Origin of the sequence: Inquilinus sp. CA228, assembly GCF_052078665.1 — a bacterium.
Taxonomy (GTDB): Bacteria; Pseudomonadota; Alphaproteobacteria; order DSM-16000; family Inquilinaceae; genus Inquilinus.
In genome coordinates, this window is the sequence record NZ_JBQJIK010000001.1 from 1 (window position 1) to 55,716 (window position 55,716).

Below are 55,716 nucleotides of genomic sequence, written 5' to 3' on the forward strand. Positions count from 1 at the left end.
CTTCAGGCCCTCGGCCTCGCCTCCGTCGCCGACCCGCTCACCGCTTAATCCCCCGAACCGCCGGATACGGACCCGTATGTCCGGTGGTGTGGGAGGGGGGAGCCGCGAGGCTTCCCCCTATCCCGATAGTCGAACACCAGCCGGTACTTGGCGAAGCCGTCGCCGGCGTCGCCCACCGGCTCGATGGTCAGGCCGGGCGGCACCGCCTGGGCGGCGGCCGGGGCGCCGGGGAAGGTGACGACCACGGATTTCGGCAGCGGTGCGAAGCTCCAATTGCCGTCGGCGGTGGGGTCGATCCGGCCCTGCTCGTGGATGAAGCGCACCAGCACGTCGCGGTTGGTGTCCGGCGCCTCGACCACGATGTTCTTGCCGTCGAGGCCGGGGAAGCTGCCGCCGCCCCCGGCACGGTAGTTGTTGGTGACGACGACGAACTCCTGCGTCTCGTCGATCGGCTTGCCCTGGAATTGCAGGTCGACGATGCGATGCGCGTCCGGCGCCGCCAGCTTGCCGTCGCCGTCATAGCGCGAGGGCTGGGTCAGGTCGATGCGGTAGGTGACGCCGTCGATCACGTCGAAATTATAGGAGGGGAAGCCCGGGTCGATCAGCGGCTGCTCCCCGGTCTTCGCCGGATCGATCCGGTTGAAGATGCCGGCCGACCGCTCCAGCCATTCGCGCACGATGGCGCCGGAGACACGCACGGCCCGCACCGTGTTCGGATACAGGTACAGATCGGCGACATTCTTGATCGCGATCGGCCCGGCCGGGACGCTGGTGTAATAGTCCGGCCCGCCGCGGCCGCCGGCCTTGAATGGCGCCGCGGCGGACAGCAGCGGCAGCCCCGCGGCCGGGGTGCCGGCCAGCAGCGGCGCGACGTACCAGAGCTGGGCCTGGCTGACGATCTGCACCGACGGGTCGTCCGCCACCAGGGCGAAGTAGCTGGTGATCGGGGCGGAGATCTCGCCCACCGGCTGGCGCACATAGGCCAGGGTGGCGTCATGCTCCGGCTGCGCCGCCGCGAGGATCTCCGGCTTCGACTCGACCAGCGGCACCACCTTGCGGTCCTTGCGCTCATAGATCGGCCGCGCCTCGGACTTGAAGGCCGCGACGGTCCAGGCGGTGCCGTCGCGCTCCAGCTCCAGGTCGATGATGCCGAGATGGCTGCCCCAGAACCCTGCCATCACCGCCGGGATGCCGTGCAGCGTGCCGCGCTCGGCGTCGACACCGTCGATGCCGGCGAAGTCCGGGCCGGGGAAGACCAGGTGCTGGTGGCCGGTCAGGATCACGTCGATGCCCGGCACCTCGGCCAGGAACAGGGCCGCATTCTCCTCGCCGCCCTCGCGCGGGCCGCCGGCGATGCCGGAATGGCACAGCGCCACCACCACCTCGGCGCCCGCCTGGCGCAGCTCCGGCACATAGCGCTTCGCGGCGTCGACGATGTCGGTGGTGGTGACATGGCCGTCGAGATGGCCCTGATCCCACTGCATGATCTGCGGCGGCACGAAGCCGATGACGCCGATCTTCACCGGCACCGCGGCGCCGGATTCGTCCTTCAGGCTGCGCTCCAGGATCTTGTAGGGGGGCAAATAGGGGCTGCCGTCGGTCTTCAGCAGGTTGGCGCAGACCAGCGGGAAGTTCGCCCCCTGCATCATCGCCTTGCCGAGATAGTCGAGCCCGTAGTTGAACTCGTGGTTGCCCATGGTGCCGCAGTCATAGGCCAAGAGGTTCATGGCCTTGACGATCGGGTGCACCGCGCCGCCGTCCAGGCCGCGCTGATAGGCGATGTAGTCGCCCATCGGGTTGCCCTGGATCACGTCGCCATTGTCGAACAGCAGGACGTTGCCGGCCTCGGCCCGGGCGGCGGCCAGCACCGCGGCGGTGCGGGCCAGGCCCATCGTGTCGTCGCCCTTGTCGCGGTAGTAGTCGTAGGGGAAGACGGCGACATGCAGGTCCGTCGTCTCCAGGATCCGCAGCTTCAGCGTCGGCGCCGCGGCCCGCAGCACGGCGGGGGCCAGGCCGATTGCGGCGGCGGCGACGCCCGCCTTCAGGGTGGTGCGGCGGGTGAGGTCGGGCATGCGGCGCTCCTGCGGCTGGGACGCGCCAGTCTAGAGCGAAGGAGGTTGCGGTTCCTAGAGGATGGCGAGCTGAACGCCACGGTGCGGCAGCCGGCGGGAACGCCCTGGGCCTGACCGGGCCGCGGACCGGGCGGGGCGTGGGCCGCCCTCGCCCGGCCGCCGTGGTCAGCTGGAGGCGGTGGTGTCGTCGGTCGGCGCTTCCGGGCCGTTCTTCTTGATCGACTCGATGGCGTTCTTGGCCGAGGCCTTGCTGGCGTAGCCCTCGGTCGAGAAGATCGTCTCGGAGTTGTACTTGAACCGCACCCGGAACTCGCCGGCCTTGTCCTTGTAGATCTCGAACTTGTGCGCCATGGGTCGTCCCCTCCGGGATTGAGACATTCGCCGGGCAGTTTGATCGCGATATCCCAATATTCGCAAGCGGCTTTGTTGAAGGATCGCAAGTTCTTACGCAGCCGGGGTGAACTGATAGGGGGTGGCGCCGCGCAAATTCTCGTCCACCGACAGCACGTGGTTCAGCGGCGGGAAGGCGCGCTGGTCGCAATCCGGCCGCTCGCACAGCCGGCAATGCAGCCCGATCGGCGCCGCCGCCTCGTCGGAAGCGAGGTCGATGCCGTCGGCATAGACCAGCTGCGCCGCATGGGCGATCTCGCAGCCCAGCGCCAAGGCGAAGCTCTGCCCCTGCGCGCGGAAACCGGCGCCGGGCTTGGACACGGTGCGGGCGATGGTGAACCAGCGGCTGCCGTCCGACAGCTCCGCCACCTGGGTCTGGACCCGGCCGGGCGAGCGGAAGGCGTCGGGCAGGATCCACAGCGGGCAGGCGCCGCCCATCCGGGCGAAGGCGGAGTTGGTGGCGCCCAGGCGCTTCGACACGTTGCCGGCCTTGTCGCTGCGGATCAGGAAGAAGGGGACGCCCTTGGCGCCCTGGCGCTGCAGCGTGGTCAGGCGGACCGAGACCTGCTCGAACGACGCCTCGAAGCGGCTCTGCAGCACCTCGATGTCGTAGCGCAGCGCCGTCGCCGCCCGCCAGAACCGGTCGTAGGGCATCATCACTGCCCCGGCCAGGTAGTTGGCCAGGACGATGCGGCCGAGCCGCGACGCCGCCGGGCCGGAGAAGGCGACCGGCGCCACCATCTCGTCCAAGAGGGCGCGGTACTTGATCAGCGCGATCTGCACCGCGAGGTGGAAGCTGCGGCTGGGCAAAGGCAGCATCTCGGACAGCAGGATGCGGCGGCCGTGCCGGTCGTAGCGGCGGCGCACCGGCCCCATCACCTCGACCGGCATCACCTTGACCCGCAGGGTCAGCTCCTCGTCAAGATAGCGGATCAGCCCCGGGAACAGGGCCCCGGGCTCGATCGCGCCGGCCTGCCAGATCTCCTCCGCCGCCGTCTCCAGCTCCGGGAAATGGTGGCCATGCGCCTGCACCCAGTCGCGCACCTCGTCCAGCGGCGAGGCGGATTCGGCGATGTCCGGCGCCGATTGCTTCTCGGCCAGCAGGCGCAGCGTCTCCCGCCCCTCGCGATAGGCCTGGTACAGGGCCAGCACCGCCTCGGCCGCGGCCGGCGCCTGGGCGGCCAGGTCCATGATGTCCTGCCGCTTCAGCCCGGCCGTGCCCGGCCGCGGCGTGGCGAACAGCGGGTCGCCGAACACCTCGGACAGGCCGCCGACCAGCCGCTCGCCCTCATCCTCGGCGAAGCTGGCGAGGTCGAGGTCGAAGATCTGGCCCAGCTTCAGCAGGATCTCGACCGTCACCGGCCGCTGGTTGCTCTCGATCAGGTTGAGATAGGAGGCGGAGATGGCCAGCCGCTCCGCCAACAGGGCCTGGGTGACCTCGCGGTCGCGCCGCAGCCGCCGGATCTTGTGCCCCAGCATCGGCTTGCGCGCGGCCATCGATCTTCTCCGATTTACAAAACTGACATCAATAAACTTTACAACATTTCCCTTTCACGCTCAACGCCGCGTTGACGCTGCCTGGAGCCGCACCCAACATCATTCCCATCACCGCAGCGCAGCATGGCGCGCTGTCCGGAACGGAATGAAAAGGATTTACAGGATGGCTCCCCTCGACTCTCCGACCCCGATCCGAACTCAGGCCGGTCGCTTCGACGGCATCGTCCGGGACTACGCCCCGGCCGACGTCGACCGGCTGCGCGGATCGGTCCGGATCGAGCACACGCTGGCCCGGCTCGGCGCCGAGCGGCTGTGGGAGCTGATGTACAAGCGCGACTTCGTCAATTCGCTCGGCGCCACCAACGGCACCCAGGCGATGCAGCAGGTCCGCGCCGGGCTGGAGGCGATCTACCTGTCCGGCTGGCAGGTGGCGGCCGACGCCAACACCGCCGGCCAGATGTACCCGGACCAGAGCCTGTACCCGGCGGATTCGGTGCCGGAGGCGGTGCGCCGGATCAATCGCACGCTGCAGCGCGCCGACCAGATCGAGCATGCCGAGGGCGGCGCCAAGCGCCACTGGTTCGCGCCGATCGTGGCCGATGCCGAGGCCGGCTTCGGCGGCCCGCTGAACGCCTTCGAGCTGATGAAGGCGATGATCGAGGCCGGCGCCGCGGGCGTGCATTTCGAGGACCAGCTGGCGTCGGAGAAGAAGTGCGGCCATCTCGGCGGCAAGGTGCTGGTGCCGATCCGCAGCTTCATCCGCACCCTCAACGCCGCCCGCCTCGCCGCCGACGTGATGGACGTGCCGACCGTGCTGCTGGCCCGCACCGATGCGGAGAGCGCCAAGCTGATCACCAGCGACATCGACGAGCGCGACCATCCCTTCATCGACCGGACCCAGCGCACCGAGGAGGGCTTCCATCCGATCAAGCCGGAGAACCGGATGGAGTACTGCATCGCCCGCGGCCTGGCCTTCGCGCCCTATGCCGACCTGCTGTGGATGGAGACCTCGAAGCCCGATCTCGGCCAGGCCAAGCGCTTCGCCGAGGGCATCCACCGGCAGTTCCCGGGCAAGCTGCTGTCCTACAACTGCTCGCCCAGCTTCAACTGGAAGGCCAATCTGGACGACGCCACCATCGCCAAGTTCCAGCGCGAGCTGGGAGCCATGGGCTACAAGTTCCAGTTCATCACCCTGGCCGGCTTCCACAGCCTGAACTTCGCCACCTTCGAGCTGGCGCGCGGCTACAAGGAGCGGCAGATGGCCGCCTATTCCGAGCTGCAGCAGGCGGAGTTCGCGGCCGAGGCCCAGGGCTACACCGCGACCAAGCACCAGCGCGAGGTCGGCACCGGCTATTTCGACGCCGTCAGCCTCGCCATCTCCGGCGGCAAGGCCTCGACCACCGCGCTCGGCGAATCGACCGAAGCCGCCCAGTTCCACTGATCATCTGCGCCCGAAGGAGGATACCCCCATGACGAACCGCTTCTGGATCATCGGCGGCGAATATGCCGACACCCGCTTCGACCGGCTGGTCGGCGGCACCGAAAGCCTGCAGGGCCCGTTCGAGAACTACGACGAGGCGCTGCACGCCTGGCGGCAGCTGGCCTCGGCCACCACCAGCAACGCGCATCAGCGCTACACCATCGCGCATGAGGGCGCCCGGTAGGGTTCTCTGATTCGCGACCGGGCCGGGCGGCGCGGGCGCACCGCCCGGCCCTTTCTCCACGAAGCCGACCCCTCAGAAGACCCCGCTCAGGCCCGGCCGATCCGTTCGGCCGGGCCACTTTTCCGTGCGGGCAGGGGCTATACGGCGCCTTCGACCACGCCGCGCGGCAGATAGTCCGACCGGATCCCGACCGGCAAGCCCTGGTCGTGGCGCATCGCCGCCCAGGCCAGCGGGCCGAGGGCGATGAAGCCGGCCGGGTCGCTGTCCTGCGATTCGCCGGGATTGGCCTGGATGTCGGCCCAGTAGCGGCGGTGCAGCACCAGGGCGTTGCGCAGCGCCTGGTCGAACTTGGCCGCTTCCGAGTCGCGGTGCAGCAGCGTCAGCTCGATCTCCGGCGAGACGATGAACTGGGCATAGTCGCGGGAAGCGGGCGCCAGCGCGGTGTCGTTGCAGCCCTGGATCGCCTGCAGCAGCAGCTGGTTGCCGGCGGCGTCGCCGCGCAGCAGGGCCTGCAGCCCCTGGGCATGGGCCAGGCCGTAGATCCGATCCTCCGCCGCTGGGGGCTGCCGTGCGACGCGGTCGACCGGCACCTGCGCGAACAGGTCCAGCGCGATCCGGTCGCGCGTGGCCAGGGCGGCGTGGCAGGCCTGGACCAGCCGGCGCGGGGTCAGCCCCACCGGCGGCTCCCGTCCGCGCGGCAGCTCGACCGGACCCCGGGGGTCCGGCGGGCCCGGCGGGCCGAGATCGACCCGCAGCGGCGGCCCCGCCGGCGTCACCATCACGCCGGCGGCCATGGCCGCCCGCGCGCTCAGCCGCAGCCGCGACGGCACCTCGTCCTCCGGCCCCAGCAGCTGGCGCAGCCCGGCCAGGGCCAGGGCTTCCTCGGTCAGCGGCACCAGGTTGCCGGGGCGCTCGGCCAGGCTGTCGCGCAGCCTCGGGATCTCCCGGGCCCGGCGCTCCGCCCGCGCCGCCAGCGCCTCACGGTCGCGGCCGGGCCGGTGCCGGGCCACGAAGCCGGCGCTGTCCCCGTCCATGGCCCTGCCGCCGGTCATCGCCCCGTCCCCAGATCGAATTGCTTCGCCGTCGCCACCGGCGCCGTGGCACCGCTGGAGCCATGGCTGATCGGTGTCCGAACGGTGAGATACACGACCTCTGCCGGCTTGCCCTCCGGGGTCTCGCCGTGGCGGTAGGCACTCAACAGATCATTGCCGGTGGTCGCCGCCTGGCCGGTCATGTTGTCATCCATGTTGCGGGCGATGGCCACGAAGTATTCGGGCGTGCCCTGCGTCTCAACCCGTCCGTTCACCAGCCGGGTGCCGAGCGGCGAGCCGCCGCCCTTGGCCTCGACCACGATGAAGCGGATCTTGCCGTCCGGAAGCGTCTGCCGATAGACCTGATCGAAGTCGCCGGGGCGCGAGCCGGATCCGGGCCCGCCATATTCCAGTGCGGCGCCGCGGTACTGCTGCGCCACATAGCCCATGGCGCCCAGCTCGCCGATCTCGGCGCTCTGGTTCACCACCTCCTGGCCCTTGGCGTTCTTGACCGACGTGTCGGTGGCGGCGTCACGCTCCAGGACCGCGGTGTCGCGGTCGGTGAGGGCGGAATTGAACTGCGTCTGCTGTTCCGGGGTCAGCCCCGCCGGCAGGCTGATCCTCGCCGAGGCGCCGCCGGCGATGGCCGGGGCATAGGTCGGCAGGTGCCCCTCCGTCACCTCCTGGATCCGGTAGACGCCGTCGTCGCTCTTCACCAGGCCCAGCCGCGGATGGCTGCTGTCATAGGGGTCCGTCCGCACGATCTCGGGCACGGTCTCCAGCCCGGTGGTCCGGAAGTAATAGCCCTGGCCGGCATAGGGGCTGTTGTCGATCGCGTCGCCCAGCCCCGGCTGGATCTCCTCGGCCCGCGCCTGGCCGGTGCTGGGCGCCTCGACATCCATCTGGCTGGGGTCGGTGATCGTCCGCCCCACCGCCTCGTTCTGCTGGTCGAGATAGGCCCGGGTGGTCTGGATGTCGCCGCGCAGCGCGTCCTTCTGCTGCGCCGTCAGATTGGGATCGTCCAGCCGGCGCTGCAGGTCGGCGATCCGGCGGTCGAGCTTGATGCCTTCGTATTTGATCGAATAGGCCAGGGTCCCGGGCTTGGGCTCGCCCGCCCAGCCTCGGACCAGGCCCTGCAGCCCGCGGTCCTGGGCCATCATCCGGGCGACGTCGCGGTGCAGGGCGATGTCGGCGTCGGTCGCCTGCTGCCCGGCCTTGATGGTGATCTCGCCGGTGTTCGGGTCCTGCACGATGCTGACCCGGTCGCCCTCGAGCTCGCTGGTCCGCACCACCGGCGGCTCATAGGCGGCGGTCAGCCGCCGGGTCAGCGCCGCCGGGTTGAACATCTCGCCCGGCGACCGGGCCTGGCGGGCGCCGACGCCGATGGTGGCGCCCCAGAAGCCCATGGTCAGCAGGCCCTGCGCCCGCTGCTCCGGCGTCATCGACCCCCAATTCGACGCCAGGTGGATGCCCATGTCGACGAAGGCGCCGGCATTGGCGGTGTTGGCCACCGCCTCGGTGGTGCCGATCACCCGGGCCGCCGCCGGGCTCAGCCGCGCCCCGGCGCCGGCCAGGCGGGTCAGCGCGCCGGCACTGGCGAAGGCGGCGATGCCGGTGCCGTTGGCGGCCAGGCCCAGCCACAGCATCCGGGCGTCGCCGTCGGTGAAGGGGTTGATCGACTGGCCATGCTGCGACCGGTCGATCAGCGCGCTGCCGGTCTGGTACACGCCCCAGCCGCCGGCGGCGACGCCGATGCCGACCAGGACCGGCGTCGCGGTGCCGCCGCTGCCGATGATCAGGGCGCCGCCGGCGATGATGCCGCCGACCAGGGCGGCGCCGTCGAAGACGCTCTTCACCTCCTCCCACGTCGTGTCGACCGTCTTCGGCGTGTTGCCGTGCGACAGGTTCACCGTGCCGTCCGCCTTCAGGGTCAGATGGCCGTCGGTCGGGTAGGTGACGTCGCCGGGTGGCAGCTCGTTGTGGGCCTTCCAGTCCTCGAAGTCCTGGTAGCTGCGCCCGGTGTTGTCGACGAACTTGTCGCCGGACGCGGTGTGCACCCGGAACAGCGTCAGCTGCACCGGGCCCGAGGCGTTGCTCGAATACTGGATCGGCAGCACCGTCACCTGGGCGTTCTCGCCGCCGACGGCGCGGATCTGAGCGACCACCTTGCCCACCGGGTCCTTGCCGGGCCCCTCGGCGTAGTAGGAGAGCTGGCCCTGGGCCACCTTGGACTGGGCTTCCTCCGGCGACATGCCCTTCGGCACTTCCGGCGGGAAGCCCATGGCGTAGCCGATGGTGTTGTCGAGATCGGTGCCCTGCAGGGTCTGCGGGTCGTCGCCGCGGCCGGTCAGGAACTGCTTCGCGTTGTCCTGCGCCTGCGGCCCGACGATCGCCGGGTTGGTCCAGGGATCGTCGGTCCGCTTCAGCGTGTCGGCGGTGATGCTGCGGTCGGCGCGGACCGTGGCCAGGGCGCCGACCCGGCCCTCCAGCCCGATCTTGCCGTCATTGCCGCCGCCGAACAGCAGCACCTGGCCCTGATGGGTGCCGAGGATGCCGTCCAGCCGCCGGCCCTCCGCATCCCGCTGCGTCGGGTCGTCCGGGAACCATTCGCGCGCCAGGGCCTGCGCCATCTCCTGTCGCAGGCCCTGGCGCTTGTCGATGTCGAACGGCGTGGTCTGGGCGAAGACGGTCTGCACCACGGCGCTGGCGGCCTGGCTCGGCGGGCCGTCATTCACGGCCGTCAGGATCCGCTGCCGGGCCATCGCCTCGATGCCGTCGGCGCCGCCGCGGGATGCCAGCGCCTGCATGAAGCGGGCGGCGTTCTCCGGCCCCAGGGAGATGATGGTCCGCCGCAGCGCCGCGGTGGTCGCGGGCGTCTCGTTCAGGTCGCCGGAGGTGGCCTGCACCGTCCCCAGCACCAGCGCCAGGGCCTTGCTGTGCGGATCGTCGGCGGAGCCGTTGCCGGCCGGCTGCTGCATCAAGGCGGCGGCGCGCAGGGCCAGGCGCTCGCCGACCACGTTGATCAGCTGCGGCGTGTCTCCCAGGGAATCGGCCAGGCTGGAAGCCTGGCCCAGCCCGCCGCCGCTGCCGTCGGACCAGCGGTCCAGCATGCGGTCCAGCAGGTAGCGCTGCTCGTCGGCGTTGAGGCCCCTGAGCTCGGTCGACTGCCCGTTCAGCGCGTTGCGGACATGCTCATGGGATTCGGTCTGGCCGAAGCCGAGGAAGCCGCCGCTGGCGTCGGAATGGTGCTCGACCCAGTCGTCGATCCGGCCCCGGCGGTCCCCGTCGACCACCGGCACGACCGGCGCGGTCGGGGGCGGGGCGGTCCCGGGTGACGCGGTCTCGGGCGCCGCGGGCTCGGCCGGCGGCGCTGCCCGGGCCCGCTGCACCGCGTCGGCGAAGTCCACCCGGTTCGGCACGGCTGTTGCGCCGTACCGGGATGGGGCAGTGCCGAGCGATTCGATACGGGGTGACATGGAACGATCCTGTCCGCGAACGGTGGCTGGACCCGGGCAGAGCCGCCGGCGGGGGCCGGCTCAGCCCTGCTTGACGCCCTCGTTGATGGTGTCGACGTCCTCCCGCGAGATCCCGAGCTTCTTTGCCACCGCCAGGACATCGGTATCGACGTCGACGTCGATGCTCTGGCCGTTGCCGTTCTTCTTCCGGTCGATCTCGGCCAGATCCTTCAGGGCCTCAATACGTCCGGACGTCCAGCGGCACGTCCTTATTGATGGGAAGCTGGTCACGCGGGATGCCGAGATCCTTTCCCACTGCCCAGATGTCGTAGTCGACTTGCAGGTCGATGTTCTGATTGTCTGCCATCCAGGTTTTCTCGGCCAGTGGCCTAAGGGCGTTCGTCTGCCGTTCCTTGGTGCCCCCTGTCCCTACGACCCTGTCGACATAGGCACGGATGATCTGCTGCCGATAGGGGCCGTTGTTCTCCTCGTCGAAGGTCTGCGGCAGAAGCCTCGTCACGGCATCGAGCGGATCGTCGGCGCTGTTGATGTAGTCGTTGATCCACTGGTTGCGCGTCTCAGGATTCGGCGCAGTCTTCAGACTGGCCGCGAATGTCTCGGGCGACGACGTGTCGGGCTGGGGCTGGGCCGGCGTATCCGAACCCGGCGGGGTCTCCGGCGGGACCGGGAGCATGACGAAATCCGGGGTCAGGTCCCCCTCATGGTAGGCGTGGATCAGATTCGGATTGCTGATCTGGTCGTTCAGCGCCACCACGCTGGCATTGATGTCCTGGGGTGCGATGCCGGCCTCGGTGGCCATGCGCCACTGCGAATCGCCGGCTTCGGGCACCGCCACGGTGCCCTGGCTGAGCAGATCCTGGGCATCCCTGAGGCCATGCTGCGTGGCCAGGCCGTTCAGCGTCTGCTGCCATTGCTGCTGCTGAGCCGCGGACACCTCATAGGTCCGCCCGTCCTTTCCCACCAGCGAGAACTTGTTGTCCCTAAAGGTGACCGTGAGCGACATCGACACCTCCACACACTGGCGCCAGACAGGCAGGCTCTGGCCTGTTCGGCGTCGGCCGACGAGGACCGCGCTGTTTCCCGGCCCCAAGCCAGGACTGAATTCCGGATTCTCCCCCAGAATGTCTACAGCAACCCCGTACGACGGGGAATGTTCCGCAACGTTTATGGCGATCTGATCGCAACCAGTCCGGACCCCTTTGCCCCATAATCGATGGACAGACCGGGCTGCCGATCCGCTTGATTTCCCTCCGAATAAATCGACCGGTCCTTCGGCCACGTCGCCGGAAGCTCCATGAGTTTCGGACAATGACTGCGCATCGACCAATTCCCAAAGGACTCTTGTCTCGGCGGCTCGGTCTCCATGTCTTGCCGGACAAATAGCGGGAATTCGGGCTGTGCCGCCGATCGGCGGTCCAACACTCGCCGACTGATATCCGCCGTCGTGCCACGCCTGAATCCGTCCCAGCGGCTATTGCAATCGATCTTGAGAGAAAAGCTCAACATCGCCTCAAAGTCATTTTATTGCGTGCCGTTACCTAGCGCTATATATTGGCACTTTGATTCTCCTCGCCACCAGCGGCGGTAGGAGATCAAATGGAGGGAACCTCTATGCTCAAGCGAGTCCTTGCCGAGGCGTTGGGGACGTTTTGGCTCGTCCTCGGCGGTTGCGGCACTGCGGTCCTGGCCGGATCGCATGTCGGATTTGGCGGTGTCGCCGCAGCCTTCGGCCTCACCGTATTGACCGGCGCCTATGCCCTCGGCCGGATTTCCGGCGGTCACTTCAATCCTGCGGTCACGGTGGGGCTGTGGGCCGCCGGCAAGACCAGCACGGCCGACCTCGTGCCCTATGTCGTGGCCCAGGTGATCGGCGCGATCATCGCGGGCGGGGTGATCTACGTCATCGCCTCCGGCGCTCCCGGCTTCGACATCACCAAGGGCTTCGCCCTGAACGGCTACGGCGCCGGATCGCCCGACGGCTACGGCCTGACGGCCGCCTTGGTCTCCGAGATCGTGCTGACGGCGGTCTTCCTGATCGTCATCGTCGGCGTCGTCAGCAGCCCGACCACCGCGCCCTTCGCGCCGATCGCGATCGGCCTGGCGCTGACGCTGATCCACCTGATCTCGATCCCGGTCACCAACACCTCGGTGAACCCGGCGCGCAGCACCGGCGTGGCGGTGATCGCCCAGGGCCTGGCGCTGCAGCAGCTCTGGCTGTTCTGGGTCGCGCCGATCATCGGCGGCCTCATCGGCGGCCTGATCGGCCGCTTCCTGACCGAACCCGAAGCCTCGGTCAGCGCGGCCGTGACCCCTCCGGGAGCCCCGGCGGAGTGAGCCGAAGCTGGACTGACGCCCCGCCAGGGCGTCAGTCCAGCGCCTTCGCCATGAACAGGCTCAGCGGGTCGGGCCCGTAGCCGCCGAACGGGCCACAATCCCGGTAGCCGAAGCGGCGGTACAGGCCGATCGCCTCCGGCTGGTGGATGCCGGTCTCCAATTGGATCAGCCGGACGCCGAGGCCGCGGGCCTCGTCCTCGATCCGGGCCAGCAGGTCGCGGCCGACCTTCAGCCCGCGGGTCGCCGGGTCGACGAACATCCGCTTCAGCTCGGCCTGCCCGTCGCTGCCGACCCGCAGCGCGCCGCAGCCGACCACCCGGCCCTCGCGCCGGGCCACGAAGAAGCGCACCTCCGGCTGCTCCAGCGAGGCGATGTCGAGCATGTGGTTGCTCTCGGCCGGGTACAGGCTCGCCATCAGGGCGTCCGACTGCCGGATCAGGTCGAGCACCGCGTCCTGGCGCGGCGGTTCCGGGGCGATCAGGGTGGCGGTCACGATGCGGAACCTCGGTCGTTTCGCCCCGACTATAGCCGGCGATGGCGATGCGCGAAGGGCTTTCCTCTTGCCCTGGCGAGGGCGGCTATGTTCTCGTATCGTTCATGGTCGACTCCGCTCCCCTCACGATCCCCAACGCCGACGCCCGGCGCCTGTTCCTCGATCTGCACGGCCTGTCCGATTCGCCGCTCGGCCGGCTGACGGCGGACGGGTGCCAGGCGGTGGTGGACCGCATCGGCTTCGTCCAGATCGACAGCATCAACACGGTCGAACGGGCGCATCACATGATCCTGTTCGCCCGCCGCCACGGCTATGCCCAGACCCAGCTGCCGCGGCTGGTCGAGAAGACCCGCGGCCTGTTCGAGGGCTGGACCCACGACGCCTCGCTGATCCCGACCCGCTTCTTCCCCTACTGGTCGCGGCGCTTCGACGATGTGCGGCAACGCGCCGCCACCAGCCGCTGGTGGGCCGAGGCCGGGCCGGATTTCCCCAAGGTGCTGGAGCAGGTGCGCGAGCGGGTGGCGACGGAAGGGCCGCTGTTGACCCGCAGCTTCGAGGAGGAGCGGCAGCGCCCCGCCGGCGGCTGGTGGGACTGGACGCCGTCGAAGATGGCGCTGGAGTTCCTGTGGCGCACCGGCGTGCTGGCGGTGGCGCGGCGCGAGAACTTCCAGAAGGTCTACGACCTGACCGAGCGGGTGATCCCGGAGCCGCATCGCGGCCCGGCGCCCGACCCGGAGGCGGTGGTCGACTGGGCCTGCCGCTCGGCGCTGGAGCGGCTGGGCGCCGCCCGGCCCGGCGAGATCGCCGGCTTCTGGGACCTGATCACCATCCGCGAGGCGGAGCAGTGGTGCGACCAGGCGACCCGGCGCGGCGAATTGTGCGTCGCCCATGTTCAGGGCGCGGACGGCAAGACCACCGCGGCCTTCGCCTTCGCCGACATCGAGGTCCGGCTGGCCGCGGCGGCGCCGGCGCCGGATGTGCTGCGGGTGCTGTCGCCCTTCGACCCGGTGATCCGCAACCGCCAGCGGCTGGAGCGGCTGTTCGGCTTCGACTACCGCTTCGAGGCCTTCGTGCCCGAGGCGAAGCGTCGCTGGGGCTACTACGTCTTCCCGATCCTGGAGGGCGACCGCCTGGTCGGCCGGATCGACATGCGGGCCCGGCGCGACAGCGGCGACCTCGCCGTCGCCGGGCTGTGGTGGGAGCCGAAGGTGCGGTCCAGCAAGGCCCGGCTGCGCCGGCTGGAGACGCAGCTCGACCGCATCCGCCGCTTCGCCGGGGTCGAGCGCGTGGTGTGGCCCGAGGTCAAATCGACGCTGTCATCCGCGAGTCATCATACGGTCGCAAAGCTCGGGGCATAAGGGCGCCGCGCGAGGGCCGGCGTTGCGATGCCGGCCCTCGCGCCCATATATGGCCGCGTGGGCAAACCCGCCGGACCGATCGTGCGGAAGCGGAAGAGAAGGACTGGGTATGGCGGGGGATCTGATCGTCGCCCATGCGCGGATCGTGACCGCGGAGGCCGTGCTGACCGGCAGCGTCGCCGTCGCCGGCGGGCGGATCATCGATCTGGACCGGGATGCGGCCTGCCCGCCCGGCGCGGCCGATTTCGAGGGCGACTACCTGCTGCCCGGCCTGGTCGAGCTGCACACCGACCATCTCGAGCGCCACTACACGCCGCGGCCCGGCGTGCGCTGGCCGGCGGTGACCGCGGTGATGGCGCATGACGCCCAGGTCGCCGCGGCCGGCATCACCACCGTGTTCGACGCGCTAGCGCTGGTCGGCGGCCGCAACGGCGAGGACCGGCTGGAGACGCTGCGGCCGATGGTCGACGGCATCCGCCAGGCCCAGGCCGGCGGCATGCTGCGGGCCGAGCATTTCCTGCATCTGCGCTGCGAGGTCACCGAGGCGCATGTGCTCGAGCTGTTCGAGCCGTTCCGCGACGACCCGCTGGTGCAGTTCATGTCGGTGATGGACCACGCGCCCGGCCACCGCCAGTTCTCCGACCTCGCCAAGTATCGCGAGATCTACAAGGGCATGCTCGGCATGACCGACGAGCAGATCGACGCCCAGACGGCGGAGCGGATCGCCGCGTCGCGCACCCATGGCGTGACCAACCGCGACGCCCTGGCCGCGATCGGCCGCGGCCGCGGCCTGCCGATCGCCAGCCATGACGATGAGACCGTCGCCCATGTCGAGGAGGCGGCGGCGCTGGGCATGGTGGTGTCGGAGTTCCCGACCACCCTGACCGCCGCCCGAGCCGCCCGTGCGCACGGGCTGCAGATCCTGATGGGCGCGCCGAACCTGGTCCGCGGCGGATCCCACTCCGGCAATGTCTCGGCCGGCGAGCTGGCGCGCGAGGGGCTGGTCGACATCCTGTCCTCCGACTACGTCCCGGTCAGCCTGCTGCACGGCGCCTTCACCCTGGCCGAGGGCGAGCACGGCATCGGCCTGCCGCAGGCGCTGGCGACGGTGACGATCAACCCGGCCCGCGCCGCCGGCCTCGAGGATCGCGGCCGGATCGAGCCCGGGCTGCGGGCCGACCTGCTGCGCGTCCGGCTGGTCGACGGCGTGCCGGTGATCCGCGCCGTCTGGCGCGAGGGCGAAAGAGTCGCGTGATCCCGGAATGACGGGTTCGGGCGAAGGATCGGGTTATAAGGGCTGAGTCGCCTGTTCGCGTTCCGGAGGCCAGCATGCGTCCGTTCCCGGTTCTCATGGCCTTGGGCCTGTGGCTCGCCCTCGGATCGGCTGCCGCGGCCCAGACGGCCGACCCGGCCGCGCCCGCTCCGGCGTCCCCCGCTCCGGCCTCTCCTGACCCGGTGATCCGCGGCGCCTATGTCTTCGCCGCCGGCGGCTGCGCCGCCTGCCACACCGCGCCGGGCGACGCCGCCAAGCCGCTGGCCGGCGGCCGGGTGCTGAAGACCGCCTTCGGCACCTTCTACACCCCGAACATCACCCCGGACCCCGACACCGGCCTCGGCAAGTGGAGCGAGGAGGATTTCCGCCGAGCCCTGCGCGAGGGCGTGTCGCCTTCGGGCGAGGACTACTATCCGGCCTTCCCCTACACCTCCTATACCGGCATCACCGACCGCGACCTGTCCGACCTCTGGGCCTATCTGCGCAGCGTCCCGCCGGTGCAGCAGTCGAACAAGCCACATGAGCTGGGCTGGCCCTACTCCTGGCGCCTGCTGCTGCCGGGCTGGCGCCTGCTGAACTTCGCCGAAGGGCCCTTCCTGGTGCCGGCCGGCCAGTCCGCCGACTGGTATCGCGGCGCCTATCTGGTCCGCGTGCTCGGCCATTGCGGCGAATGCCACACGCCACGCGACATGCTGGGCGGGCTGAACTGGTACAGCCCCTTCGCCGGCAACCCCCAGGCGCCGGACGGCGACGGCAAGATCCCGAACATCACCCCGGATCCGGAGCACGGGATCGGGGAGTGGAGCGACCGGGACATCACCTATTACCTGGAGACCGGCGCCACCCCCGATGGCGACTTCGCCGGCGGTGCCATGGTCGAGGTGATCCGGAACGACACCAGCAAGCTCGTCCCGGCCGACCGCGAGGCGATCGCCACCTACCTCAAGAGCCTGAAGCCGCTGTCCGGGCCGTGACGGCCGGCGATGGTTTCGGCCCGGGGAATCACTTATAGTGTCGCGGTGCGTGCAATTTTAGGAACATTTCGAGCGTATTGATCGGCGACCGTTCATTTCGATCCGACGGCGCCCCTGAGCCTTCAACCGCGACATGCCGCCCGGGCAGCGAGCACGGCCGAGACCGTTCCCGCTGTGCGCACGGCGCGCCGCCCTGCATTTGATCGGAGAGCGATACCGTGACCATCTACACCGGCACCGTTGATCCCGACTACATCTACGGCCTTACCGATTCCGTCGTGGTGCCGCCCGGCGCCAACGGCGTGCAGCTCGATCTGTCGGGCGACGACACGCTGAGCGGGGTGGGCGGCGACGACTTCGTCCTGGCCGGCGCCGGCAACGATGTCGTCGATGGCGGCGACGGCGCCGACCAGCTCGACGGCGGCACCGGGGACGACCTGCTGCGCGGCGGCCTCGGGCCGGATCAGCTGACCGGCGGCGACGGCATCGACACGGCCGACTACAGCACCAGCGGCAAGCCGGTGATCGTGGATCTCTATCTGGGGACCGGCTCGGCCGGGGATGCCGAGGACGACACCCTGGCCGGCATCGAGAACGTCACCGGCAGCGCCGGCGACGACACCATCGACGGGGGCACGGACGACAACGTCCTGTCCGGCCTCGCCGGGGACGACCTGCTGGTCGGGTATGAGGGCGTCGACACGCTGATCGGCGGCGACGGCGACGACTTCATCGCCGGGGACTTCGAGCCGGGGGCCGGCAGTTGCGGCTGCGGCGACGGGCCCGACCTGTTGCAGGGCGGCGCGGGCGACGACACGCTCTTCGGCGGCGGCGACGCCGACCGGCTGGAGGGCGGCGCCGGCAACGACCTGATCGGCTATATGGACGGGGCGGAATATGTCGCCGGCGAGGTGATCGACGGCGGCGACGGCTACGACATCATCGCCTTCACCCCGCTGCCCGGGGCGGACACGCTGCTGGTGCTGCAGGGCGCCTCGCTGAGCGGCATCGAGGAGATCGATCTCGGCTTCCCGGGCGGTCCGGTCGGCCTGCCGGCGCATCTGATGCTGATCGGCGGGCTGTCCAACCTGCTGATCGTCGGCAGCGACGACCGCAACGTGGTCACCGCCGGCGACGGCAACGACACGGTCCGCGGCCTGGGCGGCGCCGACGTGCTGCTCGGCGGCCTCGGCAACGACAGGCTCGAGGGCGGCACCGGGGCGGACCAGCTCGACGGCGGCGCCGGCGGCGATACCATCAGCGGCTTCTTGGGCATTGACACGCTCACCGGCGGTGACGGCAATGATGCGCTCAATGGCGGTGCGGACGCCGATGCGATCAATGGCGGCGCCGGCGTCGACATTGCCGACTACAACGGCAGCGGCGTCGGGGTCACGGTCAACCTGGCGACCAACATCAGCACCGGCGGCTACGCCCAGGGCGACACCCTGGCGAATGTCGAGAACCTGCAGGGCAGCGCCTTCGGCGACGTCCTGACCGGCGACGGCGCGGCGAACGCACTGCGGGGCCTGGGCGGCAACGACGTGCTCGACGGCGGCGACGGCTGGGACACCCTCGAAGGCGGCGTGGGCGACGATCAGCTGGTGGGCGGCGCCGGCGGCGACCTCCTGCGCGGCGGCGCCGGTGCCGACCACCTGACCGGCGGTGCCGACTACGACATTGCCAGCTACTGGGACAGCACCGTGGGCGTGATCATCAACCTCCAGACCGGGATCAACACCGGCGGCACGGCTCAGGGCGACACGATCGACAATGACATCGAGACGATCAACGGCAGCAACCACGACGATGTCATGACCGGCAATGCCCAGAGCAATGCGTTCATCGGATTTGATGGGGCCGACGCCCTCAGCGGCGGCGGCGGCAACGATGTGCTTCGCGGAGGCGTCGGCGCCGACATCCTGAACGGCGGAACCGGCGCGGACTATTTCAGCTACACCGCAGTCTCCGACAGCACCGCCGCGGCCGCCGACACGATCCAGGACTTCCAGAAGGGGATCGATGTGGTCTCCCTGAGGCTGATCGATGCCGACGGCAACTCCGGGAACGGCGACACGGCCTTCAGCTTCATCGGCACCGACGCCTTCACCGGCGTCCCCGGGCAGCTTCGCTACGAGATCACCGGCGGCACGACGACGGTCTCGGCCGATGTGAGCGGCGACGGCACCGCCGACATGGTCATCCATCTCGATGGCGCGATCGCGATGCAGGCCGCGTACTTCCTGCTCTAAGGGCGATCACCCGTGCGGACCGGCGCCGACTTCGTCTAGAGTGGGCCGCCGCCATAAGGCGGCGCCCGCAGGGGCGAAGAAGGACAGGGATGGTGATCGAGCTGCAGACCAACGAGCCGGCGCCGGAGGCGACGCTCGCCAACTGGCGCCAGGCGCCCTACAGCCGCTGGGGCTTCCGCAACGTCCGCCGGCTGGTGCCGGTGGCGGAGATTTCCCGCGGCGACTTCGCCGCCTGCCTGAGGCCCGGGTCGGCGCTGGATCTGGACCGGGTCGCGGTGCCGGGGCAGAGCGGGTCGGTGGCCCGGCTGATGGCCGAGAGCGACACCGATGGGATCCTGGTGCTGCATCGCGGCGCGGTGGTGGCCGAGCACTACGCTCCCGGGCTGGACCCGAAGACGCAGCACATCGTTTTCTCGATCAGCAAGTCGATCACCGGCCTGATCGCCGGCATCCTGGTCGACCGCGGCCGGCTCGACCCCGCGGCGCCGGTGACCGCCTATGTGCCGGAGGCGGCGGGCTCGGCCTATGACCGCGCCACCGTCCGGCATGTGCTGGACATGACGGTCGGTATCCGCTTCGTCGAGGACTATGTCGACCCGGCCGGCGACGTCGCCCGCTACCGAGTCGCCATGGGCTGGAATCCGCCTAGCGAGGTGGCGCGGGACAACGACCTGCACGGCTTCATCGCCCGTCTGCCGGCCGACGGCAGCCGGCATGGCGAGACCTTCCACTACGTCTCGCCCAACTCCGACATGCTGGGCTGGATCTGCGAGCGCGCCTCCGGCATGCGCTTCGCCGCGCTGGTGTCCGAGCTGCTGTGGCGGCCGATGTGGGCGGAGGCGGATGCCTATGTCACGCTCGACCGGCTCGGCGCGCCGCGCACCGCCGGCGGCATCGGCATGACCCTGCGGGACCTGGCCCGGATCGGCGAGCTGATGCGGCGGGACGGCCGCGTCGGCGGCATCCAGGTGGTGCCGCAGGGCTGGGTCGACGACATCCTCGACCACGGCGACCCGCAGGCCTGGGCGCGGGGCGACCTGGCGCAGCTGGCGCCGCAGGGGCGCTACCGCAGCCAGTGGTACGTGCTGGGGCCGGGCCGGGACGTGGTCTGCGGCATCGGCATCCACGGCCAGTGGATCTATGTCGACCGCGCGGCGGAGCTGGTCATCGCCAAGATGTCGTCGCAGCCCGCGGCGGTCGACGACGCGCTCGACCACCGGCTGCTGGCCGGCTTCCGGGCGATCTCGCAGGCTTTGGGGTAGGTGAAGAAGGACCCGAGGCCGGAGGCCCCGGGTCTTGCGCGGTGCGTGACCGTCAGCTCTTCTTCACCCGATAGGTCTCGTGGCAGGCGCCGCAGGACTGGCCGACGGCCGGGAAGGCGGCCTTCACCTTGGCCACATCGCCGGCCTGGGCGGCGGCATCCAGCGCCACGATGGCGTCGTGGTTGGCCTTCACCTTGGTCTGGAAATCGGCCCAGTTGGCCCAGATCTCCGGCTTGGCCGCGCTCTTGCCGACGCCGACCGCGGTGCCTTCGGGGAAGAGGGCCAGCAACTGGGCGCTCACCCCCGCCATCTTGCCGGTCGCCGCCTTGACGTCGTCGATCGTGCCCTGGTTGTCGCGCACGAAGCCGGTCAGGGTCTTGGCGCTGGCGCCGTAGGTCTTCATCGCATCCTCGCGCTGGGTCACCACCTCCTCGGGCGTGGCCGCCCAGGCGATGGCGGCGCCGCAGCTGACGATGGCGGCGGTGATGACGGCGAACTTCAACGAACGCATGGTGCCTCCCCTCGGGTGGGTGCCGGTCCGACGATGATGGGCGCGAGTATGCTGGAGGAATTGTTGCGATCTCCAGCGTGTTCGGGCTCCGGCCCTTGGTTCGCTGCGACGTGTCGCAGGGTTACGCACCAAATTGGTGCGCGCGTGGTTGACAGGATGCGGGGCGGACACTATGGTCCGCGCCTTGAATTCCGGCCCGCGAGCCCGTGCTCCCGGCGGCGCCGGCGCTGCCGCATGGGATATGGATTATGAAAGTCGCGAACTCGCTCAAGACCCTGAAGACCCGTCACCGCGCTTGCCGCGTCGTCCGCCGCAAGGGCCGTGTCTATGTCATCAACAAGGAGAATCCGCGCTTCAAGGCGCGCCAGGGCTGATCTCAGCCGCTCCTTGAGCCGATCGAAGGCCGCGTCCCTGGACGCGGCCTTTTGATTTTGGCGGCCGAGCTTGCCGGATCGGCCCGGCCTTCCTATCGTCCGCGGCGGAGGTTCCGCCGATGAAGATGCCAGCCCCCGATGCCGCCGTCATGGCACGCCGCGAGGAGATCGTCGCGGCGCTGCGCGCCATCGTGCCGGGCGAGGGCGTGATCACGGCGGAGAGCGAGCGCCGCGCCTATGAATCGGACGGGCTGACCGCCTATCGCACCCTGCCGATGATCGTGGTGCTGCCCTCGACCACCGCGCAGGTCTCGGCGGTGCTGCGCACCTGCCAGGCGATGGGGGTGAAGGTGGTGCCGCGCGGATCCGGCACCTCGCTGTCCGGCGGCGCCCTGCCGCTGGAGGACGGCGTGCTGCTCGGCCTCGGCAAGTTCAACAAGATGCTGGAGATCGATTTCGACAACCGCTGCGCCCGGGTGCAGCCGGGGGTGACCAATCTCGGCATCACCAACGCCGTGGCCCATGCCGGCTTCTACTACGCGCCCGACCCGTCCAGCCAGATCGCCTGCAGCATCGGCGGCAATGTCGCCGAGAATTCCGGCGGCGTGCACTGCCTGAAATACGGGCTGACCACCAACAATTTGCTGGGGCTGGAGGTGGTGCTGATCGACGGCACCGTGCTGCGCCTCGGCGGCAAGCACCTCGACTCGCCGGGCTACGACCTGCTCGGCGTGCTCACCGGCTCGGAAGGGCTGCTGGCCGTGGTCACCGAGGTGACGGTGCGGCTGCTGCGCCGCCCGGCGACCCAGCGCGCCGTGCTGATGGGCTTCCCGTCGTCCGAGGCCGGCGGCGACTGCGTCGCCCGGATCATCGGCGCCGGCATCATCCCGGGCGGGCTGGAGATGATGGACAAGCCCGCCATCCACGCGGCGGAGGCCTTCGTCAAGGCCGGCTATCCCCTGGATGTCGAGGCGCTGCTGATCTGCGAGATGGACGGGCCGGAGGCCGAGGTCGATCACCTGATCGGGCGGGTCGAATCGATCGGCCGCGACTGCGGCGCCACGATCTGCGTCGTCAGCCGCAGCGAGGAGGAGCGGCTGCGCTTCTGGGCCGGGCGCAAGGCCGCCTTCCCCGCGGTCGGCCGGATCAGCCCCGACTATTACTGCATGGACGGCACCATCCCGCGGAAGCGCCTGCCCGAGGTGCTGGCCCGGATGCAGGAGATGTCGCGCCGCCACGGGCTGCGCGTCGCCAATGTCTTCCATGCCGGCGACGGCAACCTGCACCCGCTGATCCTGTACGACGCCAATGTGCCGGGCGAGCTGGAGAAGGCCGAGGAGTTCGGCTCGGACATCCTGAGGCTGTGCGTCGAGGTCGGCGGCGTGCTGACCGGCGAGCACGGCGTCGGGGTCGAGAAGCGCGACCTGATGGAGGTGCAGTTCGGGCCGGAGGACCTGGCGCAGCAGCAGCGGCTGAAATGCGCCTTCGACCCGGACGGGCTGCTGAACCCCGGCAAGGTGTTCCCGACCCTGCACCGCTGCGCCGAGCTCGGCCGGGTGCACATCCACCACGGCGCCACGCGCTTCCCCGACCTGCCGCGCTTCTGAGCCGATGACCGAGACCCTGAAGCCCGAGACCGACGACCAGGTGGTCGAGATCGTCCGCTGGGCGCTGGCCGGCGAGGCGCCGCTGGAGCTGGTCGGCCGCGGCAGCAAGCGCGGCTTCGGCCGGCCGGTGCAGGCGGCGCATGCGCTCGACCTCTCCGGCCTCGCCGGGATCGAGGTGTACGAGCCGGAGGAGCTGGTGCTGACCGCCCGCCCCGGCACGCCGATGGCGGAGATCGAGGCGGCGCTGGCCGCCCGCGGCCAGGCCCTGGCCTTCGAGCCGCCCGATCTCGGCCCGCTCTATGGCGGCCCGGCCGGCGCCGGCACGCTCGGCGGCGCCGTCGGCTGCAACCTGTCGGGACCGCGGCGGCTGAAGGCCGGGGCCGCGCGCGACCATGTGCTGGGGATCGATGCGGTGTCCGGCCGCGGCCAGGCCTTCAGATCCGGCGGGCGGGTGGTGAAGAACGTCACCGGCTACGACCTGCCGAAGCTGCTGACCGGCGCTTTCGGCACCCTCGCCGCCATGACCCGGATCACGGTCAAGGTGCTGCCGGCGCCGGAGACGGTGCGCACCCTGGCCATCGCCGGGCTGGACGATACCGCCGGCGTCGCCGTGCTGACCCGGGCCCTGACCAGCCCCTACGAGGTGTCGGGCGCGGCCCATCTGCCGGCCGGCATCCTGGGTGATACCGCGCGCAGCCTGGTCCGGATCGAGGGCTTCGGCCCCTCGGTCGACAGCCGGGTGGCGTCGCTGTCGCAGCTGCTGGGGGACGCCGGCCTGATCGCCGTGCTCGACCCCGGCGAATCGGTCGATCTCTGGCGCCGGATCCGCGATGTCGCCCCCTTCGCCGCGGACGCCTCGGGCAGTGATGGGCGTGCGGTGTGGCGGGTGTCGGTGGCGCCGACCGCAGGTCCCGGGGTCGCGGCCGCCGCCGGCGGGGCGCATTACTTCGATTGGGGCGGCGGGCTGGTCTGGATCGCGGTTCCGGCCGATAGCGACGCCGGGGCGGCTGCAATCCGTGCGGCGGTCGCGGCCGCGGGCGGCGGGCACGCCACCCTGGTCAGGGCACCCGTCGGGCTGCGTGCGGCGCTTTCGGTGTTCGAGCCGCAGCCGCCGGCGCTGGCGGCACTGGAGCGCCGCGTGCGCGAAGCCTTCGATCCGCGGGGCATCCTGTCGCCCGGCCGGATGACGGCCTGATAGTAGTCGGCAACCTCAGGCGCGATTGCGGGTTATGATGATGCGCGAGTCTCGCCTCGGGGGAGCACCATGGGCATCATCGTCACCATCATCATCGGGTTCGTGATCGGCTTGGTCGCGAAATTCCTGATGCCCGGGCGCGACCCGGGCGGGTTCATCATCACCATCCTGCTGGGCATTGCCGGCTCTTTCGTCGGCGGCTGGCTCGGACAGCAATTCGGCATCGCTCCGGAAGGCGGCTTCGGGAAGTTCGCCCTGGGGGTGGTCGGGGCGATCGTGCTCCTGATCATCTACCGCGTCATCGCCGGCCGCAGCAGCGCGGCCTGAGGTCGACGGGCGCGGTCCACGGGGCCGCGCCTTTCTACTTCACCGGTCTTGCCAGATGCGCGTAGGGCTCGCCGCGGCGCGGCTGCAGCGCCTGTGCCGCATCGCTGTCGGCATGGGTGACCCGAAGCGACGCCGGGACCCCGTCCGCCGCCAGATCCACCGTTGCGAACACCAGCTCGCCGCAGGGCGCGGGCCAGCCGATCGGCCGCAGACCCGACACGACCGCCGCCGTATAGGGCGAGCAGTCCGAGGCGACGTCGACGCTCGCCGCCGCCGGCTTGCCGCCGACGAAGCGCCAGACCGCGACCTGCTTTCCCGTGTGGTCGAACACCGCCGCCGGCTCGCCGAAGCGGGCCTGCAGCGGGGCCAGGGCATCTGCGGCGCTGCGCGGTCCGCCGGCCTCGAAGCGCACGGTCTCGGCCACCGAATACAGCCGGTTGCCCTGGGCCGGCGGGGTGAACTGCAGCAACAGCGTGCCGTCGCCCGGCCGCGCCGCGGCGACCAGGCCGGTCCAAAGCGCCTCGCCCGGCGCGGCGAAGGTCACCGCCTGGCCGGCGAAGGCGGCGGCTTCGCGCGGTGTCTGCCCCAGCGCGATGTCCTGAACCACCGGCCCTCCGGCCCATGCCGCGCCGGACAGGCCCAGCAGGGCCATGGGCAGGGCGAAGCGTAACCGAACCATCGTCATCTCGGCCTCCCGGTCTTTGCGGCCAGCGTACTAACCCCTATGCCGGTTGACAACGCCCCCCGCCGCATCGGCCGGGTTCCCTTCGCTCGGGCGCGCAGGCTAGTGTCGGCGCAACGACGGGAGAGTGCGGGTGCAGACTCATTTCTCGCTGGCGCAGCTGGCCGATCCGGACAATGCGGTGTCGGAGCAGATCCTGCGCAGCTGCGTGCATTGCGGCTTCTGCCTCGCCACCTGCCCGACCTATACGGTCCTGGGCGACGAGCTCGACAGCCCGCGCGGCCGCATCTACCAGATCAAGTCGATGCTGGAGGGCGGCGGCCCGGCGCCGGCCAGCGTCGCCAAGCATCTCGACCGCTGCCTGTCCTGCCTGTCCTGCATGACCACCTGCCCGTCGGGCGTGCACTATATGCACCTGGTCGATCACGGCCGCGCGGTGGTGGAGAAAACCTATCGCCGGCCGCTGCCGGACCGGGCGATCCGGGCGCTGCTGGCGGCGGTGCTGCCGCGGCCGCGGCTGTTCCGCCTGGCGCTGGTCGGGGCGATCGCGGCGCGGCCGGTGGCGGGCCTCCTGCCGAAGCGGCTGCGCGCCATGCTGGCCCTGGCGCCGCGCCGGCTGCCGCGGCGCAGCCCGGTCGACCGGCCGCAGGTCTTCGCCGCCGAGGGGCCGCGCAAGCGGCGGGTGGCGCTGCTGTCCGGCTGCGCCCAGACGGTGCTGGACCCGGCGATCAACGAATCCACGGTCCGCCTGCTGACCCGCCACGGAGTCGAGGTGGTGGTGGCGCCGGGCGCCGGCTGCTGCGGCTCGCTGACCCACCATATGGGGCGGGAGGCGGCGGCGCTGGCCTCGGCCCGGGCGAATATCGAGGCTTGGGGCCGTGTCGTGGCGGAGGGCGGTCTCGACGCCATCGTCGTCAACACCTCGGGCTGCGGCACCACGGTGAAGGATTACGGCCACATGCTCCGCGCCGACCCGGCCTGGGCTGGGCGTGCCGCGACGGTCTCGGCCCTGGCCAAGGACATCACCGAGCTGATGGACGAGGTCGGGCTGAACCCGCCGGCGCGGCCGACCGGCCAGGCCGTGGCCTACCACTCCGCCTGCTCGATGCAGCACGGCCAGCGCATCGCCGCGCCGCCGCGCCGCCTGCTGGCTGCCGCGGGGTTCGAGCTGCGCGAGGTGCCGGACGGGCATCTCTGCTGCGGCTCGGCCGGCACCTACAACCTGCTGCAGCCGGAGATCGCGGACGAGCTGCGGGCGCGCAAGGTGCGGGCGGTGGAGAGCACCGGGGCGGCGATCGTCGCCGCCGGCAATATCGGCTGCATCACCCAGATCGGCCTCGGCACCGCCCTGCCGGTGGTGCACACGGTCGAACTGCTGGACTGGGCCACCGGCGGCCCGAAGCCGGCCGCGCTGGCGGACGCAGCCTGACGCCTTAGTAGAGGCCGCCGGTGCCGGTCAGGGCGTCCTGGCTGGTCTCGCCGAAGGTGTCGGCGACCGGCGCCGGGCCGGGCTCGGTGCCGGGGCGGAACGCTTCCATGATCACATCCGACCCGCCCGGCTCCGCCGAATAGCCGCTGCGGCGGTCGACATAGGCGAAGCTGACGCCGGACGGCACCGCGAAGGCGCCGGGGTCTTCCCCGGCCAGCGCGTCCTTGATGAAGTCGCTGAAGATCGGCACCGCGATCGAGCCGCCGGTGGCGCCGGCGCCCAGGCTGCGCGGCTTGTCGTAGCCGACGAAGATGCCGACCGCGAGCCGCGGCGAGAAGCCGACGAACCAGACGTCGTTCGAATCGTTGGTGGTGCCGGTCTTGCCGGCCAGCGGCAGGCCCAGCCCCGCCAGCCGGGCGGCGGTGCCGCGCTGGGTGACGCCCTGCAGGATCGAGATCATCTGGTAGTTGGCGATCGGGTCGTCCAGCTCCTGCCCGCGCGGCCGCGCCGGCGCCGGCTGGCCGCTCCAGGACGTGGCGGCGCAGGGGATGCAGTCGGCCCGGTCCGGCCCCACCACGCCCGGCTGCCGCAGGCTGCGGCCGTCGCGGTCCTGCACCCGCTCGATCAGATAGGGGCTGATCTGGTAGCCGCCATTGGCGATGGTGGCATAGGCGGAGGTCAGCTTCAGCGGCGTGGTCTCGCCGGCGCCAAGGCCCATCGCCGGATACAGCGGCATGTTCTGGTAGATGCCGAAGGACTCCGCCGTCTCCTTGACCGGCTGCAGCCCCATCTCGACCAGCAGGCGCACCGTCATGACGTTGCGCGAGCGCTCGACGCCGGAGCGCAGCGTGGCCAGGCCGATGAAGCCGCCGCCGTAGTTGCGCGGCCGGTAGCGGGTGCCGCCTTGGCCCTGGTCGACCGAGATCGGCGTGTCGTAGATCAGGCTGGACGGGTTGTAGCCGTGCTGCAGCGCCGAGAGGTAGACGAAGGGCTTGAAGGCCGAGCCCGGCTGGCGCTGCGCCTGGGTGGCGCGGTTGAACTCGCTGAGCGAGAAGTCGAAGCCGCCCGACATCGCCAGCACCTTGCCGGTGAACGGGTCGATGGCGACCAGCGCGCCCGACACCTCCGGCACCTGGCGCAGCGAATAGGCGGCCAACGCCGGCCCCGGGGTCTTGGCCGGCTGTACCCAGATCACGTCGCCCTTGGCCAGGACATCGTCGGCACCGCCGACCTGCCGGCCGACGCGGCCGTTCACGACCCGGCGGGCCCAGCTCAGGTCGGCGCGCTCGATGCGGCCCTGGCTGCCGTCCTCCAGCCCGATGGTGGCGGCCTGGCGGTCGACCTCCAGCACCACGGCCAGGGTCCAGCCGTCGATCTGGGCCGGCCGGTCGATGCCGGTCAGGAAGCGCTGCCACACCGGGCGGTCGTCCTTCGGAGCGGCGGTCGGGGCGACCGCGGGGGCCGCCTGCTGCGGCTCGTCCGGCAGGCGCACGCCCATCGCCGACAGGGCGCCGAGCAGCCGGCCCTGCTGCGCCGGCGGCTGGGCCGGAGCCTGGGCCGCCTCGGCCTGCGCCACCTCCTGCGCCGAGGCCGGCAGGTCCAGCATCGCCGAGATGTTGGTGATCGGCCCGCGCCAGCCGCGGTTGCGGTCGAAGCGCTCTAGGCCGGCGCGCAGCGCCCGGTCGGCGAAGAGCTGCAGCCGCGGGTCGAGCGTGGTGCGCACCGCCAGCCCGCCGCGATAGAGCTGGTCGTTGCCGAAGGATTTGCGCAGCGACCGGCGCACCTCCTCGGCGAAATAGGGGGCGTAGACGGTCTCCAGCGGCGCCTGGGCGCGCACCGCCAGCGGCTCGGCCTTGGCCGCGGCCGCCTGCTCGGCGGTGATGGCGCCGTCCTGGGCCATGCGGTCGAGCACGTAGTCGCGGCGGGTGCGGGCGGCTTCGGGCCGGGTGATCGGGTTGTAGTTGCTCGGCGCCTTGGGCAGCGCCGCCAGGAACGCCGCCTCGGACAGCGACAGCTCGACCGGCGGCTTGCCGAAATAGCGGGCCGAGGCCGCGCCGACGCCGTAGGCGCCGCGGCCGAGATAGATCTCGTTGAGATACAGCTCCAGGATCTGGTCCTTGGAGAAGTCGCGCTCGATCTCGAAGGCCAGGATCAGCTCGCGCAGCTTGCGCAGGGCGCTGACCTCATTGGTCAGCAGCAGGTTCTTCGCCACCTGCTGGGTGATGGTCGAGCCGCCCTCGAGCCGCCGGCCGCTCCGCAGGTTCTTGATGTTGGCCACCATGGCGCGGGCCAGGCCGGACGGGTCGACGCCGTGATGGCGCCGGAAGTTCTGGTCCTCGGCCGAGATGAAGGCCTGCACCAGATAGGGCGGCAGGGCCGACAGCGGCACCACCACCCGGTTCTCGACATAGTACTCGCGCAGCAGCGACCCGTCGGCGGCGTAGATGCGGGTGGTCTCAGGCGGCTGATAGGCGGCGAGCTGGCCGGCGTCGGGCAGGTGCAGCTCGGGCCCGGCGGTGGTGACCAGGAGCTTCAGCAGGACGGCGGCGACGGAAAAGCTGGCGGACATGCGGGCGGTTCATTGGTCCCAGGGCGTCTCTTACTAACCGTTCGGCCGGCGAATCGGAAACGCCTTCTGCTCGACGAAGCCATGCGAAGCCTGTGGGGGAGTGAGATAGGTCGACGCGGCCTGCCGGCCATGCCCCCCTTCATCCGCGGCGCCGGGCATGGGATCATGGCGGCATGAAACCGATGGTTCTCCTGTTGTCGATCGCCCTGCTGGGCTGGTGGTACGTCGTGGTGCCGCTGCAGGTGATCGTCGCGGCCGTGGCCATCGCCCGCGGCCGCTGGCGGCTGGCCGTGTTCAGCCTGACCGCGCTGGCCGTGGCGATCGCCCTGGTCGCGGCCGCGCGGGCGGTGGTGGACTGGCATCCGGAGGGATTCGGCCAGGTCGGGCTGGTGCTGCCCAGCGGCCATTCGGCCCTCGTCGTGGTCACGGTGACGACGCTGGCGGCGCTGGTCTGGCCGCGCTGGTCGCCGGGGCGCATCGCCGCCGCGGCGGCGCTGATCCTGGCCGTCGCCGTCGTCATGGTGACCCTGGGCGGCCACACGGTCGGGGACGTGCTGGTCGGGCTGGCGCTGGGCGGCGTCTCGGTCTTCACGGCCAGGATCGTGGCGCGGCTGCGCCGGCCTCGCCGGGTGGCGCCGGCGTGACGGCTCAGTAGTTCGGCCACAGGCCCGGCGTGGCCAGCTCGATGACGTGACCGTCGGGGTCGGAGAAATACAGGCTGGTGCCGCCGCGCGGCCAGGCCATCTCGCCGGTCAGGGCCACGCCGGCCTCGGCCAGCCGGGCGCGCCAGGCGTCGAGGTCCCCGGCCGGCACGGCGAAGGCCATGTGCAGCCGCCCCGCGCCCTCATGCCCCGGGATGGTGCCGCCGGCCTCGACCACATCCGCGGAGGTGGCGCCGGCCAGGAACAGCAGCAGCACGCCCTGGCGGCCGGCATCCAGCGCCACCAGCCGCGGACTGCGCAGCATCACGCCCAGGCCCAGCACCCGCTCGTAGAAGGCGGCGGCGCGGTCGAGGTCGGCGACGTAGAGCGAGGTCTCGAGCAGCCCGTCGATGCGCGGCGCGGCGGTCATCGCGCCGGGGCCGTCACTCGTCCGTCAGACGGATCACCACATCCACCCGGGCGATTCGGGTGCCGGCCGGCGCCGCGGGCAGGGCCGAGACCACCACCGCCTCGCCATGGACGTCGCGCAGCTCGCCCGTGGCCTCATGATAGAAGTGATGGTGGTCGCGGATGTTGGTGTCGAAATAGGACCGGCCGGCCTCGATCACCACCTCGCGCAGCAGCCCGGCCTCGGTGAACTGGTGCAGGGTGTTGTAGACGGTCGCCAGCGCCATGGCCTGGCCGGCCGCCAGCGCCTCGCCATGCAGCGCCTCGGCGGTGACATGGCGGTCGCCGCCGTCGAACAGCAGCTGGGCCAGCGCCACGCGCTGGCGGGTCGGCCGCAGCCCGGCCTCGATCAGCCGGTCGACGGGGACGGTGTCGTGGGCGTCCGTCATTCTGGTCCTGCAATGATCCCCTTCGCACCATAATCTGTGCGGCTCCGGGGAACAACACCCCGGCGCCGGGGATCGATCCGCGTCTCACATCATCTGGTAGTTCGGGCCGCCGCCGCCCTCGGGCACGGTCCAGACGATGTTCTGCTTCGGATCCTTGATGTCGCAGGTCTTGCAGTGCACGCAGTTCTGCGCATTGATCACGAAGCGCGGGTCGCTGCCGTCCTCGGCGCGCACCACCTCATACACCCCGGCCGGGCAGTAGCGCTGCGCCGGCTCGTCATAGAGCGGCAGGGTGTAGGCGATCGGGACCGACGGATCCTTCAGCTTCAGATGCGACGGCTGGTTCTCCTCGTGGTTGGTGTTCGACAGATACACCGAGGAGAGGCGGTCGAAGGTGATCACCCCGTCCGGCTTCGGATAGTCGATCTTCTTCGACTGGGCGGCCGGGCGCAGCGTCTCGTTGTCGGCATGCTTGTGGCGCAGGGTCCAGGGCAGCTTGCCGCGGGTCCACAGCTCGATGCCGGAATAGAGCGTGCCCAGGATCGTGCCCCAGCGGAAGGCCGGGCGGCAGTTGCGCACCACCGTCAGCTCCTGCCAGACCCAGCTGGCCTTCAGCCGCTCCGGATAGGCGGTGACCTCGTCATGGCCCTCGCGGCCCTCGGCCAGGGCGTCGAACACCGCCTCGGCGCAGACCATGCCGCTCTTCATCGCGGTGTGGTTGCCCTTGATCCGCGGCACGTTGACGAAGCCGGCGGAGCAGCCGATCAGGCAGCCGCCCGGGAAGGTCAGCTTCGGGATCGACTGCAGCCCGCCCTCATTGATGGCGCGGCCGCCATAGGCCAGGCGCTTGCCGCCCTCCAGCACCGGGCGGATCAGCGGGTGGGTCTTGAAGCGCTGGAACTCCTCGAACGGCGACAGATACGGGTTCTTGTAGTCGAGCGCGACGACATAGCCGATCGAGACCAGGTTCTCGCCGAAATGGTACATCCAGCTGCCGCCATAGGTCTCGTTGTCCAGCGGCCAGCCGAAGCCGTGCTGGACCAGGCCGCGCCGGTGCTTCTCGGGCTTCACCTCCCACAGCTCCTTGACGCCCAGGCCGAAGGTCTGCGGGTCGCAATCGGCGCGCAAGGCGAAGCGCTCCATCAGGATCTTGGCCAGCGACCCGCGCACGCCCTCGCCGATCAGCGTGTATTTGGCGTGCAGCTCCATGCCCGGCGTGTGGTTGCCGGTCGGCTGGCCGTCCTTGCCGATGCCCATGTCGCCGGTGGCGACGCCCTTGACCGAGCCATCCTCGTGGTACAGCACCTCGGCCGCGGCGAAGCCGGGGTAGATCTCGACCCCCAGCGCCTCGGCCTGCTGCGCCAGCCAGCGCGTCACCAGCCCCATGCTGACGATGTAATTGCCGTGGTTGTGCAGCTCCTTCGGCAGACCGAAATTGGGCAGGCGGATGCTGCTGACCCCGGTGAAGTAGTGGAACTCGTCCTGCGCCACCGGGGTGTCCAGCGGCGCGCCCTGCTCCTTCCAGTCGGGGATCAGCTCGTTCAGGGCGCGGGGGTCCAGCACCGCACCCGACAGGATGTGGGCGCCGACCTCCGACCCCTTCTCCAGCACGCAGACGCTGACCTCGCGCCCCGTCTCCGCCGCCTTCTGCTTCAGCCGGATCGCCGCGCCGAGGCCCGCCGGCCCCGCGCCCACGATCACGACGTCGTACTCCATCGATTCGCGTTCCATCGCGCGTTCCTGTCGTTTGGTTGGCGGCATGCTACAGAAATGCATCCCGGGAATCGAATGGCCGATCATGTCGCGCCGGCTTTGGCTCCGGTTGCGACGCGCGAGGCCTCGCCGAGGCTGCGGCAGGCCAGCCGCCGGGGTTGACAGGCCGGGCGGTGCCGCGGCTTCTAGCGCATGGACAGGATCAGCGAAGCAGCCGTGCAGCCCGCCGAGATCATCGCCCTGCTGAAATGGTACCAGGACGCCGGCGTCGACGAGACGATCGGCGACGATCCGGGCGTGCTCGGCCGCCCTCGCAGGGCCGCGGCAGCACCGGTCCAGATGGCGCCGCCGCAGCCGGTCCAGCCCGCCCCGGCCCCACAGGTACGTGCCGTGGGCGCCGCCGCAGTCCTGCCGGGCAGCGACGCCGCCACCGGCGACGCCCGCCGCATCGCCGCCGGCTGCAATACGCTGGAGGAGCTGGCGGCCGCGCTGGCCGCCTTCGACGGCTGCGGGCTGAAGGCCACGGCCACCCAGATGGTGTTCGCCGACGGCAACCCCGAGTCCGACATCATGATCGTCGGCGAGGCGCCGGGGGCGGAGGAGGACCGGCTGGGCAAGCCCTTCGTCGGTCAGTCCGGCAAGCTGCTGGATCGGATGCTGGCGGCGATCGGGCTCGACCGGACCAGTGTCTACATCTCCAACATCGTCAACTGGCGCCCGCCCGGCAACCGCCAGCCGAACGCGTCGGAGATCGCGATCTCGCTGCCCTTCATCGAGCGCCACATCGCGCTGATGCGGCCGAAGATCCTGCTCTGCGCCGGCGGCACCTCGGCCGCGGCGCTGCTGGCGACGCGCGAGGGCATCACCCGGATCCATGGCCGCTGGTACGACCGGTCCTTCCCGGACTTGGCCGCGCCGGTGCCGACCATGCCGATCTACCACCCCGCCTTCATCCTGCGGCAGCCCGGCATGAAGCGCGACGTCTGGCGCGACCTGCTGGTGCTGAAGCACCGGATGACGGAGCTCGGCTGCGGCGTCACGTCCGCCGGCTGAATACCGTTTTACTTTTCCCGGCGCTGCACCTCGGCTAGCTTGGCCGCTTCGTTCGACCACCGCTTGGGGGGACGCATGCCGGGCCGGATCGACGAGTCACGCCCGTTCGTTGCCGTCAATATCGCGCTGCTGACCGTGTCCGACACGCGCAGCGCCGCCGACGACAAGTCGGGCGACACGCTGGCCGAGCGCATCGCCGCGGCCGGCCACGCCGTGCGCGACCGGCGCATCGTCAAGGACGATCAGGCGGCGATCGAGGCGCAGCTGAAATCCTGGATCGCCGATCCCGAGATCGACACGGTGATCGCCACCGGCGGCACCGGCGTCACCGGCCGCGACGTCACGCCGGAGGCGTTCCACGCGGTCTATGAGAAGCACATCCCCGGCTTCGGCGAGCTGTTCCGCTGGCTGTCCTACGACAAGATCGGCACCTCGACGATCCAGAGCCGGGCGACCGCGGGCGTCGCCGGCGGCACCTATCTGTTCGCGCTGCCGGGCTCTCCCTCCGCCTGCCGCGACGCCTGGGACCTGATCCTGAAGGATCAGCTCGACAACCGGTTCCGGCCCTGCAATTTCGTCGAGCTGATGCCGCGCCTCCGCGAGAAATGACCATGAACGTCCTCCTTCGCGCCGGGCGGCTGGCCGCCTTCGCCTGCCTTCTCGTCGTCGCCGCCTGCGTGGCGCCGGGCAACGGTTCCCGCCCCGCGTCGCCTGGCGCCAATCTGGCCCAGCTGCAGCCGCAGCCGACCAGCGGCTGTGGCCTTCCCGCCGCGGAGGGGCGGCTGACGCTGAAGTTCCAGGGCGCGTCCTGGCGCTACATCGTCGACCTGCCGCCCGGCTACGACAAATCGGTGCCCGCCCGGCTGATCCTGGCCTTCCACGGCCGCACCGGCACGGCCGAGAAGGTGCGCACCTATTTCGAGCTGGAAGGCCCGGCGGCGCGGCGGGCGATCGTGGTCTATCCGCAGGCCCAGGGCGGCTGGGGCGGCCGGGCGGACCGCGACATGGCCTATGTCGACACCCTGCTGGCCCGGCTGAAGGCAACGCTCTGCGTCGACCAGAACCAGATCTTCGCCGCCGGCCATTCAATGGGCGGCAGCTTCGTCAACGACCTGTCCTGCGGCCGCGCCGGGGTGTTCCGCGCCACCGCCGTGGTGGCCGGCGGCATCGGCAGCGTGCGGCCCTGCCAGGGGCAGGTGGCGGCGATCCTGCTGCACAACCCGAAGGACAACATGGTGCCCTACAGCCAGGGCATCACCGAGCGCGACAAGCGCATCGCCCAGAACCGGCTGGCCGCCACCCCGGTCGACGCCAGCGCCACCTTCCGCTGCAAGCGCTGGGGCAAGTCCGGCATCTCCGACCCGGTGGTGTTCTGCGATCTGCCCTCGACCTTCAACCGCCGCCGGCCCTATTCGCATGGCTGGCCGGACGGCACCGGGCCGGCCATCACCGGCTTCTTCGACCGGGTCACCGACCAGCGGATTCAGTTGACAGAGCGGCCCCCCGCCCCTTAGGTGGGGGCATGATGATCCGGCTACGCACGCTTCGACTTATCTGATCGGCGCCCAGAGGGGCGTCGAAACCGAAGCTGTTGCGACCCCTTTCCGGATCCTCTCCATGACCCCCGCCCGACCTTTCCGACCGGCCGTTTCCCGCACCATCCGGGCCACGCTGCGACTTATCACCGGCCGCTGAGCGGCGCATCGCGCGCCCGGCGGCCCTGTTGGCGCATCCATGTCATGCGCCCGTCGTCATTTCGCCCTATCCTTTATGTCCGGTCGACCGCCGGCCGGTGCGAGAGAGAAATCCGATGTCTGTGACGTCACCCAAACCCGGAATGCCGATCGACAAGTATCGCCCGGTGCAGACCGTGGCGCTGGCCGACCGGCAATGGCCGAGCCGCGTCATCGACCGCGCCCCGATCTGGTGCTCGGTCGATCTCCGCGACGGCAACCAGGCCCTGATCGAGCCGATGGGGACCGACCGCAAGCAGCGCATGTGGGACCTGCTGGTCGGCCTGGGCTTCCAGGAGATCGAGGTCGGCTTCCCCGCCGCCTCGCAGACCGATTTCGACTTCGTCCGCCACCTGATCGACAACGGCCTGATCCCCGACGGCGTCACCATCCAGGTGCTGACCCAGTCGCGCGAGGAGCTGATCCGCCGCACCTTCGATGCGATCCGCGGCGCCAAGCGGGCGATCGTCCATCTCTACAACTCGACCTCGACGCTGCAGCGCCGGGTGGTGTTCGGCCTCGACCGCGATGGCATTACCGAGATCGCGGTGCGAGGGACGAAGCTGATCAAGGAGCTGGTACCGACGGTGCCGGAGACCGAGATCGTGTTCCAGTACTCGCCGGAGAGCTTCACCGGCACCGAGCTGGACTATGCCCGCGACATCTGCGGCGCCGTGCTCGACGCCTGGCAGCCGACGCCGGACCGGAAGGCGATCCTGAACCTGCCGGCGACGGTCGAGATGGCGACCCCGAACGTCTATGCCGACCAGATCGAGTGGTGCCACCGCAACTTCGCCCGGCGCGACAGCTTCGTGCTGTCGGTGCATCCGCACAACGACCGCGGCACCGGCATCGCCGCGACCGAGCTGGCCCTGATGGCCGGCGCCGACCGGGTCGAGGGCACGCTGTTCGGCAATGGCGAGCGCACCGGCAATGTCGACATCGTCACCCTGGGCCTGAACATGTTCACCCAGGGCGTCGACCCCGAGCTCGACCTGCACGACATCGGCGAGATCGTCCGCACCGTCGAATACTGCAACCAGCTGCCGGTGCATCCGCGCCACCCCTATGGCGGCGAGCTGGTGTTCACCGCCTTCTCCGGCTCGCACCAAGACGCGATCAAGAAGGGCTTCGCGGCCATGGAGAAGAGCAACAGCGGGCTGTGGGAGGTGCCGTATCTGCCGATCGACCCGCAGGACATCGGCTGCAGCTACGAGGCGGTGATCCGCGTCAACAGCCAGTCCGGCAAGGGCGGCGTCGCCTATCTGCTGCTGGCCGACCACGGCCTCGACCTGCCGCGCAAGCTGCAGGTGGAGTTCAGCCAGGTGATCCAGAAGCTGGCCGACGAGACCGGCAAGGAGATCTCGTCCAAGGTGATCTGGCACGAGTTCGAGCAGGAGTACCTGACCCCCGGCCGGGTCGAGGTGACCGGCCACACCACGCTGCCGACCGGCCGCGGCGAGCGCCACATCGAGGCGCAGGTCAGGATCGACGGGGTGGAGAAGACCATCCGGGGCGAGGGCAACGGCCCGCTCAACGCCTTCGTCGACGCGCTCCGCCGCGAGACCGGGGTCGATGTCGACATCGCCGACTACCGCGAGCACGCCCTGCGCAGCGGCTCCGATTCCGCCGCCGCGACCTATGTCGAGGCGCGGGTCGGGGGCAGGACCCTGTTCGGCGTCGGCATCGACAGCAACATCGTCATGGCCTCGCTCAAGGCCGTGGCCAGCGCGGTCAACCGCGGCGTCCGCAAGGGCGCCGCCTGAGGCTCGGGCCTGCCGGGTCCGCAGTGGCGGACCCGGATCGGGTCGCCGGGCGTTGTGCGTGACGCGGCGGCAGATGCCGGCGCGGTGACCCGAGGAGGAAACCATGCCGCAGCTTCGACCCGAGGACCTTTCGGCCGACGAACGCGACGCCCTGGGGCGCATCCACCGCCACGAGAGCGGTGTCGCCGATCCCGTGCGCCTGGGCCTGCAGGCCCGCGGCCTGATCGAGGAACGGCAGGGCAAATGGGCGCTGACCAATGACGGCAGCGTCCTGCTGGCCACCATCGGGCTGGGCAAGCTCGACACCTAGCCGACCGCTGCTCCGGCCAGCCGGAAGAACCGAACACGGCGCGGGCGACCCGCCGCTCCAGCGGCCGCGAGTCGTCTCGCCGTGCTCGCCGGCCGCGTCGACCATGCTGCGGAGGCTGGCCAGCCCATCGGCAAGGCGCCGGGATCGAAAAACCGATCCAGACGCAACGAAACGCTATCCCTGCGAAAGATTTTAAGGTGAAATCTGATCAGGGAGGAGACGCCTGAACGCAGACGACATGCGGAGGGCGGCTCGTGGCGGACATCGTGCTGATCAACCCGCGGTTCGAGACCTCGTATTGGGGGCTCGAGCACGCGATACGCTTTCTTGACGCCAAGGCCTTGCTGCCGGTGGCGAGCCTGCCGCTGCTCGCGGCCCTGACGCCGCCCGGGCACCGGATCACCCTGATCGACGAGAATGTCGAGGAGATCGATTTCGACCGCTGCGCCAGGGCCGACATCGTCGGCCTCACCGGCATGAACGTGCAGCGCCTGCGCATGCGGTCGATCCTGGTCGAGCTGAGGCGGCGCGGCGTCTTCACCGTGGTCGGCGGCGCCTGGGCGACGGTGCAGGAGGATGATTTCAAAGATCTCGCCGATGTGATCTTCATCGGCGAATCCGAGGAAACCTGGCCACGCTTTCTCGCCGAATGGGGCGAAGGCCACCATCAGCGGCGCTACGAGCAGGCCGAGCGCACCGACATGGCGACGGTCCCGCCGCCGCGGCTGGATCTGCTGCCGATGAACAAGTATGCGCTGGGCAGCGTGCAGTTTTCGCGCGGCTGTCCCTTCGCCTGCGAATTCTGCGACATCATCGTCACCTTCGGCCGCCGGCCGCGGATCAAGACCTCGGCGCAGGTGATCGCCGAGCTGGAAGGCCTGATGGCCGCCGGCAAGCGCACCGCCTTCATCGTCGATGACAACCTGATCGGCAACAAGAAGGCGGTGAAGGCGCTGCTGCGCGACCTCATCGCCTGGCAGCAGGCCAATCTCTGCCCGATGACCTTCTCGACCGAGGCGTCGATCGACCTCGCCGAGGACCCGGAGCTGATGCAGCTGATGGCGGACGCCAACATCACCCAGGTCTTCATCGGCATCGAGACCGTCAACGAGGACGCGCTGCGCGAGACCCGGAAGATCCAGAACCTGCAGGACCGCTCGGGCACCATGCTGCAGAAGGTGCATCGCATCCAGGAGGCCGGCATCGAGGTCTGGTGCGGCCTGATCCTCGGCTTCGATCACGACGACCCGGGCATCTTCGCCGCCCAGCAGCGCTTCGTGCAGGAGGCCCGGATCGTCCACGCCATGGTCAACATGCTGGTGGCGATCCCCCGGACGCCGCTCTATAAGCGGCTCGAGGCGGAGGGGCGGCTCGACCTGTCCGCCAGCTTCGAGGGGATGGGGGAGTTCGGCACCAACATCCTGCCGCGGGGCTTCAGCCGGGACGCGCTGCGCCAGGGCTATGTCGCGCTGATGCGCGACCTCTACGCGCCCGCGGCCTATTTCGACCGGGTCGATTCGCTCTATCTCGGCCTGGGCATGACGCCCGGGCGCGTCAAGGCCCGGGCCCTCTCCCGCCGGCCGAAGCTGTGGCTGAGGACCAATGCGCGGCTGCTGCTCGAAGCCGTCGCCATCCTCACCCTGCTGACGCGCGGCGTCCCCGATCCGGAGCTGCGCCGCGAGTACCGCCGCCGCATGCTGCGCGTGCTCTGGCGCCGGCGCAGCCCATCCGTGCTGCAGCAATACGCGATCAAATGCGCCATGCACTTCCATGTGCACACCATGGTGCAGCAGATGCTGGCTCAGCCGCAGCCCAAGGCCGAGATCGAGGCGGCAGCGGTGCCCGACGTGGCCGCCTGACGGCGGCTTACGCCCGCCTGACCAGCTCCCGCATCGGCGCCGCGTCGGCGCTGCCGGGGAAGATGACGCGGTCCAGCGCGTCCTCCGGCAGGCCGAGATGGTCGCGGAACACGCCCTTGGCCACGGCGCGCAGATCCATGGTCGGGGCCAGGTCGCGGCCTTGGTACAGCCGGTCGCCCGCCAGACCCGGCCAGTCGGCCAGCACCCTTCCGCCATGCACCGCGCCGCCGGCCAGGAAGGCGACCGAGCCGGTGCCGTGGTCGGTGCCGCCGGAGCCGTTGGCCGCGGCGGTGCGGCCGAACTCCGTCACCGTCAGGATCGCGGTCTGCCGCCAGGCGTCGCCCAGCCCGGCGCGCAGCGCCTGCAGCGTCGCGGCATAGGCGGCCAGCAGCCGGTCCAGCCGCTTGACCTGCTGCACATGGGTGTCCCAGCCATACAGCTCCATCACCGCGATGCGCGAGCCCGTGGGGTCGGCCAGGAACCGGCCGGCCGCCTCGGCCAGCTGCAGATCGGCCCCGGCCGCGGCCGGAGCCATGCCGCCGGCCATCACGCCCTGGGCGGGCATGGCCGGGCCTGAGGCAGAAGCGATCTGCACCATGCCCTGGATCTGCCGGCCGAAGGCGGTGGTGTCGAGGCCGGAGGCATAGGCGGCGTGCAGCGCCGGGTCCTGGTCGTACAGCCGGGCCACCAGGTCGGGAAAGCCCGGCGGCAGGGTGGCCGGCCTGTCTGGCAGCCAGGAGGTCACCGGCGTGGTGCCGCGCAGCACCAGCGGGATGTCCTCGGCGAAGGCGATGCCGAAGCGGCGGTCGGTGGCGCCGATCAGGCCCAGCGTGCGGTTCAGCCAGCCGTCGCGGGTGCCGTCCAGCCGGGCGGCGCCGGTCTCCAGCAGATCCTGCCCGTCGAAATGCGACCGGTCGCGATAGGGCGAGGCGACGGCGTGCAGCGGCAGGAAGCTGCCCTCGGCGTACCAGTCCTTCAAGGAGGCCAAGCCGGGATGCAGGGCGAAGCGCCCGTCCAAATCGACCATGCCGCCATCCTGGCCGGGGTCGGGCGGCACCAGCGCGCCGCGCAGCGCCCGCAGGTCGGGGTCGGCATAGGGCGGCATCGCCGCCAGCCCGTCCAGCGCGCCGCGCAGGATGATCAGCACGAAGCGCTGCTCGATCGGCGCCTTGGCCAGCAGCAGCCGGGCCGGCAGCATCGTCGCCGCGGCCGTGGCCGCGAAGCCGCCGAGAAGATGGCGTCGGGTCAGATCCATCGTCTCACCTCCTCTGGAATTCCGGGCTCAGCAAGGCCAGGGCCATGCCCTCGCGCTGGCTCGGCGCGCCGCGCAGCACGGCCTTGGTCTGCTCCGACAGGGTCGGGCCCAGCAGGGCCTCGACGAAGGGCAGGGGCGACTGGTCGGCGACGAGGCGCGGGATCACCTGATAGCTCCATTCGATCCGTTCCATCACCAGCCCCGGCGCCAGCCAGTCCGATTCGCGGTCCGGCCAACCCTGCGGCGACGGCGCATCGTAGACCTTCTGGCCCAGCCGGCGGGTCCAGTTCACCGCTGCCGTCCCGACCTCGGTCAGGTCGAAGCCGCGCGCGGCCGAGACCACGAGGTCGAGCGGCGACTTGAACTTGCTCCGCACCGGCCACCAGGCTTCGGGGCTGTCGATCAGCGCCTCGGACACCGCGGCCAGGTCGCCTTCGGTGTCCAGGAAGGACTTGGCCAGGCGGTCGACCGCGGCCTGCGGCGGGTCGTCGGCGATGAAGTGGCGGGCCAGCTGGGTGGCGATGTGCCGGGCCGTGGACGGATGCGCCGCCAGGGCGTCCAAGGCCGCCTCGCCCTCGGCCTGCCCGGCCTGGGGATAGGTCTGGCCCAGGAAGGTCTTCGGCCCGGGCTCGTGGCCGCCCGGGCGGAAGGCGAAGACGGTGCCCGGCGGGTCCTTGGCGCGGCCGGGCGTCCAGCCGGTCAGGATCATCGCCAGGGCCCGCACGTCGGCCTGGGTATAGCCGCCGTCGACGCCCAGCGTGTGCAGCTCCATCAGCTCCCGCCCCAGATTCTCGTTCAGGCCCAGGCCGGCCTGCTTGCCGCCCTTCGAGTTCGGCCCGACCGAGCGGGCATTGTCGAGATAGAACAGCATCGCCGGGTGCTTCACCACCGCGCCCAGCAGGTCGCGGAACTTGCCTGTCGCATAGGGGCGGATCGCCTCGTTCTCATAGGCGCCGCCGAACGGGATGACGTAGCTCTGGACGTAGGCGACGGTGAAGTGGTTGGTCCAGAACTTGACCAGCCGCTCGCGGAACGGCGTGTCGCTGGCCACCGCCGACTGGATATGCGCCACACGGTCGCGGTCGCGCAGCACCCGCGCCTCCTCCTGGTGCGGCTTGCGGCTGTCCTCGTCCGGCGCCGACTGCACCGCGATCAGGATCGCCAGCCCGGCCTTGGTCAGCGGCAGGTCGCCGGCCGGCGCCACCGGCTGGCGGATCTGCGCCCGCAGCCAGTCCCAGGGGTTGTCGGCGAGGGTCTCGAGCTGTCCCGGCCGGGCGCCGAAGCCGAAGCGATTCGCGGCGATCGCCGCCTGGACGAGAGACATGGTTCTCCGTCTCCGCACTCGAACGGCCCCTCCGGCCTCTGCACGGCAGGGCGGCGGGATTCCGTCGGCCGGCGTCGTTCCGGTGGGAGCGCGCCGCCGTTGCGTCCGGTTCACTGACGTGCTGATTAAGGTAGGGTCCAATCCGCAGCAGGGCGAGGGTGTCGGGCGATGGGGACGGTTGGTCGCAGGGCGCGTGAGGCGCGCATCGAGGCGGATGGCGTGGCGGCAGCGGCGGCGGATCGGCTGCGCCTGCTCAAGGCGCTGGAGAAGAAGATCCTCTGGCTTTCCGCCTGGACGATCCACAACGCCAACCACCTGCGGCCCAGCCCGGACGGGCTCAAGGTCGGCGGCCACCAGGCCTCCTCCGCCTCGCTGGTCACGGTGATGACCGCGCTGTATCTCGACGTGCTGCGGCCGCGCGACCGGGTGGCGGTGAAGCCGCATGCCAGCCCGGTGTTCCATGCCATCCAGTACCTGCTGGGCCAGCAGACCCGCGAGAATCTCGAGGCCTTCCGCTCGCTCGGCGGGGCCCAGTCCTACCCGTCGCGCACCAAGGACGCCGACGACGTCGACTTCTCCACCGGCTCGGTCGGGCTCGGCGTCGCCATGACGCTGTTCGCCTCGATCGCCCAGGACTATGTCGCGCTGAAGGAATGGGGCCGCGAGGCCAAGGCCGGCGGTCGCATGATCGCCCTGATGGGCGACGCCGAGCTGGACGAGGGCAACATCTACGAGGCCATGCTCGAAGGCTGGAAGCACGACGTCCGCAATGTCTGGTGGGTGATCGACTACAACCGCCAGAGCCTCGATTCGATCGTCACCGAGCGGCTGTTCGCCCGCATCGACAAGCTGTTCGAGAACATGGGCTGGCGGGTGGTGACGCTGAAATACGGCGGGCTGCTGGAGGCCGCGTTCCGCCGCCCGGGCGGCGAGGCGCTGCGGCGCTGGATCGACGAATGCCCGAACCCGCTCTACTCGGCCCTGGTGTACCAGGGCGGCGCGGCCTGGCGCCGGCAGCTCTTGGCCGATATCGGCGGCATAGCGGGCATCCCCGAGCTGCTGGCCGACCATGACGATGCGGCGCTGGCGGCGCTGATGACCAACCTGGCCGGCCACGACATGGAATCGGTGCTGGCCGCCTTCCGCGGCATCACGGACGACGTGCCGACGGTGTTCATCGCCTACACCATCAAGGGCTTCGGCCTGCCCTTCGCCGGCCACAAGGACAACCATTCCGGCCTGATGAACCCGGACCAGATGGCGGCGTTCCAGACCAGCCAGGGCGTGCCCGAGGGGCGGGAGTGGGAGCCCTTCGCCGGCATCGACGACCTGGCCGACGAGCTGCGCGCCTTCCTCGCCGACGTGCCCTTCGCCGCCGAGGGGCGGCGGCGCTATGAGGCGGCGCGGATCCCGGTGCCGCGCGACCTCGACGTCGCCCTGGCCGAGACCATGTCGACCCAGGAGGGCTTCGGCCGGATCATGGGCGAGCTGGCCAAGCGCGAGGACATGCTGGCCGAGCGGGTGGTCACCACCTCGCCCGACGTCACCGTCTCGACCAATCTCGGCGGCTGGGTGAACCGCCGCGGCATCTTCGACCGCCACGGCCGTGCCGACGTGTTCAAGGAGCAGAAGGTGGTCTCGGCCCAGCGCTGGGGCATGTCGCCGGACGGCCAGCATGTCGAGCTGGGCATCGCCGAGAACAACCTGTTCATCAACCTCGCCGCGCTCGGCCTGACCCATTCGCTGTTCGGCGAGCGGCTGCTGCCGGTCGGCACCCTGTACGACCCGTTCATCGCCCGCGGCCTCGATGCGCTGAACTACGCCTGCTACCAGGATGCCCGCTTCATGCTGGTGGCGACGCCGTCCGGCCTGACCCTGGCGCCGGAGGGCGGGGCGCACCAGTCGATCAGCTCGCCCCTGATCGGCATGGCCCAGGACGGCCTGGCCAGCTTCGAGCCGGCCTATGTCGACGAGCTGGCGGCGGTGATGGCCTGGGGCTTCGACTACATGCAGCGTGACGGCTCCGACCCGGCGACCGGCGACTGGGTGCGCGACCACGATGGCGGCTCGGTCTATCTCCGTCTGTCGACCCGGCCGCTGGAGCAGCCGAAGCGCGAGATGACCGAGGATCTGCGCCAGGCGGTGATCGCCGGCGGCTACTGGCTGCGCGAGCCGGCACCCGGCGCGTCTCTGGCCATCGTCTATACGGGGGCCGTGGCGCCGGAGGCGATCGCCGCCTTCGAGCAGGTGCTGGAGGACATCCCCGGCGCCGGCCTCCTGGCCGTGACCTCGGCCGACCGCCTCAACGCCGGCTGGCATGCCGAACTGGCGGCGGTGCGCGCCGGCCATCCGGTCGAGCCCTGCCTGGCCCGCCGGCTGCTGGCGCCGCTGGCGCCGGACGCGGTGCTGGTGACGGTGCTGGACGGACACCCGGCGACGCTGTCCTGGCTCGGCGGCGTGCACGGCCACCGGGTCAAGCCGCTCGGCGTCGAGCATTTCGGCCAGTCCGGCACGATCCCGCAGCTCTACCGCAAATACGGAATCGACGCCGACGCCATTCTCGACGCCTGCGCCGCGGCCCTGCTGGGGCGGTGAGCCGCTAAACGTCCATCCCGACCCGGCCCAGCGCCTCGATCTCGATGGCGATTCGGGCGCCGGGGGCGGGCCACTGGGTCTGCATCAGGCTGCCGAGCAGCACGATCTCGCCGGCCGAGAGGCCCCGGCCGCGGCGGGCCAGGGTGGCGGACAGCCAGGCCAGGGCCGCCAGCGGGTGGCCGAGCACGTCGCGGCCATGGCCGCGTCCGACCTCGGTGCCGTCGACCAGCATCCGGCCGGACAGGGCGGCCAGGTCCAGGCCGCGCCAGTCGGCGACCGGCGGGCCCAGCACGCAGCCGGCCTGGAAGAAGTCGTCGGCCAGCAGGGTCGGCGCGCCCAGCGCGGCGAAATCGGCGTAGCGGTCGTCGACCACCTCGATCGCCGGCAGCACCGCGTCGACCGCCGCCGCCAAGGCATCGCGGCCGTGCTCGCCCGGCGGCAGGTCTCGGCCGATGCGGACCGCGATCTCGCATTCGACACCGACCCGGTGATGCGCCGCCGCCGGGAAGCGGCCGGGACTCGTCTGGATGCTCGCCCGGAAGATGCCGCCCTCGCAGGGCTCCGGGATGCCGAGGAAGCGCTGCATCACCGGGGTGGTGCAGCCGATCTTCCAGCCGATCCGCGGCCCCAGCCGGGCGGATAGCCGCTCATGCACCGCATCCTGCAGCCGGCGCGCGGCGGCCAGGTCGGCCGGGCGCAGCGCCTCGGGCAGGCCGGGGAAGGCGCTGGGTTGCAGGCGGTGGTCGGCCAAAATCCTGGCGGCAGCATGGAGATCGATTGCCATCGCGCACTCCATTGGTCGGGCTTTTATCCTCATGCTACGCTCATTCGTCGGACAAGAGGGAGGATGCCATGGCCGGGGTGCTGCTCGTCACCGGCGCCGGACGGGGAATCGGCGCCGCCATCGCCCGCCTGGGCGCGGCCCGGGGCTGGCGCGTCGCGGTCAATTACGGCCGGTCGCGCGCGGCGGCGGAGGCGCTGGTGGCGGAGATCGCGGCGGCCGGCGGCGAGGCCGCGGCGTTCGCCGCCGATGTCGGCGACAGCGCCGCGGTGACGGCGATGTTCGCGGCGATCGACCGGGCGCTCGGCCCGGTCACCGCGCTGGTCAACAACGCCGGGGTGATCGGCCCGGTGACCCGAATCGACGCGCTGGACGACCCGCAGGGGCTGGCCGCGGTCTACGCCACCAATGTCTTCAGCCTGTTCTACTGCAGCCGCGAGGCGATCCGCCGGATGTCGCGGCGCCAGGGCGGGCCGGGCGGCGTGATCGTCAACATCTCCTCGGTCGCGGCCCGCCATGGCGGGCTGCCGCAGGAGGTGGCCTATGCCTCGTCCAAGGGCGCGGTCGATTCGTTCACCACCGGCCTGGCGCGGGAGGTGGCGGCCGACGGCATCCGCGTCGTCGGCCTGCGCCCGGGCCTGACCGACACCGACATCAACGACGACCATGTCGGCGGCAAGACCGTGCTCGGTGCCGTCGCGCCGACCATCCCGATCGGCCGCATCGGCCGGCCGGAGGAGATCGCCGAGGCCGTTCTGTTCCTGCTGTCCGACGCCGCCTCATACATGACGGCGACCACGATCGACGTGTCGGGGGGGCGCTGACACCCCTCTTTTTTGTCAAATCATTGCAACGCGGGAGATTTCGGCGACAATGGGCCAGGATCCAAAGAAGGTCGAAGACCGCGGCATGAAGAAAAACGGGTATCCTTCCGCCGGCCTGCATGGCCGGGTGGTCCACGATATCGGAGCCCGGATCGTATCCGGCCAAATTCCCCCGGGAGACACGTTGCCGAGCGAAGGCGAGCTGGCCGAGACCTACGGCGCCAGCCGCTCGGCGATCCGCGAGGCGGTGAAGGTGCTGGCGGCCAAGGGGCTGGTCGAGCCGCGGCGCCGCTCCGGCACCCGGGTGCGGCCGCGCGAGGCGTGGAACCTGCTCGACCCCGACATCCTCGGCTGGCATTCGCCCGAGGCACTGATCCCCAGCTTCCGGCGCGACCTGGTCGAGCTGCGCTGGGCGATCGAGCCGGCGGCGGCGGAGCTGGCGGCCCGGCGGTCGCAGCCGGAGGACCGGGCGCTGATCCAGGAGGCGCTGGACGAGATGGAGAAGGCGGGCGAGGACCCGAACGCCTTCTACAGCGCCGATGTCCGCTTCCACCTCGCCGTCTTCGCCGCCAGCCGCAACGCGCTGATCGAGCGGCTCAGCACCATCCTCGGGCCGCTGCTGACCATGAGCTTCCAGGCCCAGGCGCGGCGCAACCGGGCCTTCCCGTTGGCGGTCGGCGACCACCGCGCGGTCTATGAGGGCATCGCCGCGGGCGACGCCCGGGCGGCGCGCAAGGCGATGCAGTTCATCATGAACCAGAGCGCCCGCGAGCTGGAGGCCGCCAGCCCGGAGACAGCCATCGCCGCCGACGCGCCCGCCTGATCGAGACCGGCGGCGCGGGTTGCCAGCGCCGCCGTCCTCCGCGACAATCGCGGCCGGCCGGGCGCGATCCAGCGCCGTGCCCGAATCATAACAATCGAATCATCGAACGATCGATAGAGGGGGAGACGCATGACGACGCTGCATGGCCTGGTCCGACGAACCGTCCTGCTCGCGGGCCTGGCGGCCTGCTTCGCGTTGCCGGCCGGCATGGTTTCGGCGGCCGACGCCTTCCCGTCGCGGACGGTGACGCTGGTGGTGCCGTTCGCGGCCGGCGGCTCGACCGACCTGATCGCCCGCATCATCGCCGAGAAGATGACCGAGGATCTCGGCCAGACCGTGATCGTCGAGAACAAGGCCGGGGCCGGCGGCAACATCGGCGCCGATGCGGTCGCCAAGGCCGATCCGGACGGCTACACCATCCTGATGGGCACGATCGCGACCCATGCGCTGAACCCCGCGGTCATGAAGCAGATGCCCTATGACCCGGTGAAGGATTTCGCGCCGGTCTCGCTGCTGGTGCTGGTGCCGAACGTGCTCGAGGTCAACCCCGAGGTGCCGGCCAAGACGGTGCAGGAGCTGATCGCGCTGTTGAAGGCGAAGCCGGGCGAATACAGCTACGCCTCCTCCGGCATCGGCACGCCGCTGCACCTGTCGGGCGAGCTGTTCAAGAGCCTCGCCGGGGTCGACATGATCCATGTCCCCTATCGCGGCGCCGGGCCGGCGCTGAACGACGTGGTGGCGAACCAGGTGCCGATCATGTTCGACAACCTGCCGTCCTCGACCCAGTTCATCAAGGCGGGCACGCTGCGGGCGCTGGCGGTCACCACCAAGACCCGCTCGGCCAGCTTCCCCGACCTGCCGACGATGGAGGAGGCGGGGGTGCCGGGCTACGAGACCTACACCTGGAACGCGATCTTTGCCCCGGCCGGCACGCCGCAGGCGGTGATCGACCGGCTGAACGCCGCGGCGGTCAAGGCGGTGAAGGACCCGTCCACGCAGCCGCGCCTGGCCGATCTCAGCGCCACCGTGGTCGGCTCCACCCCGGACGAGCTGGCCAAGCATGTGGTGGCCGAGATGGCGAAATGGGCCCCGATCGTCGAGGCCTCCGGCGCCGCCGACTCACAATAACCATCTGACAGGGGTTCCGCCGATGCCGATCGACACCCGCCGCCTGGGGCGCACCGAACTCGAGGTGACCACGCTCGGCTTCGGCACGGCGGCGCTCGGCGAGCTCTTCGTCACGGTGCCGGAGCCCCAGGCCCATGCCACGCTGCAGGCGGCCTGGGATGCCGGCATCCGCTATTTCGACACCGCCCCCTGGTACGGGCTCGGCCTGGCCGAGCACCGGCTGGGCAGCTTCCTGCACGGCCAGACGCGCGGTGACTTCCGCGTCTCCAGCAAGGTCGGGCGCTGGCTCAAGCCGTCGCCCGACCCGGAGCATTTCCACTCCGAGAAATGGGCCGGCGGCCTGCCCTTCGATGTCGTCTTCGACTACGGCTATGACGGCATCATGCGGGCGATGGAGCAGATCTGGGCGCGGCTGACCCTGCCGCGGATCGACCTGCTGCTGATCCACGACCTCGACCTGCTGCACCATCCCACCGACGCCCGGGTGCGGGCGCATCTCGACCGGCTCTCCGCCTCCGGCTGGCGGGCGCTGGAGCAGCTGAAATCCTCCGGCGTGATCGGCGCGGTCGGCGCCGGCATCAACGTCATGGGCATGATCCCGCGGCTGCTCGACGCCGCCGATCTCGACGCCTTCCTGGTGGCGATGCCCTACACGCTGATGGACCAGGAGCCGCTGGCGGAGGAGTTCCCGCTGTGCCAGCGGCACGGCGCCGGCATCGTCATCGGCGGCGTCTTCGCCTCCGGCATCCTCGCCACCGGCCCGGTCGCGGGCGCCAAATACGCCTATCGCGACGCGACGCCGGAGGAGTTGGAGCGCTGCCGGCGGATCGAGCGGGTCTGCGCCGCGCATGGCGTGCCCTTGGCCGCGGCGGCGCTGCAGTTCCCGCTCGGCCACCCCAGCGTCGCCTCGGTGATCCCGGGCGCGCTGTCGCCCGACCAGGTCACGCGCAACGTCGAGAATTTCCGCTACCCGATCCCCGCCGGGCTGTGGTCGGATCTGAAATCCGAAAGCTTGATTCGCGCCGACGCGCCGACCCCGTGAGCGGGCCCCGGCCGTAAGCCGGGAAGGGGTTGTTTCAATGCGGGTGGCGTCGATCGGCGAGTGCATGATCGAGATCGCGGTGAAGCCGGGCGGCGACGCCCAGCTGGCCAGCGGCGGGGACACGCTGAACACCGCGGTGTATCTGGCCCGCCAGGGCGTCGCGGTCGACTACGTCACCGCCCTGGGCGACGACCCGTACAGCGACGAGATGCTGGCCCGCTGGCAGGCGGAAGGGGTGGGGACGGGGCTGGTGCCGCGCCTGCCCGGCCGGGTGCCGGGCCTCTATATGATCCGCACCGACGACAAGGGCGAGCGGACCTTCCATTACTGGCGCGACCGGGCGCCGGCGCGCGAGGTGTTCGAGCTGCCGGGCGCTGAGGAGCTGGCCGAAACGCTGGCCGGCTACGATCTGCTCTATTTCTCCGGCATCACCCTGTCGCTGTACAGCGACCGCGGCCGCGACGCCTTCCACGCGGCGCTGTCGGCGGCCAAGGCGAAGGGCGCGCGCATCGCCTTCGACGGCAACTACCGGCCGCGCGGCTGGCCCGACAAGGCCCGGGCGCAGGCGGTGTTCGCCCGGTTCCTGGCGCTGGCCAGCCACGCTTTGCCGACCTTCGACGACGAGCAGGCGCTGTTCGGCGATGCCGACCCGCAGGCGACCATCGCCCGGCTGCGCGGCTACGGCGTCGGCGAGATCGTGGTGAAGTGCGGCGGCGAGGGCTGCCACATCGCCACGGCCGAAGGCGTGACGACGGTGCCGGTGCCGCGGGTGGTGACCCCGGTCGACACCACCGCGGCGGGCGACAGCTTCAACGCCGGCTACCTGGCCGGCCGCTTCGCCGGGCTGGATCCGGCCGCCTCGGCACTGCGCGGCCACCGCCTGGCGGCGGCGGTGATCGGCCACCGCGGCGCCGTGGTGCCGCGCGATGCCATGCCGGACTTCGCCCGGGGCCCCGCCGCGTGATCTTCGGTTCTCGTCCAGCCGCCGCAATTTGCTAAGGTGCGGCGCAACCTGAATGTCCCGCTGACCGATCGAGATCCGCCATGACCGTCGACGCCATCATCGCCCGCGCCCCGATCATCCCTGTGCTGACCGTCGAGACGGTGGCGGCGGCGGTGCCGCTGGCTCGCGCCCTGGTCGAGGGCGGCCTGCCGGTGCTGGAGGTGACGCTGCGCACCAAGGTCGCGCTCGAGGTCATCGCCGCCATGGCGGCGGAGGTGCCGGACGCGATCGTCGGCGCCGGCACCGTGCTGTCGCCGGCCGATCTCGAGGCCTCGCGCCGCGCCGGCGCCGTGTTCGGCGTCAGCCCCGGCCTGACCCCGGCCCTGGCGCGGGCGGCGGAGGGCTTCCCGTTCCTGCCCGGCGCGGTGACGCCGTCGGAGATCATGGCGGCGTGCGATCTCGGCTACGGCGTGCTCAAATTCTTCCCGGCCGAGATCTATGGCGGCCAGTCGGCGCTGGCGGCCCTGGCCGGCCCCTTCGCCGGCATGCGCTTCTGCCCGACCGGCGGTGTCCGCGAATCCAACCTGCGGGCCTATCTGTCGCTGCCGAACGTCGCCGTGGTCGGCGGCACCTGGATCGCCGGCAAGACCGAGGTGGCGGCGCGTGACTGGGCGGCGGTGACCGCCCGCGCCCGCCGCGCCGTGGCCATCGCCCGGGGCGAGGAGGAGGCGTGACCGAGGCGCCGGTCTTCACCCTCCGGGCGGGCCGGATCGAGGATGCGGCGGGGGTGACTGAGCTGCACAGCCAGTCGCGCTTCCGCTGGGGTACGCTGCGCCCGCGCTATCCGTCGCTCGACGCGGTGCGGAAATGGCTGGAGACCCGGTCGCTCGACAATCCCTACATCGTCGCCGAGGCGGAAGGCCGGATCATCGGCGATGCCGGACTCGAGCTCGGCAAGGGCCGCCGGGCCCATGCGGCGGAGCTCGGCATGGGCGTGCACGACGCTTGGCAGGGCCGCGGCGTCGGCACGGCCCTCCTGGCCGCGGTGATCGACACTGCCGACAACTGGATGAACCTGAAGCGGCTCGAGCTCACGGTCTGGACCGACAACGCGCCGGCCCTGGCGCTCTACCGCAAGTTCGGCTTCGTCGAGGAAGGCGTGCTGCGCGCCTATGCCTATCGCGACGGCGCCTATGTCGACGCCCTGGCGATGGCTCGGCTGCGCGGGATCGGGTAGTCCGTCCGGACCCTAGCCCGGAAGCACGGCCACCGCCTCGACTTCGAACAGCATGGCGTCCAGCGCCAGGCGCGGCACCGGGATCAGCGTGCAGGTCGGCTTCTTCCCCGGCCCGAAGGTGTGTTCGAGCTCGGCGCCGAGGTCGTGCAGCTTCGCTTCCGTATGGTCCACGATCAGCACGGTCAGCTTGGCGACGTCGCGCGGGCCGGCGCCGGCGGCCTGCAGCGCGATGCGGAGATTGGCGAAGGCCTGCCGGACCTGCGCCCGGAAATCCGGTGAAAGCTCGGCCTTCTCGTTTTCCCCGCCCTGGCCGGCGACGAAGACGAGGCGTGTGCCGGCCGGGACCTCGGCCAGGTGGGAATCGCCATTGGCCGAGGGATCGTACAGGCCGGCGGGGTTGCTCAGGGTGAAGGCGGCGGCGTCGGTGGCGGCGGACATGGCGGGTCTCCGGTTCGAAGCGCTCCGGACATCAGGCCGGTTCCGGGCGCGTGGGGCGGGGTCGCAAAGTGATGGTCGCACCACTCCGCGCACACCCCCAAGACGATCGAAGCCGCCGTCCTGTGACTCGAAATCGATGGCCTGGCCGTGGCTCGACTACGGAACCCTCAATGCGCCGAGGCGGTGAAGCTGGGCTCGGCCAGGCCGCTCTGCTGCAGCTGGTCGACGATCTGCGCCTTCAGCCGCGCCAGCCCGGCCTCGTCGCCGCTCTCGGCGCGGGCCACCAGCACGTCCTGGGTGTTCGAGGCGCGCAGCAGCCACCAGCCGTCCGGCGTGGTCACCCGGGCGCCGTCGATGTCGTTCACATCGGCGCCGGACTGGCGCAGCCGGGCCATGACCTCGTCGATCACCGCGAACTTCCGGCTCTCATCGATCTGGAAGCGCACCTCGGGGGTCGAGACGGTGCTGGGGAAGGTGTCGCGCAGCGCCGCCAGCGTGCCGCCGCTGCGGCTGACCTGGGCCACCAGCCGCACGCCGCAATAGAGCGCGTCGTCGAAGCCGTACCATTTGTCGGCGAAGAAGATGTGGCCCGACATCTCGCCGGCCAGCGGCGAGTTCACCTCGGCCATCTTCGCCTTGATCAGCGAATGGCCGGTCTTCCACATCAGCGGCGTGCCGCCCAGCTTCGCGATCGCGTCGAACACGGTCTTGCTGGTCTTGACGTCGGCGATCACGGTGCCGCCGGGGTACCGCGGCAGCACGTCGATGGCATAGACCGCCACCAGCATGTCGCCCGGGATGATCCGGCCCTGGCCGTCGATGGCGCCGATGCGGTCGGCGTCGCCGTCGAAGGCGATGCCGAGATCGGCCTTCACCTCGGCCACCTTGGCCTGCAGCGCCACTAGGTTGTCCGGGATGGTCGGGTCCGGATGGTGGTTCGGGAAGCGGCCGTCGATCTCGTCGAACAGCAGGATGTGCTTGCCCGGCAGCGTCGCGGTCAGGCGGCGCAGCACCTCGCCGGCGGCGCCGTTGCCGTTGTCCCAGACCACGGTCAGGTCGCGGGTGCCGTCATAGTCGCGCAGCAGCCGCTCGACATAGAGGTCGCGCAGGTCGAGGTCGCTGACCTTGCCGTCGCCTTTCTCCAGGTCGCCGGCGGTGGCGAGGCGGCCGATCTCCAGGATCTGGTCGCCATATACCGGGCCGGAGCGCAGCACCATCTTGATGCCGTTGTAGTCCGGCGGGTTGTGCGACCCGGTGACCATCACCCCGGCATCGGCGTCCAGGTGCTTCTGGGCGAAATACAGCAGCGGCGTGGGGCCGAGCCCGACGCGCACCACCTCGACCCCGGTCGAGGCCAGGCCCTGGACCAGCGCCGCCTCCAGCTCCACCGAGCTCAGCCGGCCGTCATAGCCGACCACCACCTGCCGGCCGCCCTTGCGCCGGACGATGGTGCCGAAGGCGGCGCCCACGGCCCGATAATCCGCTGCGTTCAGCGTTTTGCCGATGACGCCGCGGATGTCGTATTCGCGCAGGACGGTGGGGTGGAAGCTGTGGGTCATGGTCGGGGTACGGTCCTCGGAAGGGTCTTGTGGTTTCAGCCGGCCGAGCCCGGAACCGGGCGGCCGATGCTGTGATAGTGGAAGCCGGCGGCCTGCATGTCCGCCGGCTTGTACACGTTGCGCAGGTCGACGAAGACTGGGCCGCCCATCAGCTTGATCATCCGCGCCGGGTCGAGGGCACGGAATTCGTTCCATTCGGTCAGCACCACGGCGCCGTCGGCGCCGTGCAGCGCCTCATAGGCGCCGGCCGCGTAGTCGATGTCGGTCAGCAGCTTGCGCGCCTCCTTCATCGCCGCCGGGTCGTAGGCGCGGATCTTGGCCCCGGCCCGCTGCAGCATCGGCACCACGGTCAGGCTCGGCGCGTCGCGCATGTCGTCGGTGTTCTGCTTGAAGGCGAGGCCGAGCACGGCGATGACCCGGCCGGCGACGCTGCCGCCGAAGGCGGCGATCACCCGCTCCGCCATCTCGGCCTTGCGCGCCTCGTTGACCTCGATGACGGTCTCGATCAGGTGCTGCGGGGCCCCGGCCTCGCGCGCGTTCTGCACGAAGGCCGCCGTGTCCTTGGGGAAGCAGGAACCGCCATAGCCCGGGCCGGGATGCAGGAACTTCGGCCCGATGCGGTTGTCCAGGCCGAGCGACCGGGCGACGTCATGGACATTGGCGCCGACCTGCTCGCACAGATTGGCGACCTCGTTGATGAAGGTGACCTTCATCGCCAGGAAGCTGTTGGCGGCGTATTTGATCAGCTCCGCCGTCTCCAGCGCCGTGGTCACGATCGGCCGCTCGATCAGGTACAGCGGCCGGTAGACGTCGGACAGGACCTTGCCGGCGCGCTCGCCTTCGGTGCCGATGACCACGCGGTCGGGCAGCATGAAGTCGCCGATCGCCGAGCCCTCGCGCAGGAATTCGGGGTTGGAGGCGATGTCGAAATCGGCGTCCGGCCGGACCTTGCGGATCGCCTCGGCGACCTTGCGGCCGGTGCCGACCGGCACCGTCGACTTGGTGACGACGACGGTGTAGCCGGTCAGCGCCCGGGCGATCTCCTCGGCCGCGGCGAAGACATAGGTCAGGTCGGCATGGCCGTTGCCGTGCCGGCTCGGCGTGCCGACGGCGATGAACACCGCATCGGCGCCGTCGACCGCCGCGGCCAGGTCGGTGGTGAAGGACAGCCGGCCCGCGCTTGCGTTCTTCGCCACCAGCACGTCGAGACCCGGCTCGTAGATCGGCATCTCGTTGCGCTTGAGCTGCTCGATCCGGCCGGGATCCTTGTCGACGCAGACGACGTCATGGCCGAATTCCGAGAAGCAGGCGCCGGAGACGAGGCCGACATAGCCGCTTCCGATCATCGCGATGCGCATAGGGCCGCGTACTCCAATAGTCCGCCGGTCGGGCCGGCCGGGTCACAGATAACGGGAAACCGCCTCGCGCAGGGCGGCGGACAGGTCCGGCCGGTCCAGCCCATAGGCCAGGTTGGCGGCGATGAAGCCGACCTTGTCGCCGCAGTCGAAGCGGTCGCCCTCGAAGCGCACGCCGTGGAAGGGCTGGCTGCCGATCAGCCGGGCCATCGCGTCGGTCAGCTGGATCTCGCCGCCGGCGCCGCGCTCCTGCCGGTCGAGATGGGTGAACACCTCCGGCTGCAGGATGTAGCGGCCGACGATCGACAGGTCGGACGGGGCGTCTTCGGCCTTCGGCTTCTCGACCAGGCCGGTAACCTCGGCCACCGTGCCGTCATCCTCGCCGACCGCCAGGATACCGTAGCGCGACGTCAACTGCTTCGGCACCTCGCGCACCGCGATCATGTTGCCGCCGCGGCCGGCATAGGCCTTGGTCATCTGGGCCAGCAGCGGGGTCCGGCACTTGAAGATCTCATCCGGCAGCAGCACCGCGAAGGGCCGGTTGCCGACCAGGTGGCGGGCGCACCAGACGGCGTGGCCGAGGCCCAGCGGCTGGGCCTGGCGGACGAAGCTGAACTGGCCGGGCGGCAGCTCGGCGTCGCGCGCCGCCTTCAGCTGCTCCGTCTTCTTGCGGGCCTCCAGCGAGGCGTAGAGCTCGGCATTCTCGTCGAAATGGTCCTCCAGCGCGGTCTTGCCGCGGCTGGAAACGAAGACGAACTCCTCGATCCCGGCGGCCTTGGCCTCTTCGACCGCGTATTGCAGCACCGGCTTGTCGACGACGCAGAGCATCTCCTTCGGCACCGCCTTGGTGGCGGGCAGCGACCGGGTGCCGAGCCCCGCGACGGGGAAGACGGCGACCTTGACGGGTTCAGACATGAAGGCCTTCTCTGAAACTCGGGACACCCGCTATGAACGCTTCACATCCTGCCTTGTGCCACAGAGCGGCGCGAAAGGGAAATCGGGCGGGTCCGGCCGTCACGGCAGCACGAGCGGCGCCAGATACTGCCGGATGTTGGCCTCGAACTGCCGGTCGAACTCGTTCATGCCGTCCTGCAGCAGGCCGGCCTCGGCGCGGCTCTGGTCGGCGGCGCTGGAGCCGTCGGTCACGGTGGTCGAGCGTTCGACCCGGACATCGGCATAGCCGCCGGTGGTGTTGCCGACCGGGCCGACCTCCAGCCGGGCGGCCAGCCGCAGGGTCAGCTTCAGCGACGGCTGGTCGCGGAACATCGCAGTGATCCCGCCCTGGGTGGCCAGCCGCTCCCGGGTCAGGCTGGCCTCCTGGATGATCAGCTGACCGGCACCGGCTGCAGGCCGGCGGCGCCCCAGCCGCGGATCGCCGCCGCCGGGCTCTGCGCCAATTGCGTCGCCGCCGGCAGCGTCGCCCGGTCGACCGTATCGATCCGGGCGACGTTCAGCCGGATCGGCGAGCGGCCGGCGAAGGACACCGGCGCCACGCTGGCCAGCTCCGGCCCGCCGCAGGCGGCGAGCAGCAGCAGGCCGGCGCCGGCAAACAGGCTGCGACGGGTCGGGTGGGGCATCGGATTCTCCGGTCAAGGACGGGTCAAACCCGGGGACGGCGATCCAGAAGGTCTCGAAGCCGCTCTGGGTGGCCCCTGGATTGCCGGGTCAAGCCCGGCAATGACAATATAAATTGAGCTCTACTTCTTCCAC

The 55,716-nt window shown here is 70.7% G+C and carries 51 protein-coding genes; 28 read left to right on the forward strand and 23 right to left on the reverse strand.

Annotated elements, in window-relative coordinates:
• Nucleotides 1-44: 44 nt before the first annotated feature.
• From ACTOWL_RS00005 to ACTOWL_RS00015, 3 genes are all read right to left on the reverse strand, one after another.
• A complete protein-coding gene (locus ACTOWL_RS00005) occupies nt 45-2,072 on the reverse strand; it encodes a bifunctional 2',3'-cyclic-nucleotide 2'-phosphodiesterase/3'-nucleotidase (RefSeq protein WP_441319127.1) in 2,028 nt (675 codons plus the stop codon).
• A 165-nt stretch (nt 2,073-2,237) separates the two neighbouring features.
• Complete coding sequence (locus ACTOWL_RS00010; protein WP_441319128.1) at nt 2,238-2,423, reverse strand: YegP family protein; 186 nt, start codon at nt 2,421-2,423, stop codon at nt 2,238-2,240.
• A gap of 93 nt (nt 2,424-2,516) precedes the next feature.
• A complete protein-coding gene (locus ACTOWL_RS00015; protein WP_441319129.1) occupies nt 2,517-3,959 on the reverse strand; it encodes a helix-turn-helix domain-containing protein in 1,443 nt (480 codons plus the stop codon).
• A 163-nt stretch (nt 3,960-4,122) separates the two neighbouring features.
• Between ACTOWL_RS00015 and aceA the strand changes: the two genes are divergently transcribed.
• A complete protein-coding gene (gene aceA / locus ACTOWL_RS00020) occupies nt 4,123-5,400 on the forward strand; it encodes an isocitrate lyase (RefSeq protein WP_441319130.1) in 1,278 nt (425 codons plus the stop codon).
• A gap of 28 nt (nt 5,401-5,428) precedes the next feature.
• Nucleotides 5,429-5,623, forward strand: a complete 195-nt coding sequence (locus ACTOWL_RS00025; RefSeq protein ID WP_395677450.1) for a DUF4170 domain-containing protein — start codon at nt 5,429-5,431, stop codon at nt 5,621-5,623.
• A gap of 137 nt (nt 5,624-5,760) precedes the next feature.
• Here ACTOWL_RS00025 and ACTOWL_RS00030 read toward each other — a convergent pair whose 3' ends face one another.
• The 4 genes from ACTOWL_RS00030 to ACTOWL_RS00045 are packed head-to-tail and all read right to left on the reverse strand — an operon-like array spanning nt 5,761 to nt 11,133.
• Complete coding sequence (locus ACTOWL_RS00030; RefSeq protein WP_441319131.1) at nt 5,761-6,675, reverse strand: immunity 49 family protein; 915 nt, start codon at nt 6,673-6,675, stop codon at nt 5,761-5,763.
• Nucleotides 6,672-10,130 (reverse strand): DUF4781 domain-containing protein, encoded by a 3,459-nt coding sequence (locus ACTOWL_RS00035; RefSeq protein ID WP_441319132.1) that lies wholly within the window; start codon nt 10,128-10,130, stop codon nt 6,672-6,674. The genes ACTOWL_RS00030 and ACTOWL_RS00035 overlap by 4 nt, the downstream gene beginning before the upstream one ends.
• Nucleotides 10,131-10,190: 60 nt before the next feature.
• Nucleotides 10,191-10,400 carry a hypothetical protein gene (locus ACTOWL_RS00040; protein WP_441319133.1) on the reverse strand — a complete coding sequence of 70 codons (210 nt, stop codon included), beginning with the start codon at nt 10,398-10,400 and terminating at the stop codon, nt 10,191-10,193.
• Nucleotides 10,348-11,133 (reverse strand): hypothetical protein, encoded by a 786-nt coding sequence (locus tag ACTOWL_RS00045; protein ID WP_441319134.1) that lies wholly within the window; start codon nt 11,131-11,133, stop codon nt 10,348-10,350. The genes ACTOWL_RS00040 and ACTOWL_RS00045 overlap by 53 nt, the downstream gene beginning before the upstream one ends.
• A gap of 608 nt (nt 11,134-11,741) precedes the next feature.
• Here ACTOWL_RS00045 and aqpZ point away from each other — a divergent pair.
• Entirely contained in the window at nt 11,742-12,464 is a 723-nt protein-coding gene (gene aqpZ / locus ACTOWL_RS00050; RefSeq protein ID WP_441319135.1) for an aquaporin Z, read from the forward strand.
• 31 nt (nt 12,465-12,495) lie between these two features.
• On the opposite strand, the gene ACTOWL_RS00055 is transcribed toward aqpZ, so the two are convergent.
• Nucleotides 12,496-12,957, reverse strand: coding sequence for a GNAT family N-acetyltransferase (locus tag ACTOWL_RS00055; protein ID WP_441319136.1), 462 nt, complete (start codon nt 12,955-12,957; stop codon nt 12,496-12,498).
• Nucleotides 12,958-13,061: 104 nt separating this feature from the next.
• On the opposite strand from ACTOWL_RS00055, the gene ACTOWL_RS00060 reads away from it, so the two are divergent.
• From ACTOWL_RS00060 to ACTOWL_RS00080, 5 genes are all read left to right on the forward strand, one after another.
• Complete coding sequence (locus ACTOWL_RS00060; RefSeq protein WP_441319137.1) at nt 13,062-14,315, forward strand: winged helix-turn-helix domain-containing protein; 1,254 nt, start codon at nt 13,062-13,064, stop codon at nt 14,313-14,315.
• A 109-nt stretch (nt 14,316-14,424) separates the two neighbouring features.
• Nucleotides 14,425-15,570 (forward strand): alpha-D-ribose 1-methylphosphonate 5-triphosphate diphosphatase, encoded by a 1,146-nt coding sequence (locus ACTOWL_RS00065; RefSeq protein WP_441319138.1) that lies wholly within the window; start codon nt 14,425-14,427, stop codon nt 15,568-15,570.
• Between the two features lie 74 nt (nt 15,571-15,644).
• Nucleotides 15,645-16,562, forward strand: a complete 918-nt coding sequence (locus tag ACTOWL_RS00070) for a c-type cytochrome (RefSeq protein WP_441319139.1) — start codon at nt 15,645-15,647, stop codon at nt 16,560-16,562.
• 218 nt (nt 16,563-16,780) lie between these two features.
• A complete protein-coding gene (locus tag ACTOWL_RS00075) occupies nt 16,781-18,814 on the forward strand; it encodes a calcium-binding protein (RefSeq protein WP_441319140.1) in 2,034 nt (677 codons plus the stop codon).
• Between the two features lie 89 nt (nt 18,815-18,903).
• Nucleotides 18,904-20,076, forward strand: a complete 1,173-nt coding sequence (locus ACTOWL_RS00080) for a serine hydrolase domain-containing protein (protein ID WP_441319141.1) — start codon at nt 18,904-18,906, stop codon at nt 20,074-20,076.
• Between the two features lie 52 nt (nt 20,077-20,128).
• On the opposite strand, the gene ACTOWL_RS00085 is transcribed toward ACTOWL_RS00080, so the two are convergent.
• Nucleotides 20,129-20,587, reverse strand: coding sequence for a c-type cytochrome (locus ACTOWL_RS00085; protein WP_441319142.1), 459 nt, complete (start codon nt 20,585-20,587; stop codon nt 20,129-20,131).
• A 248-nt stretch (nt 20,588-20,835) separates the two neighbouring features.
• Between ACTOWL_RS00085 and ykgO the strand changes: the two genes are divergently transcribed.
• The 4 genes from ykgO to ACTOWL_RS00105 all read left to right on the forward strand — a co-directional run bounded on the left by ykgO (nt 20,836) and on the right by ACTOWL_RS00105 (nt 24,090).
• On the forward strand, nt 20,836-20,961 hold the full coding sequence (gene ykgO, locus ACTOWL_RS00090; RefSeq protein ID WP_138893229.1) for a type B 50S ribosomal protein L36: 126 nt from the start codon (nt 20,836-20,838) through the stop codon (nt 20,959-20,961).
• A gap of 119 nt (nt 20,962-21,080) precedes the next feature.
• Complete coding sequence (locus tag ACTOWL_RS00095) at nt 21,081-22,568, forward strand: FAD-linked oxidase C-terminal domain-containing protein (protein ID WP_441319143.1); 1,488 nt, start codon at nt 21,081-21,083, stop codon at nt 22,566-22,568.
• 4 nt (nt 22,569-22,572) lie between these two features.
• The gene (glcE, locus tag ACTOWL_RS00100) at nt 22,573-23,763 is read left to right on the forward strand and encodes a glycolate oxidase subunit GlcE (RefSeq protein ID WP_441319144.1); all 1,191 of its coding nucleotides are present in this window, start codon (nt 22,573-22,575) and stop codon (nt 23,761-23,763) included.
• 69 nt (nt 23,764-23,832) lie between these two features.
• Nucleotides 23,833-24,090 carry a GlsB/YeaQ/YmgE family stress response membrane protein gene (locus tag ACTOWL_RS00105; protein WP_441319145.1) on the forward strand — a complete coding sequence of 86 codons (258 nt, stop codon included), beginning with the start codon at nt 23,833-23,835 and terminating at the stop codon, nt 24,088-24,090.
• A 34-nt stretch (nt 24,091-24,124) separates the two neighbouring features.
• Here the strand turns inward: ACTOWL_RS00105 and ACTOWL_RS00110 are convergent, their stop codons facing one another.
• Entirely contained in the window at nt 24,125-24,775 is a 651-nt protein-coding gene (locus ACTOWL_RS00110) for a hypothetical protein (RefSeq protein WP_441319146.1), read from the reverse strand.
• A gap of 130 nt (nt 24,776-24,905) precedes the next feature.
• On the opposite strand from ACTOWL_RS00110, the gene glcF reads away from it, so the two are divergent.
• Nucleotides 24,906-26,201, forward strand: a complete 1,296-nt coding sequence (glcF, locus tag ACTOWL_RS00115; protein ID WP_441319147.1) for a glycolate oxidase subunit GlcF — start codon at nt 24,906-24,908, stop codon at nt 26,199-26,201.
• A gap of 4 nt (nt 26,202-26,205) precedes the next feature.
• Here the strand turns inward: glcF and ACTOWL_RS00120 are convergent, their stop codons facing one another.
• A complete protein-coding gene (locus ACTOWL_RS00120) occupies nt 26,206-28,770 on the reverse strand; it encodes a penicillin-binding protein 1A (protein WP_441319148.1) in 2,565 nt (854 codons plus the stop codon).
• Between the two features lie 182 nt (nt 28,771-28,952).
• Between ACTOWL_RS00120 and ACTOWL_RS00125 the strand changes: the two genes are divergently transcribed.
• A complete protein-coding gene (locus ACTOWL_RS00125; protein ID WP_441319149.1) occupies nt 28,953-29,414 on the forward strand; it encodes a phosphatase PAP2 family protein in 462 nt (153 codons plus the stop codon).
• A gap of 4 nt (nt 29,415-29,418) precedes the next feature.
• On the opposite strand, the gene ACTOWL_RS00130 is transcribed toward ACTOWL_RS00125, so the two are convergent.
• From ACTOWL_RS00130 to ACTOWL_RS00140, 3 genes are all read right to left on the reverse strand, one after another.
• Nucleotides 29,419-29,841 (reverse strand): VOC family protein, encoded by a 423-nt coding sequence (locus tag ACTOWL_RS00130; protein ID WP_441319150.1) that lies wholly within the window; start codon nt 29,839-29,841, stop codon nt 29,419-29,421.
• A gap of 13 nt (nt 29,842-29,854) precedes the next feature.
• Nucleotides 29,855-30,268 (reverse strand): iron response transcriptional regulator IrrA, encoded by a 414-nt coding sequence (gene irrA, locus ACTOWL_RS00135; RefSeq protein WP_441319151.1) that lies wholly within the window; start codon nt 30,266-30,268, stop codon nt 29,855-29,857.
• A gap of 84 nt (nt 30,269-30,352) precedes the next feature.
• Entirely contained in the window at nt 30,353-31,999 is a 1,647-nt protein-coding gene (locus ACTOWL_RS00140) for an electron transfer flavoprotein-ubiquinone oxidoreductase (RefSeq protein WP_441319152.1), read from the reverse strand.
• Nucleotides 32,000-32,173: 174 nt separating this feature from the next.
• Between ACTOWL_RS00140 and ACTOWL_RS00145 the strand changes: the two genes are divergently transcribed.
• From ACTOWL_RS00145 to ACTOWL_RS00170, 6 genes are all read left to right on the forward strand, one after another.
• A complete protein-coding gene (locus ACTOWL_RS00145) occupies nt 32,174-33,034 on the forward strand; it encodes a uracil-DNA glycosylase (protein WP_441319153.1) in 861 nt (286 codons plus the stop codon).
• A 75-nt stretch (nt 33,035-33,109) separates the two neighbouring features.
• On the forward strand, nt 33,110-33,643 hold the full coding sequence (gene moaB, locus ACTOWL_RS00150; RefSeq protein WP_441319154.1) for a molybdenum cofactor biosynthesis protein B: 534 nt from the start codon (nt 33,110-33,112) through the stop codon (nt 33,641-33,643).
• 2 nt (nt 33,644-33,645) lie between these two features.
• Nucleotides 33,646-34,548 (forward strand): alpha/beta hydrolase family esterase, encoded by a 903-nt coding sequence (locus tag ACTOWL_RS00155; protein ID WP_441319155.1) that lies wholly within the window; start codon nt 33,646-33,648, stop codon nt 34,546-34,548.
• 323 nt (nt 34,549-34,871) lie between these two features.
• The gene (gene leuA / locus ACTOWL_RS00160; protein WP_441319156.1) at nt 34,872-36,533 is read left to right on the forward strand and encodes a 2-isopropylmalate synthase; all 1,662 of its coding nucleotides are present in this window, start codon (nt 34,872-34,874) and stop codon (nt 36,531-36,533) included.
• Between the two features lie 103 nt (nt 36,534-36,636).
• Nucleotides 36,637-36,843: a hypothetical protein gene (locus tag ACTOWL_RS00165; RefSeq protein ID WP_441319157.1), complete on the forward strand. Its 207-nt coding sequence runs from the start codon at nt 36,637-36,639 to the stop codon at nt 36,841-36,843.
• Between the two features lie 254 nt (nt 36,844-37,097).
• Complete coding sequence (locus ACTOWL_RS00170) at nt 37,098-38,702, forward strand: DUF4070 domain-containing protein (RefSeq protein ID WP_441319158.1); 1,605 nt, start codon at nt 37,098-37,100, stop codon at nt 38,700-38,702.
• 7 nt (nt 38,703-38,709) lie between these two features.
• Here the strand turns inward: ACTOWL_RS00170 and ACTOWL_RS00175 are convergent, their stop codons facing one another.
• Both ACTOWL_RS00175 and ACTOWL_RS00180 read right to left on the reverse strand, forming a co-directional pair.
• Nucleotides 38,710-39,957 carry a DUF1501 domain-containing protein gene (locus ACTOWL_RS00175; RefSeq protein ID WP_441319159.1) on the reverse strand — a complete coding sequence of 416 codons (1,248 nt, stop codon included), beginning with the start codon at nt 39,955-39,957 and terminating at the stop codon, nt 38,710-38,712.
• Nucleotides 39,958-39,961: 4 nt separating this feature from the next.
• Complete coding sequence (locus ACTOWL_RS00180) at nt 39,962-41,281, reverse strand: DUF1800 domain-containing protein (protein ID WP_441319160.1); 1,320 nt, start codon at nt 41,279-41,281, stop codon at nt 39,962-39,964.
• 168 nt (nt 41,282-41,449) lie between these two features.
• On the opposite strand from ACTOWL_RS00180, the gene ACTOWL_RS00185 reads away from it, so the two are divergent.
• Nucleotides 41,450-43,876 (forward strand): transketolase, encoded by a 2,427-nt coding sequence (locus ACTOWL_RS00185; protein WP_441319161.1) that lies wholly within the window; start codon nt 41,450-41,452, stop codon nt 43,874-43,876.
• A gap of 4 nt (nt 43,877-43,880) precedes the next feature.
• Here ACTOWL_RS00185 and ACTOWL_RS00190 read toward each other — a convergent pair whose 3' ends face one another.
• Nucleotides 43,881-44,660, reverse strand: a complete 780-nt coding sequence (locus ACTOWL_RS00190; RefSeq protein WP_441319162.1) for a 2-keto-4-pentenoate hydratase — start codon at nt 44,658-44,660, stop codon at nt 43,881-43,883.
• A 68-nt stretch (nt 44,661-44,728) separates the two neighbouring features.
• On the opposite strand from ACTOWL_RS00190, the gene ACTOWL_RS00195 reads away from it, so the two are divergent.
• The 7 genes from ACTOWL_RS00195 to ACTOWL_RS00225 all read left to right on the forward strand — a co-directional run bounded on the left by ACTOWL_RS00195 (nt 44,729) and on the right by ACTOWL_RS00225 (nt 50,654).
• Nucleotides 44,729-45,481 (forward strand): SDR family oxidoreductase, encoded by a 753-nt coding sequence (locus tag ACTOWL_RS00195; RefSeq protein WP_441319163.1) that lies wholly within the window; start codon nt 44,729-44,731, stop codon nt 45,479-45,481.
• Nucleotides 45,482-45,566: 85 nt separating this feature from the next.
• On the forward strand, nt 45,567-46,304 hold the full coding sequence (locus ACTOWL_RS00200) for a FadR/GntR family transcriptional regulator (RefSeq protein WP_441319164.1): 738 nt from the start codon (nt 45,567-45,569) through the stop codon (nt 46,302-46,304).
• 129 nt (nt 46,305-46,433) lie between these two features.
• A complete protein-coding gene (locus ACTOWL_RS00205) occupies nt 46,434-47,432 on the forward strand; it encodes a Bug family tripartite tricarboxylate transporter substrate binding protein (protein ID WP_441319165.1) in 999 nt (332 codons plus the stop codon).
• A gap of 22 nt (nt 47,433-47,454) precedes the next feature.
• Nucleotides 47,455-48,474 (forward strand): aldo/keto reductase, encoded by a 1,020-nt coding sequence (locus ACTOWL_RS00210; RefSeq protein WP_441319166.1) that lies wholly within the window; start codon nt 47,455-47,457, stop codon nt 48,472-48,474.
• A gap of 37 nt (nt 48,475-48,511) precedes the next feature.
• On the forward strand, nt 48,512-49,438 hold the full coding sequence (locus tag ACTOWL_RS00215) for a sugar kinase (protein ID WP_441319167.1): 927 nt from the start codon (nt 48,512-48,514) through the stop codon (nt 49,436-49,438).
• A gap of 80 nt (nt 49,439-49,518) precedes the next feature.
• Nucleotides 49,519-50,151 carry a bifunctional 4-hydroxy-2-oxoglutarate aldolase/2-dehydro-3-deoxy-phosphogluconate aldolase gene (gene eda / locus ACTOWL_RS00220; protein ID WP_441319168.1) on the forward strand — a complete coding sequence of 211 codons (633 nt, stop codon included), beginning with the start codon at nt 49,519-49,521 and terminating at the stop codon, nt 50,149-50,151.
• The gene (locus ACTOWL_RS00225; protein WP_441319169.1) at nt 50,148-50,654 is read left to right on the forward strand and encodes a GNAT family N-acetyltransferase; all 507 of its coding nucleotides are present in this window, start codon (nt 50,148-50,150) and stop codon (nt 50,652-50,654) included. Before eda ends, ACTOWL_RS00225 begins: the two co-directional genes overlap by 4 nt.
• 12 nt (nt 50,655-50,666) lie before the next feature.
• Here the strand turns inward: ACTOWL_RS00225 and ACTOWL_RS00230 are convergent, their stop codons facing one another.
• The 6 genes from ACTOWL_RS00230 to ACTOWL_RS00255 form a co-directional block, all read right to left on the reverse strand.
• Nucleotides 50,667-51,092, reverse strand: a complete 426-nt coding sequence (locus ACTOWL_RS00230) for a RidA family protein (protein ID WP_441319170.1) — start codon at nt 51,090-51,092, stop codon at nt 50,667-50,669.
• A gap of 167 nt (nt 51,093-51,259) precedes the next feature.
• Nucleotides 51,260-52,651, reverse strand: a complete 1,392-nt coding sequence (gene pgmG, locus ACTOWL_RS00235) for a phosphoglucomutase/phosphomannomutase PgmG (RefSeq protein WP_441319171.1) — start codon at nt 52,649-52,651, stop codon at nt 51,260-51,262.
• A gap of 35 nt (nt 52,652-52,686) precedes the next feature.
• Nucleotides 52,687-54,009: a UDP-glucose dehydrogenase family protein gene (locus ACTOWL_RS00240; RefSeq protein WP_441319172.1), complete on the reverse strand. Its 1,323-nt coding sequence runs from the start codon at nt 54,007-54,009 to the stop codon at nt 52,687-52,689.
• 42 nt (nt 54,010-54,051) lie between these two features.
• Nucleotides 54,052-54,921 (reverse strand): UTP--glucose-1-phosphate uridylyltransferase, encoded by an 870-nt coding sequence (locus ACTOWL_RS00245; RefSeq protein ID WP_441319173.1) that lies wholly within the window; start codon nt 54,919-54,921, stop codon nt 54,052-54,054.
• A 99-nt stretch (nt 54,922-55,020) separates the two neighbouring features.
• The gene (locus ACTOWL_RS00250; protein WP_441319174.1) at nt 55,021-55,272 is read right to left on the reverse strand and encodes a hypothetical protein; all 252 of its coding nucleotides are present in this window, start codon (nt 55,270-55,272) and stop codon (nt 55,021-55,023) included.
• A gap of 59 nt (nt 55,273-55,331) precedes the next feature.
• Complete coding sequence (locus tag ACTOWL_RS00255; protein ID WP_441319175.1) at nt 55,332-55,583, reverse strand: hypothetical protein; 252 nt, start codon at nt 55,581-55,583, stop codon at nt 55,332-55,334.
• Between the last annotated feature and the right edge of the window lie 133 nt (nt 55,584-55,716).

Excerpts from the sequence above, each read along its gene's own strand:
- ACTOWL_RS00155 (WP_441319155.1), top strand. The coding sequence starts at position 33,646 with ATGAACGTCCTCCTTCGCGCCGGGCGGCTGGCCGCCTTCGCCTGCCTT.
- ACTOWL_RS00095 (WP_441319143.1), top strand. The coding sequence starts at position 21,081 with ATGAAGATGCCAGCCCCCGATGCCGCCGTCATGGCACGCCGCGAGGAG.
- ACTOWL_RS00240 (WP_441319172.1), bottom strand. The coding sequence starts at position 54,009 with ATGCGCATCGCGATGATCGGAAGCGGCTATGTCGGCCTCGTCTCCGGC.
- ACTOWL_RS00255 (WP_441319175.1), bottom strand. The coding sequence starts at position 55,583 with ATGCCCCACCCGACCCGTCGCAGCCTGTTTGCCGGCGCCGGCCTGCTG.
- ACTOWL_RS00005 (WP_441319127.1), bottom strand. The coding sequence starts at position 2,072 with ATGCCCGACCTCACCCGCCGCACCACCCTGAAGGCGGGCGTCGCCGCC.
- ACTOWL_RS00035 (WP_441319132.1), bottom strand. The coding sequence starts at position 10,130 with ATGTCACCCCGTATCGAATCGCTCGGCACTGCCCCATCCCGGTACGGC.
- eda (WP_441319168.1), top strand. The coding sequence starts at position 49,519 with ATGACCGTCGACGCCATCATCGCCCGCGCCCCGATCATCCCTGTGCTG.
- aceA (WP_441319130.1), top strand. The coding sequence starts at position 4,123 with ATGGCTCCCCTCGACTCTCCGACCCCGATCCGAACTCAGGCCGGTCGC.
- ACTOWL_RS00205 (WP_441319165.1), top strand. The coding sequence starts at position 46,434 with ATGACGACGCTGCATGGCCTGGTCCGACGAACCGTCCTGCTCGCGGGC.
- ACTOWL_RS00045 (WP_441319134.1), bottom strand. The coding sequence starts at position 11,133 with ATGTCGCTCACGGTCACCTTTAGGGACAACAAGTTCTCGCTGGTGGGA.
- ACTOWL_RS00245 (WP_441319173.1), bottom strand. The coding sequence starts at position 54,921 with ATGTCTGAACCCGTCAAGGTCGCCGTCTTCCCCGTCGCGGGGCTCGGC.
- ACTOWL_RS00060 (WP_441319137.1), top strand. The coding sequence starts at position 13,062 with ATGGTCGACTCCGCTCCCCTCACGATCCCCAACGCCGACGCCCGGCGC.
- glcE (WP_441319144.1), top strand. The coding sequence starts at position 22,573 with ATGACCGAGACCCTGAAGCCCGAGACCGACGACCAGGTGGTCGAGATC.
- ACTOWL_RS00065 (WP_441319138.1), top strand. The coding sequence starts at position 14,425 with ATGGCGGGGGATCTGATCGTCGCCCATGCGCGGATCGTGACCGCGGAG.
- ACTOWL_RS00120 (WP_441319148.1), bottom strand. The coding sequence starts at position 28,770 with ATGTCCGCCAGCTTTTCCGTCGCCGCCGTCCTGCTGAAGCTCCTGGTC.
- ACTOWL_RS00125 (WP_441319149.1), top strand. The coding sequence starts at position 28,953 with ATGGTTCTCCTGTTGTCGATCGCCCTGCTGGGCTGGTGGTACGTCGTG.
- leuA (WP_441319156.1), top strand. The coding sequence starts at position 34,872 with ATGCCGATCGACAAGTATCGCCCGGTGCAGACCGTGGCGCTGGCCGAC.
- ACTOWL_RS00185 (WP_441319161.1), top strand. The coding sequence starts at position 41,450 with ATGGGGACGGTTGGTCGCAGGGCGCGTGAGGCGCGCATCGAGGCGGAT.
- ACTOWL_RS00215 (WP_441319167.1), top strand. The coding sequence starts at position 48,512 with ATGCGGGTGGCGTCGATCGGCGAGTGCATGATCGAGATCGCGGTGAAG.
- ACTOWL_RS00070 (WP_441319139.1), top strand. The coding sequence starts at position 15,645 with ATGCGTCCGTTCCCGGTTCTCATGGCCTTGGGCCTGTGGCTCGCCCTC.
- ACTOWL_RS00145 (WP_441319153.1), top strand. The coding sequence starts at position 32,174 with ATGGACAGGATCAGCGAAGCAGCCGTGCAGCCCGCCGAGATCATCGCC.
- ACTOWL_RS00250 (WP_441319174.1), bottom strand. The coding sequence starts at position 55,272 with ATGTTCCGCGACCAGCCGTCGCTGAAGCTGACCCTGCGGCTGGCCGCC.
- ACTOWL_RS00210 (WP_441319166.1), top strand. The coding sequence starts at position 47,455 with ATGCCGATCGACACCCGCCGCCTGGGGCGCACCGAACTCGAGGTGACC.
- irrA (WP_441319151.1), bottom strand. The coding sequence starts at position 30,268 with ATGACGGACGCCCACGACACCGTCCCCGTCGACCGGCTGATCGAGGCC.
- ACTOWL_RS00080 (WP_441319141.1), top strand. The coding sequence starts at position 18,904 with ATGGTGATCGAGCTGCAGACCAACGAGCCGGCGCCGGAGGCGACGCTC.
- moaB (WP_441319154.1), top strand. The coding sequence starts at position 33,110 with ATGCCGGGCCGGATCGACGAGTCACGCCCGTTCGTTGCCGTCAATATC.
- ACTOWL_RS00085 (WP_441319142.1), bottom strand. The coding sequence starts at position 20,587 with ATGCGTTCGTTGAAGTTCGCCGTCATCACCGCCGCCATCGTCAGCTGC.
- ACTOWL_RS00175 (WP_441319159.1), bottom strand. The coding sequence starts at position 39,957 with ATGGATCTGACCCGACGCCATCTTCTCGGCGGCTTCGCGGCCACGGCC.
- ykgO (WP_138893229.1), top strand. The coding sequence starts at position 20,836 with ATGAAAGTCGCGAACTCGCTCAAGACCCTGAAGACCCGTCACCGCGCT.
- ACTOWL_RS00180 (WP_441319160.1), bottom strand. The coding sequence starts at position 41,281 with ATGTCTCTCGTCCAGGCGGCGATCGCCGCGAATCGCTTCGGCTTCGGC.
- ACTOWL_RS00200 (WP_441319164.1), top strand. The coding sequence starts at position 45,567 with ATGAAGAAAAACGGGTATCCTTCCGCCGGCCTGCATGGCCGGGTGGTC.
- ACTOWL_RS00110 (WP_441319146.1), bottom strand. The coding sequence starts at position 24,775 with ATGACGATGGTTCGGTTACGCTTCGCCCTGCCCATGGCCCTGCTGGGC.
- aqpZ (WP_441319135.1), top strand. The coding sequence starts at position 11,742 with ATGCTCAAGCGAGTCCTTGCCGAGGCGTTGGGGACGTTTTGGCTCGTC.
- ACTOWL_RS00140 (WP_441319152.1), bottom strand. The coding sequence starts at position 31,999 with ATGGAACGCGAATCGATGGAGTACGACGTCGTGATCGTGGGCGCGGGG.
- ACTOWL_RS00165 (WP_441319157.1), top strand. The coding sequence starts at position 36,637 with ATGCCGCAGCTTCGACCCGAGGACCTTTCGGCCGACGAACGCGACGCC.
- ACTOWL_RS00190 (WP_441319162.1), bottom strand. The coding sequence starts at position 44,660 with ATGGCAATCGATCTCCATGCTGCCGCCAGGATTTTGGCCGACCACCGC.
- ACTOWL_RS00010 (WP_441319128.1), bottom strand. The coding sequence starts at position 2,423 with ATGGCGCACAAGTTCGAGATCTACAAGGACAAGGCCGGCGAGTTCCGG.
- ACTOWL_RS00130 (WP_441319150.1), bottom strand. The coding sequence starts at position 29,841 with ATGACCGCCGCGCCGCGCATCGACGGGCTGCTCGAGACCTCGCTCTAC.
- ACTOWL_RS00195 (WP_441319163.1), top strand. The coding sequence starts at position 44,729 with ATGGCCGGGGTGCTGCTCGTCACCGGCGCCGGACGGGGAATCGGCGCC.
- pgmG (WP_441319171.1), bottom strand. The coding sequence starts at position 52,651 with ATGACCCACAGCTTCCACCCCACCGTCCTGCGCGAATACGACATCCGC.
- ACTOWL_RS00105 (WP_441319145.1), top strand. The coding sequence starts at position 23,833 with ATGGGCATCATCGTCACCATCATCATCGGGTTCGTGATCGGCTTGGTC.
- ACTOWL_RS00030 (WP_441319131.1), bottom strand. The coding sequence starts at position 6,675 with ATGACCGGCGGCAGGGCCATGGACGGGGACAGCGCCGGCTTCGTGGCC.
- ACTOWL_RS00025 (WP_395677450.1), top strand. The coding sequence starts at position 5,429 with ATGACGAACCGCTTCTGGATCATCGGCGGCGAATATGCCGACACCCGC.
- ACTOWL_RS00230 (WP_441319170.1), bottom strand. The coding sequence starts at position 51,092 with ATGTCCGCCGCCACCGACGCCGCCGCCTTCACCCTGAGCAACCCCGCC.
- ACTOWL_RS00015 (WP_441319129.1), bottom strand. The coding sequence starts at position 3,959 with ATGGCCGCGCGCAAGCCGATGCTGGGGCACAAGATCCGGCGGCTGCGG.